This window comes from Pseudomonas sp. 13B_2.1_Bac1 (assembly GCF_025466155.1).
In the GTDB taxonomy this organism is placed as follows: domain Bacteria; phylum Pseudomonadota; class Gammaproteobacteria; order Pseudomonadales; family Pseudomonadaceae; genus Aquipseudomonas; species Aquipseudomonas aylmerensis.
Genome location: NZ_JANLOH010000052.1, coordinates 1 through 52,478 on the forward strand (window position 1 = coordinate 1; position 52,478 = coordinate 52,478).

At 61.8% G+C, this 52,478-nt stretch carries 50 protein-coding genes; 19 read left to right on the forward strand and 31 right to left on the reverse strand.

The window, feature by feature from the left end; translation table 11 throughout:
• The first annotated feature begins 299 nt into the window (after positions 1-299).
• The 4 genes from NTD80_RS12410 (at position 300) to NTD80_RS12425 (ending at position 6,293) form a co-directional block, all read left to right on the forward strand.
• A complete protein-coding gene (locus NTD80_RS12410) occupies positions 300-1,883 on the forward strand; it encodes a BCCT family transporter (RefSeq protein WP_201143861.1) in 1,584 nt (527 codons plus the stop codon).
• Positions 1,884-1,968: 85 nt separating this feature from the next.
• The gene (locus NTD80_RS12415) at positions 1,969-3,978 is read left to right on the forward strand and encodes a CocE/NonD family hydrolase (protein ID WP_262133815.1); all 2,010 of its coding nucleotides are present in this window, start codon (positions 1,969-1,971) and stop codon (positions 3,976-3,978) included.
• A gap of 82 nt (positions 3,979-4,060) precedes the next feature.
• The gene (locus tag NTD80_RS12420) at positions 4,061-4,996 is read left to right on the forward strand and encodes a LysR substrate-binding domain-containing protein (RefSeq protein WP_262133817.1); all 936 of its coding nucleotides are present in this window, start codon (positions 4,061-4,063) and stop codon (positions 4,994-4,996) included.
• Between the two features lie 16 nt (positions 4,997-5,012).
• Positions 5,013-6,293: an MFS transporter gene (locus NTD80_RS12425; RefSeq protein ID WP_262133819.1), complete on the forward strand. Its 1,281-nt coding sequence runs from the start codon at positions 5,013-5,015 to the stop codon at positions 6,291-6,293.
• A 228-nt stretch (positions 6,294-6,521) separates the two neighbouring features.
• On the opposite strand, the gene NTD80_RS12430 is transcribed toward NTD80_RS12425, so the two are convergent.
• Together NTD80_RS12430 and NTD80_RS12435 are read right to left on the reverse strand one after the other, a co-directional pair.
• Entirely contained in the window at positions 6,522-7,688 is a 1,167-nt protein-coding gene (locus tag NTD80_RS12430; protein WP_262133821.1) for a catalase family protein, read from the reverse strand.
• On the reverse strand, positions 7,685-9,493 hold the full coding sequence (locus NTD80_RS12435; protein ID WP_262133823.1) for a di-heme-cytochrome C peroxidase: 1,809 nt from the start codon (positions 9,491-9,493) through the stop codon (positions 7,685-7,687). The genes NTD80_RS12430 and NTD80_RS12435 overlap by 4 nt, the downstream gene beginning before the upstream one ends.
• 247 nt (positions 9,494-9,740) lie before the next feature.
• On the opposite strand from NTD80_RS12435, the gene NTD80_RS12440 reads away from it, so the two are divergent.
• From NTD80_RS12440 to NTD80_RS12455, 4 genes are all read left to right on the forward strand, one after another.
• On the forward strand, positions 9,741-10,472 hold the full coding sequence (locus NTD80_RS12440; protein WP_012723274.1) for an FKBP-type peptidyl-prolyl cis-trans isomerase: 732 nt from the start codon (positions 9,741-9,743) through the stop codon (positions 10,470-10,472).
• A 414-nt stretch (positions 10,473-10,886) separates the two neighbouring features.
• A complete protein-coding gene (locus NTD80_RS12445; protein ID WP_065901361.1) occupies positions 10,887-11,342 on the forward strand; it encodes a YkvA family protein in 456 nt (151 codons plus the stop codon).
• A gap of 96 nt (positions 11,343-11,438) precedes the next feature.
• Positions 11,439-11,777 carry a multiprotein-bridging factor 1 family protein gene (locus NTD80_RS12450; protein WP_262133825.1) on the forward strand — a complete coding sequence of 113 codons (339 nt, stop codon included), beginning with the start codon at positions 11,439-11,441 and terminating at the stop codon, positions 11,775-11,777.
• Positions 11,774-12,145 (forward strand): hypothetical protein, encoded by a 372-nt coding sequence (locus NTD80_RS12455; RefSeq protein WP_005786715.1) that lies wholly within the window; start codon positions 11,774-11,776, stop codon positions 12,143-12,145. The genes NTD80_RS12450 and NTD80_RS12455 overlap by 4 nt, the downstream gene beginning before the upstream one ends.
• Here NTD80_RS12455 and NTD80_RS12460 read toward each other — a convergent pair.
• Both NTD80_RS12460 and NTD80_RS12465 read right to left on the reverse strand, forming a co-directional pair.
• Positions 12,142-13,911: a bifunctional diguanylate cyclase/phosphodiesterase gene (locus NTD80_RS12460; RefSeq protein ID WP_065901923.1), complete on the reverse strand. Its 1,770-nt coding sequence runs from the start codon at positions 13,909-13,911 to the stop codon at positions 12,142-12,144. The two genes, NTD80_RS12455 and NTD80_RS12460, sit on opposite strands and share 4 nt — an antisense overlap.
• A 118-nt stretch (positions 13,912-14,029) precedes the next feature.
• Positions 14,030-16,111: a carboxy terminal-processing peptidase gene (locus tag NTD80_RS12465; protein WP_226939950.1), complete on the reverse strand. Its 2,082-nt coding sequence runs from the start codon at positions 16,109-16,111 to the stop codon at positions 14,030-14,032.
• Between the two features lie 138 nt (positions 16,112-16,249).
• On the opposite strand from NTD80_RS12465, the gene NTD80_RS12470 reads away from it, so the two are divergent.
• On the forward strand, positions 16,250-17,212 hold the full coding sequence (locus NTD80_RS12470; protein WP_262133826.1) for a zinc-binding dehydrogenase: 963 nt from the start codon (positions 16,250-16,252) through the stop codon (positions 17,210-17,212).
• A gap of 151 nt (positions 17,213-17,363) precedes the next feature.
• Here the strand turns inward: NTD80_RS12470 and NTD80_RS12475 are convergent, their stop codons facing one another.
• The 6 genes from NTD80_RS12475 to NTD80_RS12500 all read right to left on the reverse strand — a co-directional run bounded on the left by NTD80_RS12475 (position 17,364) and on the right by NTD80_RS12500 (position 22,708).
• Complete coding sequence (locus tag NTD80_RS12475) at positions 17,364-18,017, reverse strand: HAD family hydrolase (RefSeq protein WP_065901351.1); 654 nt, start codon at positions 18,015-18,017, stop codon at positions 17,364-17,366.
• Positions 18,018-18,047: 30 nt separating this feature from the next.
• A complete protein-coding gene (locus NTD80_RS12480; RefSeq protein WP_065901349.1) occupies positions 18,048-19,037 on the reverse strand; it encodes an ABC transporter ATP-binding protein in 990 nt (329 codons plus the stop codon).
• Positions 19,034-19,834, reverse strand: a complete 801-nt coding sequence (locus tag NTD80_RS12485) for an ABC transporter permease (RefSeq protein WP_065901347.1) — start codon at positions 19,832-19,834, stop codon at positions 19,034-19,036. The genes NTD80_RS12480 and NTD80_RS12485 overlap by 4 nt, the downstream gene beginning before the upstream one ends.
• On the reverse strand, positions 19,821-20,657 hold the full coding sequence (locus NTD80_RS12490; RefSeq protein WP_162946148.1) for an ABC transporter permease: 837 nt from the start codon (positions 20,655-20,657) through the stop codon (positions 19,821-19,823). The genes NTD80_RS12485 and NTD80_RS12490 overlap by 14 nt, the downstream gene beginning before the upstream one ends.
• Before the next feature lie 5 nt (positions 20,658-20,662).
• Positions 20,663-21,469: an alkaline phosphatase family protein gene (locus NTD80_RS12495; protein WP_262133830.1), complete on the reverse strand. Its 807-nt coding sequence runs from the start codon at positions 21,467-21,469 to the stop codon at positions 20,663-20,665.
• A 162-nt stretch (positions 21,470-21,631) separates the two neighbouring features.
• Positions 21,632-22,708 carry an ABC transporter substrate-binding protein gene (locus NTD80_RS12500; RefSeq protein WP_262133832.1) on the reverse strand — a complete coding sequence of 359 codons (1,077 nt, stop codon included), beginning with the start codon at positions 22,706-22,708 and terminating at the stop codon, positions 21,632-21,634.
• A 351-nt stretch (positions 22,709-23,059) separates the two neighbouring features.
• Here NTD80_RS12500 and NTD80_RS12505 point away from each other — a divergent pair, with 351 nt between their 5' ends.
• The gene (locus NTD80_RS12505; protein ID WP_053128712.1) at positions 23,060-23,773 is read left to right on the forward strand and encodes a UTRA domain-containing protein; all 714 of its coding nucleotides are present in this window, start codon (positions 23,060-23,062) and stop codon (positions 23,771-23,773) included.
• Positions 23,774-24,643: 870 nt separating this feature from the next.
• Here the strand turns inward: NTD80_RS12505 and NTD80_RS12510 are convergent.
• From NTD80_RS12510 to NTD80_RS12545, 8 genes are read right to left on the reverse strand one after another with little or no spacing between them, the layout of a single operon-like run.
• Positions 24,644-25,606, reverse strand: coding sequence for a metal ABC transporter solute-binding protein, Zn/Mn family (locus NTD80_RS12510; RefSeq protein WP_262133835.1), 963 nt, complete (start codon positions 25,604-25,606; stop codon positions 24,644-24,646).
• A complete protein-coding gene (locus NTD80_RS12515; protein WP_106804649.1) occupies positions 25,606-26,505 on the reverse strand; it encodes a metal ABC transporter permease in 900 nt (299 codons plus the stop codon). The genes NTD80_RS12510 and NTD80_RS12515 overlap by 1 nt, the downstream gene beginning before the upstream one ends.
• The gene (locus tag NTD80_RS12520; RefSeq protein WP_106804648.1) at positions 26,502-27,248 is read right to left on the reverse strand and encodes a metal ABC transporter ATP-binding protein; all 747 of its coding nucleotides are present in this window, start codon (positions 27,246-27,248) and stop codon (positions 26,502-26,504) included. The genes NTD80_RS12515 and NTD80_RS12520 overlap by 4 nt, the downstream gene beginning before the upstream one ends.
• Complete coding sequence (locus NTD80_RS12525; RefSeq protein ID WP_065901323.1) at positions 27,245-28,165, reverse strand: metal ABC transporter substrate-binding protein; 921 nt, start codon at positions 28,163-28,165, stop codon at positions 27,245-27,247. The genes NTD80_RS12520 and NTD80_RS12525 overlap by 4 nt, the downstream gene beginning before the upstream one ends.
• Positions 28,166-28,184: 19 nt before the next feature.
• Positions 28,185-28,745 carry a DUF6162 family protein gene (locus NTD80_RS12530; RefSeq protein WP_262133838.1) on the reverse strand — a complete coding sequence of 187 codons (561 nt, stop codon included), beginning with the start codon at positions 28,743-28,745 and terminating at the stop codon, positions 28,185-28,187.
• The gene (locus tag NTD80_RS12535; protein ID WP_120448031.1) at positions 28,742-29,071 is read right to left on the reverse strand and encodes a hypothetical protein; all 330 of its coding nucleotides are present in this window, start codon (positions 29,069-29,071) and stop codon (positions 28,742-28,744) included. The genes NTD80_RS12530 and NTD80_RS12535 overlap by 4 nt, the downstream gene beginning before the upstream one ends.
• Positions 29,068-29,607: a thiamine pyrophosphate-binding protein gene (locus NTD80_RS12540; RefSeq protein ID WP_065901318.1), complete on the reverse strand. Its 540-nt coding sequence runs from the start codon at positions 29,605-29,607 to the stop codon at positions 29,068-29,070. Before NTD80_RS12540 ends, NTD80_RS12535 begins: the two co-directional genes overlap by 4 nt.
• On the reverse strand, positions 29,604-30,806 hold the full coding sequence (locus tag NTD80_RS12545; protein ID WP_262133840.1) for a PepSY-associated TM helix domain-containing protein: 1,203 nt from the start codon (positions 30,804-30,806) through the stop codon (positions 29,604-29,606). Before NTD80_RS12545 ends, NTD80_RS12540 begins: the two co-directional genes overlap by 4 nt.
• 273 nt (positions 30,807-31,079) lie before the next feature.
• On the opposite strand from NTD80_RS12545, the gene leuC reads away from it, so the two are divergent.
• The gene (gene leuC, locus NTD80_RS12550) at positions 31,080-32,498 is read left to right on the forward strand and encodes a 3-isopropylmalate dehydratase large subunit (RefSeq protein ID WP_106804643.1); all 1,419 of its coding nucleotides are present in this window, start codon (positions 31,080-31,082) and stop codon (positions 32,496-32,498) included.
• Complete coding sequence (gene leuD / locus NTD80_RS12555; RefSeq protein ID WP_065901309.1) at positions 32,495-33,109, forward strand: 3-isopropylmalate dehydratase small subunit; 615 nt, start codon at positions 32,495-32,497, stop codon at positions 33,107-33,109. Before leuC ends, leuD begins: the two co-directional genes overlap by 4 nt.
• Before the next feature lie 222 nt (positions 33,110-33,331).
• Here leuD and NTD80_RS12560 read toward each other — a convergent pair whose 3' ends face one another.
• The 4 genes from NTD80_RS12560 to NTD80_RS12575 form a co-directional block, all read right to left on the reverse strand.
• Positions 33,332-34,246, reverse strand: coding sequence for a LysR substrate-binding domain-containing protein (locus NTD80_RS12560; protein WP_262133842.1), 915 nt, complete (start codon positions 34,244-34,246; stop codon positions 33,332-33,334).
• Positions 34,247-34,391: 145 nt separating this feature from the next.
• Positions 34,392-35,702 (reverse strand): dicarboxylate/amino acid:cation symporter, encoded by a 1,311-nt coding sequence (locus tag NTD80_RS12565; RefSeq protein ID WP_065901303.1) that lies wholly within the window; start codon positions 35,700-35,702, stop codon positions 34,392-34,394.
• A 97-nt stretch (positions 35,703-35,799) separates the two neighbouring features.
• The gene (locus NTD80_RS12570) at positions 35,800-36,675 is read right to left on the reverse strand and encodes an alpha/beta fold hydrolase (protein WP_065901300.1); all 876 of its coding nucleotides are present in this window, start codon (positions 36,673-36,675) and stop codon (positions 35,800-35,802) included.
• Between the two features lie 198 nt (positions 36,676-36,873).
• A complete protein-coding gene (locus NTD80_RS12575; RefSeq protein ID WP_065901297.1) occupies positions 36,874-37,332 on the reverse strand; it encodes a VOC family protein in 459 nt (152 codons plus the stop codon).
• 226 nt (positions 37,333-37,558) lie between these two features.
• Between NTD80_RS12575 and NTD80_RS12580 the strand changes: the two genes are divergently transcribed.
• From NTD80_RS12580 to NTD80_RS12590, 3 genes are read left to right on the forward strand one after another with little or no spacing between them, the layout of a single operon-like run.
• Positions 37,559-38,782 (forward strand): SfnB family sulfur acquisition oxidoreductase, encoded by a 1,224-nt coding sequence (locus tag NTD80_RS12580; RefSeq protein ID WP_106804638.1) that lies wholly within the window; start codon positions 37,559-37,561, stop codon positions 38,780-38,782.
• Between the two features lie 3 nt (positions 38,783-38,785).
• On the forward strand, positions 38,786-39,451 hold the full coding sequence (locus tag NTD80_RS12585) for a methionine ABC transporter permease (RefSeq protein WP_065901293.1): 666 nt from the start codon (positions 38,786-38,788) through the stop codon (positions 39,449-39,451).
• Between the two features lie 30 nt (positions 39,452-39,481).
• Entirely contained in the window at positions 39,482-40,252 is a 771-nt protein-coding gene (locus NTD80_RS12590) for a MetQ/NlpA family ABC transporter substrate-binding protein (RefSeq protein WP_065901290.1), read from the forward strand.
• A 122-nt stretch (positions 40,253-40,374) separates the two neighbouring features.
• Here the strand turns inward: NTD80_RS12590 and soxR are convergent, their stop codons facing one another.
• Positions 40,375-40,824 (reverse strand): redox-sensitive transcriptional activator SoxR, encoded by a 450-nt coding sequence (soxR, locus tag NTD80_RS12595; RefSeq protein WP_262133846.1) that lies wholly within the window; start codon positions 40,822-40,824, stop codon positions 40,375-40,377.
• A gap of 100 nt (positions 40,825-40,924) precedes the next feature.
• Here soxR and NTD80_RS12600 point away from each other — a divergent pair, with 100 nt between their 5' ends.
• A complete protein-coding gene (locus tag NTD80_RS12600; RefSeq protein ID WP_065901287.1) occupies positions 40,925-41,290 on the forward strand; it encodes an antibiotic biosynthesis monooxygenase in 366 nt (121 codons plus the stop codon).
• Here NTD80_RS12600 and NTD80_RS12605 read toward each other — a convergent pair.
• From NTD80_RS12605 to msuE, 4 genes are all read right to left on the reverse strand, one after another.
• Positions 41,279-42,382 (reverse strand): sigma-54 interaction domain-containing protein, encoded by a 1,104-nt coding sequence (locus NTD80_RS12605; protein ID WP_065901285.1) that lies wholly within the window; start codon positions 42,380-42,382, stop codon positions 41,279-41,281. The genes NTD80_RS12600 and NTD80_RS12605 overlap by 12 nt on opposite strands.
• 11 nt (positions 42,383-42,393) lie before the next feature.
• A complete protein-coding gene (locus NTD80_RS12610) occupies positions 42,394-43,581 on the reverse strand; it encodes an acyl-CoA dehydrogenase family protein (protein ID WP_262133849.1) in 1,188 nt (395 codons plus the stop codon).
• Positions 43,582-43,768: 187 nt separating this feature from the next.
• Positions 43,769-44,911, reverse strand: a complete 1,143-nt coding sequence (gene ssuD, locus NTD80_RS12615) for an FMNH2-dependent alkanesulfonate monooxygenase (RefSeq protein ID WP_213551815.1) — start codon at positions 44,909-44,911, stop codon at positions 43,769-43,771.
• Between the two features lie 9 nt (positions 44,912-44,920).
• Positions 44,921-45,484: an FMN reductase gene (gene msuE / locus NTD80_RS12620; RefSeq protein ID WP_262133852.1), complete on the reverse strand. Its 564-nt coding sequence runs from the start codon at positions 45,482-45,484 to the stop codon at positions 44,921-44,923.
• A 398-nt stretch (positions 45,485-45,882) separates the two neighbouring features.
• Between msuE and NTD80_RS12625 the strand changes: the two genes are divergently transcribed.
• The 3 genes from NTD80_RS12625 to NTD80_RS12635 all read left to right on the forward strand — a co-directional run bounded on the left by NTD80_RS12625 (position 45,883) and on the right by NTD80_RS12635 (position 49,405).
• Positions 45,883-46,152 carry a hypothetical protein gene (locus tag NTD80_RS12625; RefSeq protein WP_262133854.1) on the forward strand — a complete coding sequence of 90 codons (270 nt, stop codon included), beginning with the start codon at positions 45,883-45,885 and terminating at the stop codon, positions 46,150-46,152.
• Between the two features lie 233 nt (positions 46,153-46,385).
• Complete coding sequence (locus NTD80_RS12630; protein WP_262133856.1) at positions 46,386-47,546, forward strand: cysteine desulfurase family protein; 1,161 nt, start codon at positions 46,386-46,388, stop codon at positions 47,544-47,546.
• A gap of 50 nt (positions 47,547-47,596) precedes the next feature.
• Positions 47,597-49,405: an aminopeptidase P family protein gene (locus tag NTD80_RS12635; RefSeq protein ID WP_262133858.1), complete on the forward strand. Its 1,809-nt coding sequence runs from the start codon at positions 47,597-47,599 to the stop codon at positions 49,403-49,405.
• Positions 49,406-49,511: 106 nt separating this feature from the next.
• Here the strand turns inward: NTD80_RS12635 and NTD80_RS12640 are convergent, their stop codons facing one another.
• From NTD80_RS12640 to rhtA, 4 genes are all read right to left on the reverse strand, one after another.
• A complete protein-coding gene (locus tag NTD80_RS12640; RefSeq protein WP_106804632.1) occupies positions 49,512-50,102 on the reverse strand; it encodes a 2-hydroxychromene-2-carboxylate isomerase in 591 nt (196 codons plus the stop codon).
• A 36-nt stretch (positions 50,103-50,138) separates the two neighbouring features.
• Positions 50,139-50,870, reverse strand: a complete 732-nt coding sequence (locus NTD80_RS12645; RefSeq protein WP_262133860.1) for an SDR family oxidoreductase — start codon at positions 50,868-50,870, stop codon at positions 50,139-50,141.
• 111 nt (positions 50,871-50,981) lie between these two features.
• Positions 50,982-51,263 carry a hypothetical protein gene (locus tag NTD80_RS12650; RefSeq protein WP_065901262.1) on the reverse strand — a complete coding sequence of 94 codons (282 nt, stop codon included), beginning with the start codon at positions 51,261-51,263 and terminating at the stop codon, positions 50,982-50,984.
• A gap of 165 nt (positions 51,264-51,428) precedes the next feature.
• Positions 51,429-52,316, reverse strand: a complete 888-nt coding sequence (gene rhtA, locus NTD80_RS12655) for a threonine/homoserine exporter RhtA (RefSeq protein WP_106804630.1) — start codon at positions 52,314-52,316, stop codon at positions 51,429-51,431.
• Positions 52,317-52,478 lie beyond the last annotated feature (162 nt).

Sequence of the window (52,478 nt, forward strand, 5' to 3'; positions counted from 1 at the left end):
ACTGAACGCCAGGTCGCCACAAGAAGCCCGCTCATTGAGCGGGCTTTTTTTTGCCTGCGATTTGACCTCCCGTCACCTTGCCATGTGCACTGCAGGGTCATCCTGATCGGCGGGTACGCCATGACGTGGCGGAATACCCCCATGCCCATTGGTCGATTGCGCCTCCTGCCGCTTAAACGGTTATCTATAGCCACGCGAAGACTTCCAGGCGAGCTACCGCAGCAGGACGCTGTGGTGCCCGCTCTCTAACAATGGCCTGTCAAGGCGATAAAAATAGTCTGCAAGGGGAATGGCACTTTATGAAATATCCACTGCGTCCGTTGGTGTTCTGGCCAACGTTCCTGATCCTGCTGGCGGCAGTGATCGCCAGCTACATTGACCTGAATGCGTTCCTGACGGTCAGCAAACAGCTCAACAGCCTGATCCTGAACAACTTCTCCTGGTTGTTCAGCGCCGGCTCGTTCGCCATGGTGGTGTTGACTGCGATTGTCTACCTGTCGCCGCTGGGCAGGGTGCGTATCGGCGGCGAAGATGCCCAGCCCCTGCTGAGCAAGTGGCGCTGGTTCATGGTGGCGCTGTGCACCACCCTGGCGGTCGGTGTGTTGTTCTGGACCACCGCCGAACCGCTCTATCACCTCTACGGCCCCCCCACCAGCCTGCCCATCGAAGCAGGCAGCGGCGCGGCCAAAAGCTTTGCCATGTCGACGATGTTCCTGCACTGGACCATCACCCCCTACGCCATCTACCTGGTGCCCTCGCTGGTGTTCGCGCTGGTGTTCTACAACCGCCGCGGCAACTTCTCGATTGGTGCCATGCTCGAGCCGCTGCTGGGCGAGGCGCGGGTCAAGCGCTATGCCGGGTTGATCGACACCCTGGCGATGTTTGCCCTGGTGGCCGGCATGGCTTCGTCCCTGGGCACTGGCGCGCTGACCTTGTCGGGTGGCCTGAGCCAGTATATCGGCGGTGAAACCACACCCCTGCGCCTGGCGATCATCATCGCGATCATTGTCATCACCTTTGTCGCCTCGGCCGCCAGCGGCCTGCAGCGCGGCATTGTGATGCTGTCGTCGTTCAACACCTGGATCATGCTGGCCCTGGGGCTGTTCGTGCTGTTGTGCGGACCGACCCTGTACATGTTCAGCCTGGGCGTCGAGTCCCTGGGCATCTACCTCGACACCTTCTTCAGCCGCAGCCTGTTCACCGGCGCCGCCAGCGGCGACACCTGGCCACAGAGCTGGACCGTGTTCTACTGGTCGGTGTGGTTTGCCTGGGCACCGGTGAGCGCGCTGTTTCTCGGCAAGATCGGCCGTGGCTACACCGTGCGCGAATTCATTCATATCAACATGCTGTACCCGGCGTTGTTCACCGCGGTGTGGATCTGCATTTTCTCCGGCACCAGCCTGTACTTCGACGCCCTGGGCGACGGCAGCCTCAACCGCGTGCTGAACGAGCAGGGCGTGGAGCATGTGCTTTACCAGATGTTCCAGCAATTGCCGGCCAGCGCCTTGATGGTCGCGTTCCTGCTGTTCGTGGCGTTCATCTCCTTCGTCACCGCCGCAGACTCCAGCACCGATGTGATCGCCAACCTGTGCAGCAAAGGCGTGACGGCCGATTCCGACCTGGACGGCAACCCGACATTGAAGATTGTGTGGGGGGTGATTATCGGCACGGTGTCGTGGGTGATGGTCGCCTTCATCGGCATCGACGGCGTGAAGATGCTCTCCAACCTCGGCGGTCTACCGGGGATGATCCTGGTGCTGCTTGCCAGTACCTCGCTGATCTTCTGGCTGAAGAACCCCGCGTTACTCGAGGTGAAACGCCAGCAGCCCGTCAGCGAACCCGACGTGCGTGACGTCGACCCCGTCGCGGCATACGCCCGCTAACTCATGAAACTGGGTGCCTCCCCACGCGCTCCCTGGTGGGCGCGGGGGAGTCGTTTGTTTGCAATAAACGCGTTTGGAGCTACCGATGGAAATCGTTACCGAGTTTGCCTACAAGGTCCGTGAAATCGAGCATTGCCTGATCCCCTTGAAGGACGGCACCCAACTGGCCGCGCGCATCTGGCTGCCGGAAGTCGCGGGTTTGCAGACCTTTCCGGCGATCCTGGAATACCTGCCGTACCGCAAGCGCGACGGCACTGCCGTGCGCGATGCGCTGACCCACCCGTGGATGGCGGGCCAGGGTTATGTGTGTGTCCGCGTGGACATGCGTGGCAACGGCGAATCCGAAGGCCTGATGGCCGACGAATACCTGCTGCAGGAGCAGGACGACGCTCTCGAAGTGATCGATTGGTTGTGCCGGCAACCCTGGTGCGACGGCAACGTCGGCATGATGGGCATCTCGTGGGGCGGCTTCAACGGCCTGCAGGTCGCAGCGCGCCAGCCCGAGGCGTTGAAGGCGATCATCACCTTGTGCTCCACCGATGACCGCTTTGCCGACGACATCCACTACAAGGGCGGCAACCTGCTGATGGAGAACTTCGGCTGGGCCGCGACCATGCTCAACTTCAGCGCCGCGGTGCCCGATCCCCTGCTGGTGGGCGACGCCTGGAAAACCCTCTGGCACCAGCGCCTGGAGGGCATGCCGCTGCTCGCCGAAACCTGGCTGAAACATCAGACCCGCGATGACTATTGGCGCCACGGTTCGGTGTGCGAGGACTATTCGAAGATCAAGGCGGCGGTGTACGCCGTCGGTGGCTGGGGCGACGCTTACCGCAACACGGTCTCGCGCCTGATGGAGCACCTGCCGGGGCCGAGGAAGGCCATGATCGGCCCGTGGATTCACAAGTATCCGCATTTTGCCGTGCCGAATCCGGCCATCGGCTTCCTGCAAGAAGCCCTGCGCTGGTGGGATTATTGGCTTAAAGGCATCGAAAATGGCGTGATGGACACTGCCGCCTGCACCTTTTACCTACAGGATATTCTGTCACCCAAAGGCAGTTACGCCGAGCGTCCCGGCATTTGGGTGCAGACCTCGGGCTGGCCGGACCCGCAAGTGCAGTGGCGCGATTTCAGTCTCGACGAGCGCGGTTTCACGCCCGGCAATCACGCATTGGTCGCGCCCCGCAGCGTGTGCTCGCCGCTGACCACCGGCTTGCACCAGGGTGAATACTGCGCCATCTGGTTTGGCCCCGACGGGCCCACGGACCAGCGTCGCGATGATGCCCACTCGCTGTGCTTCGACTCCCAGCCGCTGACCGAACCCTTGGCGCTGTTGGGCGATGTGCGCCTCACGTTGCGCCTGGCCAGCGATACGACCTGTGGGCAATTGGTCGCGCGCCTGAATGCGGTGGCGCCGGATGGGCAGGTCACGCAGATCAGTTATGCCGTACTTAATCTCACTCTTCGCGAAGACTTTTCCCACGTCACACCGGTAGTCCCGGGTGAAGCGATGGACGTGCAGCTGAGCCTCGATCATATCGGCATGCGTTTGCCGGCCGGCTATCGCTTGCGCCTGGCCTTGAGCACCGCGAGTTTCCCGTTGCTGTGGCCGAGTCGCGAGCTGACCACGCTGACCCTGCTGCCGGGTGTGCAAAGCCTGCAACTGCCGGTATTCGTCGGCGAAGCGGTGGACTGCCCGTTCGAGGCGCCGCAATCGGCAACGCCGGCGGCCCTGGAAGTCTTGCGTGCCGCCGCGCCGAAACGCACCTTGATCGAAGACGTGGGCAGTGGCGAAGTCTGCGTGAAGATCGAAGACGACCTGGGGGCCGTGCGCTTTACCGATCACGGCCTGTCCGTGGACCAACGCTGCACCGAGCAATATCGCACCTTGCCCTGGGACCCGCTGTCCACCCGTGCCGATATCCAGTGGCACTATCGGGTGGGCCGCGATGCCTGGGAGGTGGAGGTGGAAAGCCGCCTGAGCGTGCACGCCGATGCCGAGTGGTTCTACGTCGAGGCGGAGCAGACGGCCTGGGAGAACGGCCAGTTGGAACACCGTCGGCAATGGAGCAAGCGCGTGGCCAGGGTCGCGCTGTGAGTCAGCAACTGGCAGGATGCCTGGCCACGTGATCTCTGCGGGCCCGGCCAAACCCGGGCCCGTTCTGCCATTGGAACCGCTTATGTCACGCCGAAACGTCGACCTTCCGCCCCTCAACTGCCTGCAGACGTTCGAAGCGGCGGCCCGTCATTTGAGTTTTACCCAGGCTGCCCATGAACTGAACCTGACCCAGAGCGCGGTCAGCCGCCAGATCAAGCGTCTGGAAGAAGACCTGGCGCGCCCGTTGTTCTACCGGCTGGCGCTGGGATTGAGCCTGACGCCCGCCGGGGTTCGCTACTTTCGGACCGTCCAGCGGCTGTTGCGCGAACTTGACCGCGAGTCCGCCGAGTTGCGTCGGCGCGGCGCCGATCGCCAATTGACCCTGGCCAGCACGCCGACTATCAGTTCGATCTGGCTCGCCGGCCTGCTGCCGGAGTTCCAGCGCGAACACCCGGATCTGGATATCCGCATTCTGTGCAGCGAAAGCCCTGATCATCTGGATGTGAGCGAGTATGACCTGGGCCTGTTCTATCACCTCGATGAGCTGCCGCCACCCCACGACCTGGAACTGTCGCCGGTGTTCGAGCGCGAGCAGGTCATCGCCGTGTGCAGCCCCGGTTATATCGAGCGTCACGGCCCGATCAGCGACGTGCAACAGTTGCTGCATGCCCATACGTTGCTGATCGTCGAGGACCACTCCCATGACTGGCTGACCTGGACCGACTGGTTCGCCGATGTCGGCGCCCATTACCACACCCCGCGTCATGCATTGCGCACCAACAGCTATCAACTGTTGATGCAATCGGCGGTCATGGGCCACGGCGTGGCCTTGGGCTGGAAGAGTTTGCTGATGGGCGAGCTGGCTGCCGGTCGCCTGCAGATGGCCTTGCCCCAAACCATGCACAGCCGGGGTCGCCTGCACCTGATGCAACCGCACCACCGCAACCTGCCCTCGGCTGCGCGCAGCTTTCGCCAATGGTTGCTGGCCCAGGCCAGCCATATGAACGACGCCCTCTAACCTTCGACTTGCCACCATGAACCTGACTTTCCTGACCTTCCCCGCGCTGTACAGCGCGACCATCCTGATGCTCACCGGCAACGGGCTGTTTTTCAGTTTTATCGGCCTGCGCTTGAGCAGTCAGGGCATCAACGAGCTGTGGATCGGCACGCTGACGGCGGCGTACTACGGTGGCATGGTCTGCGGGGCCAAGTTCGGCCACCGCATGATCGCGGGCGTCGGGCATGTGCGCTCGTATGTGGCGTGTGCAGGCGTCGCCACCATCATCGTGCTGCTGCATGTGCTGTTCGAGCAGTTGGCGTTCTGGCTGGTGCTGCGATTCGTGATGGGCCTGGTCATGATGAACCAGTACATGGTCATTGAAAGCTGGCTGAACGAGCAGGCGGAAAACAACCAGCGCGGCGCGGTGTTTGCCGGCTACATGGTGGCGGTGTCCCTGGGCTTGATGTTGGGGCAGGGCGTATTGATCTGGCGCCCGGAGCTGGATTTCAAGCCGCTGATAATCGTGGCGATCTGCTTTGCCGCGTGCCTGCTGCCGGTGACCATGACCAAGCGTCTGCACCCGGCCAAGCTGGTGGCGGCGCCGCTGGAAGTGGGTTTTTTCTGGCGGCGGGTGCCGCAGGCGCTGACCACCGTGTTCGTCACCGGCCTGATGATCGGCGCGTTTTACGCGCTGGCACCGGTATTCGCCACGCGCAACGGCCTGAGCACGGCCCAGGCCAGTACCTTCGTCGCGGTGTCGATCTTTGCCGGGCTGTGCGGGCAGTGGCCGATCGGCTGGCTGTCGGATCGCATTGATCGGTCCCGGTTGATCCGTAGCTGCGCCCTGGCCCTGGGGCTGGTGGTGATTCCGCTGTGGGGGCTGGTGCAACTGCCGTATGCCTTGTTGCTGGTGTTCGGCTTCCTCAGCGGTTTGCTGCTGTTCACGCTGTACCCGCTGGCGGTAGCGCTGGCCAATGACAACGTCGAACAGCCCCGGCGCGTGCCCTTGAGCGCGATGATGCTGGCCACCCACGGGATTGGCGCCTGCCTGGGGCCGATGCTCAGCGGCGCACTGATGAACAGCTACGGCCACGGGGCGTTCTACATGCTGTTTTCGGCCTGCGCGCTGCTGCTGATCTGGCGTGTACAGCCCAAGCAGGTCACCGGCGAGTATCGGGTCGAAGGCGCGCCGTTGCACCACGTGGCCATGCCGGAACATCCGATGGGGGCCATGGCTGCAGTGCTCGACCCACGGGTGGACGAGATCCCCGAGGAACTGGTGATCAACGACCCGGTACCCGATACCCGAGCCTGACGCCTACTTGGCTTTTTTCTTGCGCGTCTGGCGCGTGGCCAGGTGCTCGAAGCAAAATGAGGCGGTGCCGAACACGGCGATTATGGTCAGGACGAGCATGCCGAGGGTTGAGCTTTCCATGGAAAATGCCTACGTGATGGAGTAGGAATCCACGGTAGTTTCGCGCCGAAAATGGCTCAATAGACCCGACGCAATCCTTACGGCGCCGGGCCCGTTATTACGCACTCTTTACGGGTTGTTGCGGCTGTGACGGTAATCGCTGACCGCTTCGTACACCGCCTTGCGCAAGCGGTTGATACCGCCGATGGGGCGATGCTCCGCCACACCGAACCAGGGATTGAACGACTGGTTGTCACACGCCAGGTTCTGCTCGGGGGTATCGAAATCCTGGGCCGGGATGCGCACCTTGGCCACGCTCTCATAGGACGCATCGCTCTCCTGCCATTCGATACTGGTGTCTTCGATCGGCATGAATTTCTGCGGGTTCTGTCGCTGGATCTGCAGCACGAAACACGCCGGCACGCGGTCGGTGGACAACTGTTGGCTCAAGGCGCTGCGCAGGAAGTTGGGCAGGTCCTGGTTCTGTTTGGGCAGCACGTATTCCGGGCAATCCTGCGGATCGGGCGCAACGCGGAACTTGGCGTTGGCCGCACCGAACTTGTAGGGCGATACCGAAAAGTAGGTGGTCTGCGTCGGGCTGGCAGGGGCGGGTGCCAGGGTCGCCAGGGCGATAAACAGATGCCGTACCTGCCAACTGCGCGGGTCGACCTTGGGGAAGAACGCGAGGACTTTCTTGCCATCCGCTTGTGCGCCGATGTTCTGCGCGTATTCCGCCACATCGCTGACAAAGAAATTCGGGTGGCTGAACATCACGAAGTCCTGCTCTGTGCGGTTTTGCTGATCCGCCAGCAGTTGTTTGCCCGGCACATCCAGCAACTTCAGCGCCATGCCGCGGGCATCGCGGATGCTGTCGAACTGCGGGTAGGCGTTGCCGTTGGACAGCCGAATCAGCGCCTGCCAGGTCTTGCCCGGCTCGGCGAACACGCCCTGGCGCAAGGCCGGGTCGAGGTCCGCCAGCACACTGACTTCGGCCTTCACACAGCCATGCGCCTTGGCGTGGGCATCGCGCAGGTAGCGCGTGCCTTCGCGGTGCTGGTCAACGATGCGCACCGCTGTCTGGATAATGCCCTGGGTCATCGCCGCTTCGTCTGGCGGGACCTGCTCGTTCGGTGAGACCGGGCCACTGTGCTGCCAGGCGTACCAGGCGGTCGCGGCGAGCCAGCCGAGCAGGCCCAGGCCCACCAGCCACAGCAGGGTCTTGCCGAGCCACGCGCCGAGGCGCAGCCAAAGACGGGAGAGCAGGGAAGGTCGGTCGTATTGAGATCGGATAATCATGGCAGTTGTTGCTCCAGCGGGCCGCCCAGCACTTTCAGGTATTCCAGCAGCGCCCAGCGTTCCTGCGGCAGCAAGCCGCGGCCGATAACGCCGTTGCCACGTTGGCCGGCACGGAATTCGTGACCGCTGTTGTGGTTGCCGGTGAGTTTTGTATCGAACAGGAAGGCGTTCTTGAACACGGCGGTCTGGAAGCCCAGGTGGCGCGGGTCATAGTCGAACGTGCCTTTATAGAAGGTGGTGCTGCGCTCGTCCTGGGGCGAGAGCAATTGGTAGATCGTCGGCACCGAGCCGTTGTGCAGGAACGGCGGGGTGGCCCACACGCCGGCCAGCGGACGGGCCTTGTAGGCGCGCAGTTCACGCACGCCGATGGGCAGCCCATAGCCATCCAGCTGCGGGCGCTCGGCGGGGGTGACACCGGCGGCGCGATAGGCGTGCTCTTCAACGAACGCCGTGACGTAGGCCAGGCCCTTGGCCACGGACATTTTTTTCAGGTCCAGTGGCTCGGTCGGCGTGGGGTGCAGCTCGACATTCAACTTGGCCAGCTCCGCCGGGTCCCACTGCAGGGCGCTGAGGTCATAGTGCTGGTCGGCAATGTTGCTGGCGGTGCCGGGGTCGGTGCCGATGTACTCCACCGGGAGCATCTTCAGCTGCTGGACCGGGCGGCCGTTTTCCTGGGTGACGGTTGGCACATGGCAACCGGCGCAGTTTTCCGCGAACAGTGCGCGGCCCTGGGCGGCGAGAGGCTTGTCGATGGCGCCGAACAGGTCTTCCGGCCAGGTCGGCGGTTTGAGCCGTTGCAGGGTTTCTTCGATCAGGTTGAGGTCGCGTACGCGCACGCTCGATGGGTAGCGCGCGTCACCCTGGAGCGGTTGGCCGGCGCTGTCGAAGAAGGTCAGGGTGGCGCCTACACCGAGGGCTTCGCCGATATTGCGCGCCATCGGCTGCTGGGCCGAGCCGTTCCATTGCACCCAGTCGAAGGTCCAGATATCCCACAGGTGCGGGTAGTCCACTGGCGCATTGGCGACGCGATAGTTGTCCGGCGAAATCGCGTCGCCGAAGCTGGCATTGGCGATGCGGCCGAACGCGTCGGTACGGCCCGGGCCTTCTTCGGTGGGGTAGAGGCCGCGGTGGGTGTCGTTCCAGGCAACTTTCAGGAACTGGTTCAGCGACTGCTTGAAGTCCTGGCGCAATTGGCTGTGCTGGGCCTCGTACTGATCGCCGAGCACCTTGCGCGCGAATCGCTCGAACTTCCACGGGTTGTAATACGTTGCCGCGAGGCTGGCGACGAGGGCCTGGCCGAAACTGCCGCCGCGCAACGTTGGCACACTGGACGGCAGCACATGCTGGGCAGAGCCGCCATCGATGCGCAGGGCCTGGCCCTTGAAGTGCAACTCGCCGGTGTGGCAGGCGGCGCAGGTGATGTCCAGGTATTCAACGCTGCTGCCGGCGTTGGTGTGCCGGGCAAAACCCACCGGCAGGTTGCCGGGGTTTTGCGCGGTGGGCACCTGTTTGGGATCGACCAGGAAGCCGAAGCGCGCCAGGTACTCCGGCGTGGCAAAGCGTTGTTCGGAAAACGGCAGTTCCAGGGCAGTGAACCAGTTGTAATGCAGGCCCTTGACCTGCGTGCCCTGGGGCGTGAAGTAGTAGGTCTGGCGGTCGGCGGCACTCCATTGATCCTGGTAGTGCACCTGCTCCACGGGCACGTATTCCGGCAGCCTGGGGTTGAGGGTGTAATAGATCACCACGGCCAGGGCGAGCCCCAGCAGGATGAATATCAACAGTAAAACACGGGAAAAAATGCGCAAGATAACTATCCTTGTCGAGTTGTCGCGTTGTTATGCCACTACGCCATAAGTGCGGCAAGTGGCCATGAGCCTGGTAGTAGGCGGTCCCACGATCCTTCGCGGGTCTCCATAATGAATGAAAATGCTTTTAAACACGTGAACTTATCGGAAGTTTCCTGCTCACATGCCGGTAGCCATTGGTCGTGGCCGCCTGATAAGCTCGCGACTTTATTCGAATGCCCTTTTGGCGCATGAACAAGGAAATAGCATGAAACAGCATCGGTTGGCGGCGGCGGTGGCCCTGGTTAGCCTGGTACTTGCGGGTTGTGATTCGCAGACCAGCGTAGAGCTGAAAACCCCGGCGCAGAAAGCTTCCTACGGTATCGGCCTGAACATGGGCAAAAGCCTTGCCCAGGAAGGCATGGATGACCTGGATTCCAAAGCGGTAGCCCAGGGCATCGAAGATGCCGTCGGCAAGAAAGAGCAGAAGCTCAAAGACGACGAGCTGGTTGAAGCGTTTGCCGCACTGCAGAAGCGTGCTGAAGAACGCATGACCAAGATGAGCGAAGAGTCGGCAGCCGCCGGCAAGAAATTCCTCGAAGACAATGCCAAGAAAGACGGCGTAGTCACCACCGCTTCCGGTCTGCAGTACAAGATCACCAAGAAAGCCGACGGCCCTCAGCCTAAGCCGACTGACGTGGTGACTGTGCACTACACCGGCAAGCTCACCAACGGCACCACCTTTGACAGCTCCGTGGATCGCGGTAGCCCGATTGACCTGCCGGTCAGCGGCGTGATCCCGGGTTGGGTCGAAGGCCTGCAACTGATGCACGTAGGCGAGAAGGTCGAGCTGTACATCCCGTCCGACCTGGCCTACGGCGCACAGAGCCCGAGCCCGGCGATTCCAGCCAACTCGGTGCTGGTATTCGACCTGGAGCTGCTGGCCATCAAGGACCCAGCCAAGGCTGAAGCCCCTGCAGCACCTGCCGCCAAGAAGTAATCGGCACCTGAACACTCAACGCCCCGTCTCGACGGGGCGTTGTTGTTTCTGGCCTTGGGAAAACGCGTGCTTCCCTGTAGGAGCCGGCTTGCCGGCGAAAAGCGCTGAGCCACTGCATTTTCTCCAGAATCCTGGCGTAATCGTTGACACTCATGGCTGGCAAGCCAGCGGCTGCAGAAATCTGATCGAACCCATGATAGGTCGTGGAGTCTGATATAAGACTCGAGTACGGGTAGCCGCACATCTACGCCAAGTCAATGAAATCTTGGGTTTTTTTAATGTGCGCAAAAAACGCCCGATCTGACTGCAAGCCTTGTACTGCGTGGCTTTCAGCCGGAAAAATAGGCTCTGTTCACAAGGTTATCCACAATTTGTGTGGATAACCTTTTATGTCGCCTGGAACTGGAGTGACGAATGAAACCACCCTTCAATTTCACCCGCTTCTTGCCCATGGCTGCCCGCTTGCTCGGTCGTGGGCGTTTGCCGACCCTGCTGTTCGCCGTCGCCGCCAAGGGCTCGAGCCAGGGTAATCGCCTGGGCAAGCTCAAGGATGATCTGAAGTTGCTCCAGGCCCTGTGTCTGGCCTACTGGCGCGGCGAGTACCGTGCGATCAGCCCCAAGGCGCTGATCTCGGTAGTCGCGGGGTTGATGTACTTTCTCAGCCCGATCGATGCGATCCCGGACTTTATTCCGGTGTTCGGCATGCTCGATGACATCGCCGTGCTGGCGTGGGTCATGAAGACCCTCGACGGTGAGTTGAGCGCCTTTCGCGCCTGGCGCGACGCGCAGCGTCCGGAAAAACTCGCGGTAGTCGAGCGACTGCCAGCCACGCCTGCCTTGCTCGCCAAGGAAAACCCGCAAAAAAACTGATCATACGGATATCCCCCTGCGACCTTTGTGGCTGTTAGGATTACACTCCTAAGGAAAGAACTTACGCTGTAAGTGTTGTGATCCTACGGGGCAGTCATGGATATTCAGATAATTTCACGCAATGGCGAGCCCGAATACGCGGTTTTGCCATGGGACCAGTACCAGGCGCTGCTAAAAGCTGCCGGTCAGCCACACCCCTCACCGCCTCCTGCTGTTACTGCCCACGCCGCCCCCGCTCAGGATTTGCGCCCGCTCGCAGACCTGCGCGGCTTGCGCGAGGCCAAGGGCCTGGCCATCGAGACCCTGGCCCGCACAGTGGGTATCAGCCCCTCGTATCTTGGATTGATCGAAAGTGGTGAACGCCAGCCGGATGCCGCGATTCGCCGCAGCCTGGCCTGGGAATTGGGCGTTGCAGGTTGGAGGGATGAATCTTGAGCTTACGTATCAGCCGTCAACACTGGGATGGGTTACTCAACGAACTGGACCAGGCGCGCCGCCAGCGCCATCTGCTGACCTACCGCGCGCTGCTGGAGCGCCTGCAATTCCCGACGCCGGCCATGCAAACCCTGGCCGCTGCCCTGGAACACCTGGCAGCGCTGGATGCCAAGGCGGAGCAGCCGTTGCGCAGCTCACTGGTGATCAGCCAGGGCGCCAGCCGCCTGCCGCGTACCGGCTTTTTTGAATGCGTGGAGCGCCTGGGCCGGTTCAGCGGGCCGTCCGATGGGGTGGCCGCAGCCTCCTGGCACGCCTCGGAGGTGGTGCGGGTATTTGAATACGAGTACCCCGAATCCGCCGAGGCTTAAAGCGCCTGGGGCTGCATGTCCATGCTGTCGATCACATGAATGCTGTAGCCGGCCACATCCTTGGCATGGTGTTTGGCTTGCGATGCCATCTCGGCCAACTGGCTGGCATCGAGTTGTCCACAGGCCTGTGGATATAAGTGCACCACGCCTATCGACAGTGACAGCAACGCGAACTCCTGACGCACGCCCTGGCGATTCAACGCCACGAAGCAGCCAGCGTCGAGGTGCTCGGCGCGATAGAAACGCCGGCATTGGGTATGGAAATCATCCAGCAACTGGTTGAGACGCTTGCGCCAATCCTGCGGCCCCAGCACCAGCAAAAAATCATCCCCGCCAATATGTCCGACAAAATCGCGGCTCGGGTCGACTCGGTCGTTCAGGCACTGCGCCAGGCACAGCAACACCTCATCCCCACGCCCATAACCGTAGATATCGTTGAAGGGCTTGAAGCTGTCGATGTCCACGTAGCAGATCACCGACTCGCGCTGCTGCTGCAACAACCGTGTGAGGCATTGCTGGATCGGCACGTTGCCTGGCAGCAGGGTCAGCGGGTTGGCGTAGCGCGCTTGCTGGATTTTCAGCTCGGTAATCAGCTTGAGCACATCGATCACCCGGCCCAGCCCCAGGTAGTCGCCATTGAGGGTGATGATGAAGTCTTCCTCGATGCGCTGCCGCGCTCGGCTGGTCAGCAGGCGGCTGACTTGTTGCAGCGACTGGCTCAACTCCACCGCCAGAAAATCATCGCTCATCAAGCGGCTGATCGGTTTGCGCGCAAACAGGTCGGTGGCGAACGGCTTGAGCAGCGCATCCGACAGCGAATGCCGATGCACGATGCCGACCGGGTGGCCGCGCCCGTCCAGCACTGCCAGCGAGTTGAGGTTGGCCTGGCGGCGGAATGACTCCAGTACCTGGGCGGTGGCGGTGTCCTGGTCCACCGCCGGCTGTTCGTTGAGCAGCGCGCTGAGGTCGCTGCCTTCTTCGCTGAGGGCGATGTTGGCGTTGTCCGGCTTGGGCAGCATCAGGCGCGCCTCTTGCGGCGGCTGTTCCTGCGGGCGGCAGAGCAGGTAGCCCTGGACCAGGTCGACACCCATCTCCGTCAGCACAGCCAGCTCTTCCGCCAGTTCGATGCCCTCGGCAATCACCTGGGCGCGGGAGGCCCTGGCGATCTGCAGGATGGAGCCGACAAACTCGCGCTTGAGCGCATCCTGGTGAATGCCGTCGATAAAGTGCCGGTCGATCTTTACGTAGTCCGGGCGCAGCTCCGACCACAGCCGCAGGCTGGAATAGCCGGCGCCCAAATCATCCAGTGCGATGGCGAAACCCATGTTGCGGTAATGGTGCAGGGCGGTCTGCAGCAGGTCGAAGTCGTCGGTGGGCGTCTGCTCGGTGAGTTCGATCACCACCTGGCTTGGCGGGATGCCAAAGTCGCGCAGCAGTTGCAGGGTACGCCCTGGCTGATGCGCGGTTTCCATCAGGGATTCCGGCGAGATATTGAGAAACAGCTTGCCCGGCAGCTTCTGTTCACTGAAGCGTCGGCACGCGCTTTCGCGGCATGCGATTTCCAGTTCACTGAGGCGTCCCGCGTGGCTGGCCACCGAAAACAGGGCGACAGGGGAGTGCAGGGGGCTGTTCGAGGGGCCACGACTGAGGGCTTCGTAGCCGAGAATGCGCCGTTCAGACAGGCAGATGATCGGTTGGAACAGGCTGTGCAAACTGCCTTGAGCCAGGATAGAGCCCAATGCATTCAGCTGTTCGGTCATGGTCATGGCGATCTCGATCGAAAAAAAAGGACCGCAGGCATGACGCCTGCGGTCCTTCATTTCACGACAGAATGATGTCTATATGATGACACTCCAAGGAGCAATCACATTAAATCGCCATCATTTACTGCTTGGCCACCTGCTTGGTGATCTTCAGGTAGTCCAGCAGGATCCGGCCTGTCTCGGCCAGGTAAGCGTCGTCTTCCGGTTTGGTTTTCTCGGCTTCGGCCGGCAGCGCATCTTCATCTTCTTTTTTCAGCTCCTTGAGTGGATCTTCACCCTTGGCCTTGCGGCGGATGTTTTCCAGTACCAGTTGCTGGTTTTCGATGTCGGTGTGCTGCTTGCGACGATCCACTTCGTTGAGGCTGACGGTTTTTTCTTCCATCAGCTTCTTGGCCAGGGCCAGCTTGTCGCGGATGAACACGAACTCGGCATCCTTGGCGGAGCGGGTGTCGTGGTCAGCCTTGAGCTGTGCCAGGAACGGCTTGAACGGATCGGACGCCGGCTTGATCGCAGGACGGATGGTGTCCCACGGCATGGCTTCCGGCAGGGCGCTTTCGCCGATTTCCTTGGTGTCGATGATCGACGGGAAATCAATGTCCGGCAGCACGCCCTGATGCTGGGTGCTCTGCCCGGAAACCCGGTAGAACTTGGCCAGGGTCAGTTTCAGTTCGCCATGGTTCAGCGGCTGAATGGTCTGCACGGTGCCTTTGCCGAAGGTCTGGCCGCCGATGATCAGTGCACGGTGGTAGTCCTGCATGGCACCGGCGAAAATCTCCGAGGCCGAGGCCGAGAGACGGTTGACCAGCAGCGCCATCGGCCCTTTGTAGAAGGCCCCCGGGTTTTCATCTTCGAGCACGTCGACACGGCCGTCAGCGTTGCGTACCAACACGGTCGGACCCTTGTCGATAAACAGGCTGGTCAGCTCGGTGGCTTCCTGCAGGGAACCGCCGCCGTTGTTGCGCAGGTCGATGACCACGCCGTCGACTTTGTCTTTCTGCAGTTCCGTGAGGATTTTCTTCACGTCGCGCGTGGTGGACTTGTAGTCCGGATCGCCAGCACGGAAGGCCTTGAAGTCCAGGTAGAAGGCCGGGATTTCAATCACGCCCAGCTTGTAATCCTTGCCATCCTGCTTGAGGTTGAGGATTTTCTTCTGCACGGCCTGGTCTTCGAGCTTCACCGCTTCACGGGTGATGGACACGATCTTGCTGGTCTGGTCGTTCGGGGCATTGGTGTGCGGAATCACTTCCAGGCGCACCACGCTGCCTTTCGGCCCACGGATCAGCTTGACCACTTCGTCCAGGCGCCAGCCGACCACATCGACCATCTCTTTGTCGGCCTGGGCCACACCGATGATCTTGTCGGCCGGGGCCACTTGCTTGGTCTTATCCGCCGGACCTGCCGGCACCAGGCGCACGATCTTGACCTGGTCATTGTCGCTTTGCAGGACGGCACCGATGCCTTCCAGCGACAGACTCATATTGATATCGAAATTTTCCGCGTTATCTGGCGACAGATAATTGGTGTGCGGATCGTAGGACATCGCGAAGGTGTTGATGTAGGCCTGGAAGATATCTTCGGCACGGGTCTGGTCCAGACGTGCCAGCTGATTCTTGTAGCGCTTGGTCAACAGCTCCTGGATCGCCTTGGGCTCTTTGCCGGCGATCTTCAGGCGCAGCACTTCGTCCTTGACGCGTTTGCGCCACAGGTCGTCGAGCGCGGCGGTGCTGGTCAGCCAAGGCGCGTCCTTGCGATCCACCAGAAGGGTTTCCTTCTGGGTGAAGTCGAGCTTGTCGACGCCTTTGTCCAACTCACCCAGGGCGAAGTCCAGACGCGCTTTGACGCGGTCCAGGTAACGCTTGTAGATGGTGAAGCCGGGCTGCAGGTCGCCGCTCTTGAGGAAATCGTCGAACTGGGTCTTCCACTTGTCGAACTCAGCGATATCGCTGGCCAGGAAGTAGCTGCGCGACGGATCCAGCAGCTTGAGGTAGCTGTCGTAGATGATCACCGAGCGCGCATCGTCAAGCGGCGGCTTGCTGTAGTGATGACGCTTGAGCAACTCGACGACGTTGAGGCTGGCAATCACCTCATCGCGATCAGGCTGAAGGTTGTCCCAGCTGTTGGCTGCGAACGTATTGGTCGACATCGACGCGAAGCCGAGACCAATGAAAAAAGCGAGGGCGGTGCTGGGGAACAAATGCTTCATGCTGATTCGACGCGGGGGCAATTGATAACGCATATTAGGCCGTCTTTGAAGTCGCCGGTTCCATATGGTCCGGTCGCATAATGCAAAAAGCCCGGCGCTACTGCTACGGGCTCAGTCCAGGTTCACTATGGAGGCACTGTGAAAGCATTGCAAGGCGTTGAAGGTCATGTGGAGTGGTTGGAAGAACCAAGTCCTACCTGCGATGTAGGCCAAGTTCGCATTCGCGTGGCGGCTGCGGGCCTCAATCGCGCAGATTTATTACAGCGTGCCGGGCTTTATCCACCACCACCCGGCGCCAGCCATGTGCTGGGCCTGGAGTGTTCCGGGGTGATCAGCGAAGTCGGTGCTGGCTCGTCCTGGCAAGTGGGCGATCGCGTCTGCGCATTGCTGGCCGGCGGCGGCATGGCCGAAGAAGTGGTGGTGGACGCACGGCATGTGCTGCCGGCGCCGGAAGGGCTTTCGCTGGTCGAAGCGGCCGCATTGCCTGAGGTGTACAGCACGGCGTGGCTCAATCTGTTCCAACTGGCGGGCCTCAAGCCGGGCGAAAAAGTCTTGCTGCATGCCGGTGCCAGTGGCGTGGGCTCGGCGGCGATCCAGCTGTGCAAGGCGTTTGGCAGCCCGTGCTGGGTCAGTGTCGGTTCGGCGGAACGCCTGGCGTATTGCGAAGAATTGGGCGCCCAGGGCGGCGTGGTACGTACCGACGGCATCGAAGGGCTGCGGGACTTCGGGCCGTTCGATGTCATCCTCGATCCGGTCGGCGGCGACTACGCCGCGCTGGACCTCAAGCTGCTGGCCCTGGACGGTCGCTGGGTGCTGATCGGCCTGATGGGAGGCCGCGAGGCGCAACTGGACCTGGCCCAAGTGCTGGGCAAGCGTGTGCAGTTGTTGGGCTCGACCCTGCGCAGCCGCAGTGATCAGTTCAAGGCGGACCTGTTCAGTGATTTGAGCCAGCACGTGTGGCCGCTGTTCACTGAAGGTCGCTTGAGCCCGCAATTGGCCAAGACGTTCCCGATCAAGGATGCCGAGGCGGCGTTTGAAGCCTTGGCGAGCAACCAGATCTCCGGGAAATTGGTGTTGGTGATTGACGAGACATTGGTCTGACACCAGTCTCCGGCTGAAATGAGATCAAACTGTGGGAGCGGGCTTGCTGGCGAAAACGGGGTGTCAGATGAAACATTCTTCACTGACAAACCGCTTTCGCGAGCAAGCCCGCTCCCACAGTGGATTGGATTTCAATTCAAGGAGCGCAGTGTCACACCCAGTGATGGATCGGCCAGCCGGCCTTTTCCGCGTGCTCGCGTAGCACCGGGTCCGGGTTCACCACGTTTGGGTGATCCACCTTCAGCAGCAACGGCAGGTCATTGCGCGAATCCGAGTAGAAATACGCCCCTTCCAGCGTCTCGCCTTCCTGCTCCAGCCATTCCAGCAAGCGTGTGATCTTGCCTTCGCGGTAGGTCAGTACACCGACGGTACGGCCGCTGTACACGCCATGGCTCACTTCCAGATCAATCCCCAGCACTTCATCGATGCCGATCCGCGCCGCAATCGGCGTGACCAGGTGGGTGCCCGAGGCGGAAATCACCAGGATGCGGTCGCCATTGGCGCGGTGGCGGGCGATGGTCTTGGTGGCGTCGCTGTAGATCAGTGGTTCGATCACGTCCTCGACCCAGGGCTCCACCAGGTGGTCGATTTCCTCCGGGGTGCGGCCGATCATCGGCTCCAGGCTGAAGTCCATGAAGTCTTCCATGGCCAGCTTGCCCTGGCTGTAGGCGTCCATCAGCTCGTTGTTCCTGCGCATGAACGACTCGGGGTCGACCCAGCCCAGGCGGCCCATCTGCTCGCTCCACAGGGTGGCGCAGTCGCCGTGGATCAGGGTGTCGTCCAAATCAAAAATTACCAATGCCATCCGTTACGCTCTCTCAATCAGTCGTGCTGCTCAGGCTACTTCACACAGTGCACTGGGGTCGATGGAAAGTGCCAGGCGCTGGCCGTCGGGGTGCAGATCGTCCGCTGAGCGGTTCAGTACGTCCACCACCAATTCGACGCCACGGGCTTCGATGCGGTAGCGGATCACGTTGCCCAGCAGGCTGTGGCTGCGCACCAGGGCATCGAGTTCGCCGCTGCGGCTGAGCTCGATGGCCTCGGGGCGAATCGCGATGCGCCCGCTGATCGGCCGCTGCAGCAACTGGCTGGCCTTGTCGGCGTCCAGCAGGTTGTAGTTGCCGATAAATCCGGCGGCAAAGACATCCACCGGCGCGGTGTAGAGGGTTTCCGCGTCGCCGCTTTGCACGATCTTGCCCTGATTCATCAGGAAGATCCGGTCCGACATGGTCAGGGCTTCTTCCTGGTCATGGGTCACGAAGATCGTGGTCAGGCCCAGTTCGCGCTGGATCTGGCGGATCTGTTCGCGCAGGTGTTTGCGAATCCGCGCATCCAGCGCCGACAGCGGCTCATCGAGCAGCAACAGGCGCGGGCGGGTGACCAGCGAGCGGGCGAGCGCCACGCGCTGGCACTGGCCGCCCGACATCTGGTGCGGGTAGCGGCCGGCGAGGTCCTTGAGTTCGACCAGTTGCAGCACTTCCTGTACCCGCTTGTGGCTGTCATCGGCATTGACCTTTTGCATGCGCAGGCCGAAGGCGACGTTCTGTTCCACGGTCATGTTGGGGAACAGTGCATAGCTCTGGAACACCATGCCGATGTGACGTTTCTGCGGGCTCAGCGGGACGATGTCCTGGCCATCCAGCAGGATTTTCCCACTGTCCACCGAGGTCAGGCCGGCGATGCAGCGCAGCAGGGTGGACTTGCCGCACCCGGACGGGCCGAGCAGGGTGACGAATTCGCCCTTGGCGATTTCGCAGTTGATATCACTGAACACCGGGGTGCCGGCGTAGCCTTTTTGCAGGTGTTGGACGCTGACGAAGCTCATTGGCTTTTGTCCTTGTTCAAGATATTGGCGGCCCAGGTCAGCACCAGCACAAAGAAGAAATAGGAAATCACGACGGCACTGGTGAAGTGGCCGCTGCTGTTGCGCATGTTGTTCAGGTACACCTGCAGGGTTTCGTAGCGGGTACCGACGAGGATGTTGGCGAACACGAACTCACCGAACAGGAACGAGAACGACAGCAGCAGCGCGACCATCAGGCCTTTGCGCAGGTTCGGCAGCACCACCAGGATCGCCGCCTGCCAGGTGCTGGCGCCGAGCAGTTGCGAGGCATCCATCAGGTCTCGCAGGTTGATCGCCTGCAGGTTATTGGTGATCGCGCGGTACATGAACGGCAGCGCCACGGTGAAGTAGCAGCCGATCAGGATCCATGGCGTGCCCACCATCGCCAGCGGCCCGGAACCGTAGAGTTGCAGCAGGCCCACCGACGACACCACCGGCGGCACCGCGAAGGGCAGCAGGATCAGGATGTTCATCAGTGCGTCGAGCCTTGGGAAGTGGTAATGCACCACGAACAGCAGCGGCAGGATCAACACCACCGACAGCAGCAGCGCGCCCACGCACACCAGCAACGACTGCCCGAAGGCCATCAGGAAGCGCGGGTCGCTCCACAGCTGGACGTACCATTTCACGGTAAAACCGGCGGGCAGGATGGTTGCCGACCAACTGCTGGCAATCGAATAGACGAAGGTGCCGATCAGCGGCAGCACCAGGATCGCAAACAACAGGTACACCACCACGCGGTGGTAGAGGGAGGCCGGGCCGGCTTCAGCGCGAGACATGGTAGCTCCTCTTGAGCAACAGTTGATGGACCACGGTGACCACGGTCATCAGCGCCACCAGCACCACAGCCAGGGCGCTGGCCATGTTCGGATCCAGCGAGACATCCCCCGACACCAGGCCGGCGATGCGAATCGGCAGCACGTTGAAGTTGCCGGTGGTCAGCGCGTAGACCGTGGCATAGGCGCCCAGCGCGTTGGCCAGCAGGATCACGAACGTGCCCAGCAACGCCGGCGTGAGCACCGGCAAGCCGATATGCCGCCAGAACTGCCAGCCATTGGCACCCAGCAACGCCGCCGACTCGCGCCAGTCTTCGCGCAGCGCGTCGAACGCCGGGTAGAGCAGCAGCACGCCGAGGGGAATCTGGAAGTAGGTGTAGAGAATGATCAAGCCGGTCTTGGAGTACAGGTTGAAGTCCTGAATGATCCCGGCCTGCTTGAGCATGATGGTGATGCTGCCGTTGAAACCCAGCAGGATGATGAAGGCGAACGCCAGGGGGACGCCGGCAAAGTTGCTGGTCATGTTGGCGAAAGCGGTGACGAAATTGCGCAGCGGCGAATCGACCCGGCGCAGGGAGTAACTGCCCAGGGTGGCGATAATGATGCCGAAGATGCTCGAGTAGAAGCTGATCTCCAGGCTGAACTGGATGGCTTGCAGGTAGAACTTCGAGCTGAAGATCCGCGTGAAGTTGTCCAGGCCCCAGCCGGTTTCTTCCGTTTGCAGGCTGTTGATCAACACCCAGACGAGCGGGGCGATTTCGAACACGATAAAGAACAGCGCGAAGGGCACAAGGCACAGCAGCGCCAGCCATTTGCCGCGAGTCATGGAATTCACTTCAACAGCTCCCGGCAGACAGGTTTGTCGTGAGGTACGCCCAACAGCTCGCAGACGGTGCCGCACAGGTCGGTCTGGTTCGGCGCGGCGTGGATGTCGAGGCTGAAGGCATCGCCGAGTACAAACAACGGCACTTCGCGCTCTTCCGGCAACAGGCCGTTGTGGGAGCGATCGTTGTTCATGCCGTGGTCGGCGGTGACCAGCACCTGGTAGCCGGCATCGAGCCAGCCTTGCAGGTAGTCAGCCAGGATGATGTCGGCCGAGCGGGCGCTGTTGCGGTATTGCGCGGTGTCGAGGCCGTGCTTGTGGCCGGCGTCGTCGATGTTCATCGGGTGCACGACCAGGAAGTTTGGCGCGTGTTTGACGCGCAGGCTTTCGGCGTCGGCAAACAGGTGTGAATCCGGGTAATGGTCATTCCAGTAGAAATGCCCGTGCTGGATCGCCAGCGCCTTGTCGTCGGTATGACGATCACGCGCGGCAATAAAGGGTGTGCGGTTATACAACTCGCTGACCCAATGGTAAGCCGCCGCTGCAGTGGTCAGACCGGCGTCGGTGGCGTAATGGAAAATGCTGCGTTGGTTGGACAGGCGCGAGACCTGATTGTGGACGATGCCGCTCTGGATCGGTGGCACGCCGGTGAGGATGCACTCATACAGCGGGCGGGACAGGGCGGGCAGTTCACATTCCAGTTTGTAGAGGGCTGCGCGTCCTGCGCCGACATAGGCCTGCAAGTGCCCCATGGCGTGTCGGGCAACCTCGAAATTCAGGCCGTCGAGCACGACAAGGATGACATTGTGCTTCATGGGGGCTGGGGCTCCGCAACAGGGGTGTGGATCTTTTGTTCGGTTGGAACCGGATCAAATGTGGGCGCTGGCTTGCCTGCGATGGCGATGTATCAGTCGACATCAATGTCGAAGGTTCGACCGTCATCGCCGGCAAGCCGGCTCCTACAGGTTTTGCGTCGCTTACTTCATTTCTACGATGACTTGCTCGTTCCACTGTTGTGGCAGCTTCTTGGAGGTCGCTTCCCAGGCATCGGCATCCTTGATCGGTTGCGGATTGGCCTTGGTGTACTGCTCGCCCGGGATCAGGTTCTTGGCGATATCGGCCGGCAGTTTCAGGTCGGTTTCAGCACGGATCGGACGCGCATTGCCACGCGCCAGGTTGAGTTGGCCGGCATCGCTGAAGATGTATTCGCGGGTCAGCTTGGCGGCGTTCGGGTGCTTGGCATATTTGTTGATGATGGTGGTGTAGCCGGATTTTACCGAGCCGTCAGAAGGAATCAGCACCACGTAGTCATCCGGGTTGGCCATCTTGGCCTTGTAGCTCAGGCCGTTGAAGTCCCAGACGATGCCCACTTCGACTTCGCCTTTTTCCATGGTGGCGATGGTCGGGTTGGACAGCGAGAGTCGACCTTGCTGGGCGATCTTGGTGAAAAACTGCAGGCCCGGCGCGATGTTTTTCTCGTCGCCTTTATTGGCGATGGCTGCCGCCAGTACGCCGTTGGCCGCTTGGGCCGCGGTGCTTACGTCACCGATGGAGACTTTGTATTTGCCTTTCTGCAGGTCAGCCCAGCTGGTTGGCACGTCAGAACCGTGCAGCAGCTTCTTGTTGACGATGAAGGCGATGGTGCCGGTGTAGGCCAGGGCCCAGTGACCGTCCTTGTCTTTCGCCCAATCCGGGACCTGGGCCCAGGTCGACGGTTTGTACGGCTGGGTGACTTCCTGCTTCACCGCGATCGGACCGAAGGCCGCGCCCACGTCGCCGATGTCGGCGCTGGCGTTGTCTTTTTCAGCCTTGAACTTGGCGATTTCCTGGGCCGAGCTCATGTCGGTGTCGATGTGCTTGAGGCCGTAGGTCTTGGCCAGGTCTTCCCAGGTGCCTTTCCAGTTGGCCCAGTCATCGGGCATGCCGACGCTGTTGATGGCGCCTTCTGTCTTGGCGGCAGCTTCAAGGGTTTTTAGATCGGTATCAGCAGCCATGGCGGCGGTGCACATGGCAATGGTCGAGCCTAACAGTGATGCCAGGAAAAGCTGTTTCATCCGAAGCTCCTTTGGGCGTTTTCAACGCTGCGTTTTTGTCGACGTTTGCGGTGGTGTTGGTCTAGGTCAGCAATACCTGAGCCAATCTAGGCTGGATGGATGACAGTTTCATGTCGATGTCGTTTTTAAATCGCTTGTGTCGCTCAGCACAGACTTAGCGTAGACCATGCTCAAGTGCCCGCAGGGCCTGGACTTGGCCGATGTATTGCAGGGTGTGCAGGAGGGACTCGACATGGACTGTCATCTGTCGGTCATCTGTAATGCCTAGGCTGGCACGCAATGGCAGGAGCCCGAATACAGCGCGTTTTGTGCACCTGAACGGTGCTGGTCTAGTCCAGATAGGTAACGTTGATGCGTGATGAGGCAATCAAGGCGGTGACATCCATCGGCCTGGCGCTGCAAGAGCAGATCGACCACGGCCTGTTGCCGCCTGCAAGCAAACTGCCCGCCGAGCGCAAGCTCAGCGAGTTGTTTGGTACCACTCGAATTACTGTGCGGGAAGCCTTGTTACAACTGGAGGCCCAGGGCCAGATCTATCGTGAGGAGCGCCGGGGCTGGTTTGTCTCGCCACCACGGCTGGCCTACAACCTGATGCAGCGCAGCCACTTTCACGCGATGGTCAACGATCAGGGGCGGGTGGCGTCTACCGAAGTGATCTCTGCACGGCTGCAACCGGCCTCGGCGGCGGTGTGTGCGTGGTTGCAGTTGCCGGCGTTGTCCAGCGTGATCCAGATCTGCCGGGGCCGGCGGATTGACGGGCGGCTGGTGTTGTATGTGGAGCACTACCTGAACCCGCAGTATTTCCCGGGGATTCTTGAGTGCGACCTGAATCAGTCAATGACTGAGTTGTACGCGCGCAAGTACGACTTGCACTACGGGCGGGTGCGTTTCGAAATCGTCCCGACCTCATTGCCGGTGGAAGCCGCCGCCGCGTTGCGCGTGTCGGTGGGCAGCCCGGGCCTGCGGATTGCCCGGGTCAATTATGACCAGCACCAGCGACTGATCGACTGCGACCTGGAATTCTGGCGGCATGATGCAATTCATGTCGGAGTGGATGTGGTTTAACCCGTGTGGCAAGCAGGCTTGTTTTGAAATGCGGGCAGGCTTGTTGTGGAATGCAGGCACGCTTGTTGTGGAATACAGGCACGCTTGTTGTGGTGAGCAGGCTTGCCCTGCGTTGGGCTGCGCAGCAGACCCAAAATCTGTATGGGGTTTTTTCTGGCAGGTTACGGCGGCCTTAGTAGGGGGCTGCTACGCAGCCCAACGCAGGGCAAGCCTGCTCGCCACAGAGTTTTGTTCACCACATAAGCCTGTTCACCCATAAGCCTATTCACCACAGTGGCCTGCCCACCACAGAAGGCTGATCTTCAGATGTCAGGGCGCGAGTGTCTTGATCACCTGATCCGCATTGGTTTCCGACTCTGCACCGTCGACGTTCAGCATCTGTCGTCACCGGCAAGCAGTCTTGTTATGGAATAGTTGTGGTGAGCAGGCTTGCCCTGCGTTGGGCTGCGCAGCAGGCCCAAAATCTGTATGGGGATTTTTCTGGCAGGTTAGGGTGGCTTTGATAAGGGGCTGCTGCGCAGCCCAACGCAGGGCAAGCCTGCTCGCCACAGAATTCTCTGTTCACCACGTAAGGTTGATCTTCAGATGTCAGCGCGTGAGTGTTTTGATCACCTGATCCACATTGGTTTTCGGCTCTGTCGACGTTCAGCATCTGCCGTCACCGGCAAGCAGTCTTGTTATGGAATACAGGCACGCTTGTTGTGGTGAGCAGGCTTGCCCTGCGTTGGGCTGCGTAGCAGGCCCAAAACCTGTATGAGGATTTTTCTGGCAGGTTAGGGTGGCTTTGATAGGGGCTGCTGCGCAGCCCAACGCAGGGCAAGCCTGCTCACTACAGTGGCCTGCTCACCACAGAAGGCTGACCTTCAGATGTCAGGGCGTGAGTGTCTTGATCACCTGATCCACATTGGTCTCCAGTTCGGTCACCGGCTCTGCGCCGTCGACGTTCAGCACCAACAGTTGCGCACCGCCTGCCGTGACGGCGGCTTTTACCGCTTCGCTTGGCTGACGATGGTGCAGCACCACGGCCACGTCGTTGTCCTTCAACGCGGCGCTGAATGTTTGCAAGGCCTCGGGTGTCCAGTCGGCGTCGGGGCGGGCGTCGGTGCTGACCACTTCCAGGTTCAGGCTGCTGACCAGATAAGCGAAGTGATCGCTCAAGCTGACCACGCTGAGGTTGTCCGCCTTGGCCAGCCGTGTTTCGCTGTCGGCGCTGAGTTTGAGCAGGCGCTGCTTGAGGGCGGCGAGGTTGGCGTCGATGGTCGGCTTGGCGTGGGGCGCCAGGCGGCTCAGGTCGGCGGCCATTACATCGGCCATGCGCCCCATATTGTTGCTCGATTGCCACGGCTGGCTGTTCAGCCCGTCGGCGCTGCCCGGCTGCACGGCGATCCCCGGCAAGCCGCCATCCACCGGGCGTGCCGCGTCGATTTCGACGATGCGGATGTTGCTGCGGCGTGCCACTGGGTAGAGCGGGTCATCCGCCCACAGCGAGCGCAGGCCGATGGCTGCATCGGCGTCCACCGCCAACTTGCCCAGCGCCGGCGCGCCACGGCCGGTGAAATAGGACACCTGGCGCGACCCGGGCAGGTTGGCGGGAGCTGCGCGCTCCAACTGCACATCGGTGCCCTTGAGCAGCACTTCGGCCAGCCCGTAGGTGATGGGCAACGAGGCGAGCACTTTGACGGTCTTGACCGATTTTGCCTTGCTCAGTGCAGCATGGCCGAGGCCATTGTTGGCAACGAAGTCCCGGGGTTGGAACCCGTCAACGGCGGCCAGCGCCGAGGTGCTGAGCAAGCAAGCGATGGCCAGGGCCAGTGGGCGAAAGACAGGGCGCATTATCCAAGATTCCCTTTGAGGCTAGGCACCGTGCCGCGCGCAATAGCGGCAATGGCGAAGGCGATACCGGCCACCAGAATGATCGCGGCGCCGGACGGAACAGGCAGGTCGAAGATGATTGGCAGCAGGATGCCGCACAGGGTGCTGACGGTGGCGATTACCACCGAGACCCAGAAAAACCCCTTGAGCGACTGGCTGAGCAGACGTGCCGCCGCCGCCGGGATCACCAGCAGCGCGCCGACCAGGATCGCGCCGATGACCTTGACGGCCGCCACAGTGATCAGCGTAACCAGGATCACGAACAGGTAATCCAGGGTCTTCACGGCCACGCCGCGCACTGCCGCCAGTTGCGGGTTGAAGCTGGCGAGCATGATGCGGTTGTACAGCGGCAACGCCAGGGCCATCACCAGTGCGCCGACAATCGCCAGCACCAGCAGGTCATTGCCGTTGACGGTCAGCACCGAGCCGAACAGCACGTTTTCAAGGATATGCACGTTGATCTTGCCTGCCAGGATCAGCAGCAGGCTCGCGCCCAAGGCCAGCGACACCGACAGGAACACGCCGATCAAGGTGTCTGGCGCCAGGCCGGTGCGGTTGCGCAGGTAATTGAGCAGGATGCCGAACAACAGGCAGTAGCCGAACAGGCTGCCATACGGCCCGGTGTAGGGTTCGCCGAGCAGAATGCCCACGGCCACGCCGGTCAGCGCGGCATGGCCGACCGCTTCGGAGAAAAACGCAAAGCGCTTGACCACCACCAGCGTGCCCAACCCGCCCAGCACCGGGCCGATCAGCAAGCCGGCGAGCAGCGCGTTGACCACAAAACCATAGGCCAGTGCCTCCGGCAGATAGCCGGAAGACGCCCAGCCCTGGACCATCAAGCGAAACGCTTCATAACTCATTGCGCCGGGCTCCGAGGGTGGGTAGAGAACAGGGTCAGCAGGCGGTCCGGGGTCAGCGCCTCTTTCGGCGTGGCGTCGAACAGCACGCGGCGGTTCAACCCGGTGACGCGGTCGGCCAGGCGGCCCACGGCCTCCAGGTCGTGCTCGATCCACAACACGGTGATCCCGGCGAGGCGCCAGTCATTCAGCAAGCGTTCGAACACCTGGATACCGGCCTCATCGAGTGCCGACATCGGTTCATCCAACACCAGCAATTGCGGCGCCGGGATCAACCCCTGGGCCAACAGCACGCGCTGGCGCTCGCCACCCGACAATGCGCCCATGCGCCGCTTGCGTTTGTCCTGCATGCCGACCCGTTCCAGTGCCTCGCCGATTGCGCCGGCGTAATGCCTGGACAGTCCGAGAAACGCCGGACGCCGTTGGCACATGGCAGCCATGAAGTCATCGACGGTCATCGGTAAGCCACGGTCGAATTCCAGCGCCTGAGGCACATAGCCGATGGTGCCGGGCGTGCTTGGCCACTGCAGGCTCAACCGCCCCTGATGCGGCGTCTGGCCCAGCAAGGTCTTGATCAGCGAGCTTTTGCCGCCGCCGTTGGGGCCGACCAGCGCATGGATGCTGCCCGGCTGTACCTGGAAGGTCACGCCGTCGAGGATCGTGGTGCGACCGAGGGTCAATGAGATGTTGTCGAAGTCGAGGGTCGGGCCAATGCTGGCCACCTCCAGTCGTTGCGCTGCGGTCATGCTCCCGACTCCTGGATCGCCCGGACCACGGTGTTGAGGTTGCCGGTCATTTCCACTTCGTATTTCTCCGCGCTGTAGGCGCCGTAGGAAATATGCGACAGCGGGTACAGCTTGACCCCGGATTCACGCTGGATGGTCTCGACGTAAGTGGACGGGAAATCCATTTCCGAGAAGATCACCTTCACGTCCAGGGCTCGCAGCTCATCGATGGTTTTCTTCAGTTGGCTGGGGCTTGGCTCGATACCGTGTGCCGGTTCGACCACGGCGGTGACTTCCAGGCCAAACTCGCGCAGCAGGTAGTCGTAGGCCGCGTGCACGGTGGCGACGCGCAGGTCGGGGTTGGGTGCGCTGGTCAACTTGGCCAGGGCATCGGCGCGCATCTGGCGCAGGCGCTTGCCATAGGCGCGAGCGTTCTGGGTGTAGGTCTTGGCATTGTCAGGGTCGAGCTTGCCCAGCTCGCGGGCGATGTTGTTGACCTGGGCAATCGACGCGCTGATCGACAGGAAGGTGTGCGGGTTGACCACCTTGCCTGCACCGCGCGCGGCATTGCCGGTGGCGGCCAGCAATGGCACGTTGGCATTGGCTTCGATCACCGGGATGTCCGGGCGCTCGCTGGTGGCGATCATGCGGTCGGCGAAGTCGTCATGGCCGACGCCGTTGAGCACGATGACATCGAGGGTGCCGATGCGCTTGATGTCTTCGGCGCGCGGTTCGTAGGCGTGAGGGTTGAAACCGGCAGGAATCAGCGGCACGACCTCGGCCTTGTCGCCGACGATGTTCGCCACGTAGCTGTAATAAGGGTGCAGGGTGATGCCGATCCGCAGGCGCTTGGCCGCCTCGGCATTGGCCAGCGGGGCCAGCATCAGGCTGAACAGGCCAACCAGTAATACGCGCAACAGGGGAGATGAAATAGACATGGGCAATCGGTCTTCTCGTTCAGTGACGGTGCTGGCGGGTGACGCCGGCATCGAATTGCGCGACCACTTGCTGCCAGCCGGCTGCGATCAGCGCCTGGTCAGAGAGGTCGGAGGGGGCGGCCAGGTCGGTGCTGCGATTGAGCCAGATATCCGGCTCGGCACCGTGCACGCGCATCAGCAGCGAGCCACTGGTGGCAGGTGCCTGGCTCAGCCCCAGGTAGGACGAAGGCGCCAGCAACTGCCAGCGATGATCGCCACGGCTGACCGAGCTGGCATCCTGGGCGAAGGGCGCAAAGCCTTCTTCGGCCAGTTGCGCGGGCGTGGGCAGGGCGCTTTGCTCTTGTGCCAGCAGCTGGATTTCATCCAGGGTCACGCGCAAGTCGGCATAGATGCCCTGTTCGGCAGCACTGAGGTCACGGCGCGCGTCCAGCTGGTGGCTGGGCACCGCGGCGACCTCCTGGGATTCGCCGTGCAAGGCCACCACCGTGCCGGCCACCGCGAGGATGATCAGGCACAGCAGCAGGACGTAGAGGGTCTCGTGCCCGGCACCGGCGGGGCGCACAACCTGTGTCGTGCTCATTGCGGCTGGATGTCCGCTTGGTCGATTTCCACGACGTGACCGGGACCCGCATCAAACAGCACATAGAACTCGGCCGAGGGTTTCTTGAAGGTCAGGGTCGAATCCTGGCCCAGCTTGCCGGGCACCAGGATCGTTTCGTCGTAGCCGATCACATCCAGCGTCACTCCGGGGGCGCCGCTGCCGTCGGAGAAGCCGCCTTTGCACTCGATCTGCTCGCCGGGGATTTCCTTGCATTCGCACATCGGGTTGTGGGCCAGGGCCAGGGTACTGAAACCGGCACCGAGCACTAGCACGGCGCAGGCACGGGTCAGGCGCTTCAAAGTCATGGTTTAACTCCTTGCTTGTTCAGCCAGGCAATGGTGGCAGGCGAGGCCTGGCTCAGCGGGATGGAACCCTGGTGCATCGTGCCGTCCCAGCCTTCCATGGTGACCCACAGTTCGGCGTCGACCGGTGTGCGCTCCGGCACCGGCAGGGCGGCGCCCATGCGGTACGGGGTGCCGAAGAAGATCACCCCGGCGGCGCGCAGGCTGCGCGGTTTGCCGATGCGCAGGTAGGTGGCCTTGACCTGGTCGGCGCAGGTGTCGCACAGGGCGGCGTTGAAGAATTTCATCGGGCCGGCAGGGTCCGGGCGCGGGCCTTCGTTGCGAAACTCGGCGAGTTTCAGGCTCCAGGGCCCGACCTGCACATCACCGGCCAGGCGTTCGCCGATGCCGGTGTCACCCCGAAACAGCGCGGCGTCGGCGAAGTACTTGGGCATGAAGCCCAGCGGCACCAGCAACAGCAGGACATTGATATGGAAACGCCATTTAAGCCAGAAGGCCCGCAGCGGCGATGGCGGTGTAGCGGTAGCGACCTTGCTCATGGGTTGGCCTCCGAAGTTTCAGCCTGCAGGGCCGGGATGGGCGCGGGCGCACGTTGCGCCTTGGCCTCGCGCTTGAGCGCATTGAGGGTCGCGAGGGCGGTGCGCTTGGTCCAGATCAACAGGCCGCTCAGCACCATCATGCTCAGCACCAGGCCGAAGAACGCCCAGATCAGCTTGATCCAGATACCGCCGAAGTCGCCGGTGTGCAGCGGACGCATGGACTCGGTGACGAACTCCAGTTTGGTGCGGTCGGAGAGCAGGTGCGACGAGGCGATTTCACCGTCATACGGGTTGATTTGCGCGGTCTGGTACATCAGCGGGTACCAGCCCCGGCCACCGATCTGCAGGTGGCTGTAGGCGTTGAGCGGCAGGCTGACGAAACTCGCTTCCAGCCCCGGGATGCGCTGGGTGGCGATCTCGATGGCTTTATCCACGGGAATCATCGGTGCCGGCACGCCAGGTGCCGAAGTCGGAACTTTCTCGCGTGCGATCACCGGGACGATGGGCTCGCTGGAAATCGAAATCTGGTTATCCCCCAGGATCGCCTGGATCAGGAACCAGGTGCCGGTGATGGAGATCACTGCGATAAACCAGATCGACCAGATACCGCTCAGGCGGTGGAAATCCCCCCAGAAAATCCGCGCGCCGTGGCGGATTCGCAGGGTCGGCTTGAGAAAGCCCTTCCAGAAACGCTTGTACACCACCAGCCCGGTCACCAGCGAGGCCAGCAGCGGCAAGCCGAGCAGCGACACCAGGTACCAGCCCCAGCTGTAGCCATTGGTGAACGGCACCAGCCACCAGCCGTGCAAGGCGCGGGTGAACTGGCGGAAGTCGAACGACGGACTGATGCCCTGGATCGCCCCGGTGTACGGGTTGACGTAGACCTCTACCGAACGGCCGTCGGGGTAGCTGAGGTCGACACTCAGGGCAAAGTGCGATTCGTCCGGACGGCTGAGCGACTGCACGATCACCTGGGGTTCGGCGCGCTTGATGGCGCTGATCACCTGGTCATAGCTCAGCGGTTCGGCATCGTCCGACGGTTTGCTCGCGCGGATGTCCGGGTTGGCCAGCCACACGATTTCCTGGCTCACCACCGCCAGGGTGCCGGTGACGCAGACGATCAGTACGAAGAACCAGATGGGCAATGCCAGCCAGCTATGAACGAGAAACCAGAGTTTGGAGCGTGACTTCTTCGACATGTGAATGAGGGTCTTGATCGGAGGGGGGCGATGGAGGCCCGAAAAAGGCCAGTCGTAGCTTTTGCTGACGCGACGGGCTGTATCTAAGTTAAGACGGATGAGAATGGGAAAACCCTAATCCGAACATGCAAGTAAATGTTTCAGATTCACATTCACACGGATTAACGACGCGATCGAACACGAAACATGTTCCAAGCCATCACCGAGGTGGCATTGATGAGGGCAGGAGGCTGCGTAGGATGGAGCCATACCGTTGAGCGAGCCTTTAGAACAATGACTGCCAGAACTCTCTACGACAAACACATCGATTCCCACACGGTGTGCGCCCTCGATGACCAGGGCCACGTGCTGCTGTATATCGACCGCCAGGTGATCAACGAATACACCAGCCCCCAGGCTTTCAGTGGCCTGCGTGAGGCCGGGCGTGGCGTATGGCGTCCGGGTACGGCGCTGGCCGTGGTCGACCATGTGAACCCCACCACGCCCCAGCGCATCGCGGCGATGCCCGATGCGGGCGGGGCGCGGCAAGTGTCTTACCTGGCGGAGAATTGCCGGGATTTCGGCATCGAGCTGCTGGATATCCTCGACAAGCGCCAGGGCATCGAACATGTGATCGCGCCGGAACAGGGGTTTATCCTGCCGGGCATGGTGATCGCCGCCGGTGACAGCCACACCACCACGTACGGAGCCCTGGGCGCCTTTGGCTTCGGCATCGGCACCTCGGAAATCGAACACCTGCTGGCCTCCCAGACCCTGGTCTACAAGCGCCTGAAAAGCCTGCGCGTCACCGTCGAGGGGGCGTTGGCCAAGGGCTTGACCTCCAAGGACGTGATCATGGCGCTGATTGGCAAGATCGGCGCGTCCGGTGCGACCGGCTATGCGATCGAGTTTCGAGGTTCGACCATCGACGCCTTGAGCGTCGAGGCGCGCATGACCATCTGCAATATGGCGGTGGAGGCGGGTGCTCGTGGCGCATTCATGGCACCGGACGAAAAAGTCTTCGCCTACCTCAAGGGCAAGCCGCGCGCGCCCACAGGTGAGTTGTGGGAGCAGGCGCTGGTGGGCTGGCGCCAACTGCATTCAGACGCCGACGCGGTGTTCGACCAGGAAGTGCACCTCGACGCGAGCACCCTGGAGCCCATGGTTACCTGGGGCACCAGCCCCGACCAGGCTGCGCCGATCGGCGCCCGGGTGCCGGATCCGCAGGACGTCAGCGACCTGATCCTGCGCCAGGACATGCGCCGCGCCCTCAACTATATGGGCCTGGAGGCCGGTATGCCGCTGAGCGAGATCGTCATCAGCCATGCCTTTATCGGTTCCTGCACCAACGCGCGGATCGAAGACCTGCGTGACGCCGCCAGTGTGGTGCGCGGCAAGCAGGTGGCCGAGCACGTGCGGGCGATGATCGTGCCCGGTTCCACCGAAGTGCGCGACCAGGCCGAAGCCGAAGGGCTGGCGGCGATCTTTATCGACGCCGGTTTCGAATGGCGCCAGTCCGGCTGCTCGATGTGCCTGGCGATGAACGATGATGTGCTGGCCCCCGGCGACCGCTGCGCCTCCAGCACCAACCGCAACTTCGAAGGCCGCCAGGGCGCCGGCGCGCGTACCCACCTGATGAGCCCGGCAATGGTCGCCGCGGCCGCGATCACCGGCCGCCTCACCGATATCCGCCACTTTGGAGACCGCCCATGAGCCTGCAACCCTTTACCCTGGTCACCGGCAAGGCCGCGCCGATGCTGGCGGCGAATATCGACACCGACGTGATCATGCCCAAGCAGTTTCTCAAGGGCATCGACCGCAGCGGCCTGGACCGTGGGCTGTTCTTTGATCTGCGCTTTTTGCCCAATGGCGCGCCCAATCCCGAGTTCGTGCTGAACCAGCCCGCCTGGCAGGGCGCGAGTTTTATGGTAGTGGGGCCGAACTTCGGCTGTGGTTCCAGCCGTGAGCACGCGGTGTGGGGCCTGAAGCAGATGGGCATCCGCGCACTGATCGGCAGCAGCTTTGCCGGAATTTTCTATGACAACTGCCAGCGTAACGGCGTGCTGCTGATCACCCTGGAAGAGGCGGTGCTGCAGCGCCTTGGCCAGACCGTCAGCCAGCCCGACCAGGCGCAGATCAGTGTTGATCTGCAAGAACAGCAGATTCGCTTGGCGGACGGCCAGGTCATTGCGTTCCAGATCGACACCCTGCGCAAGACCGCGCTCCTGCTCGGCCTGGATGCAATCGGCAGCACCCTGCAGCGCAGCGAAGAAATCAAAGCCTTCGAACGCCGCCACCTCGCCGCCAATCCCTGGCTCAACTGACCTACCCGAACCGCAATCGCCGGCAAGCCAACTCCTATGGGTGAACGGGTTTGCACGGCGGGAAAGAAGCCATCCCCCAGGCAATAAACCCTTGCTTGGCCCACCCCAAACTGTAGGCGCCGGCTTGCCGGCGATTGCAGTGTCAAATATTGCAAACTGACCCACCGCTATCACCGGCAAGCCGGCGCATACCATCGGGCGGCATTGCTCGGCAGCATGGCTTTAGATCGACAGCCCTTTGAAGTGCTCCTGCAAGAACTCCACACACGCGCGCAACTTCCCCGAATACGCTAGCCGCGTCGGGTATACCGCCCACACGTTGGCACTCTGGGTGTAGTTGTGCAGCACCTGCACCAGCTTGCCCTGTTCCAGCAGTGGTTTCACATCCCACATCGAGCGCAGCAGTACGCCGCGCCCATCCAGCGCCCATTGCAGTACGATCTCGCCATTGTTCGAGGACAACGGCCCGCGCACGCGCACGCTCTCCTGGGCGCCGTCGTGCTCGAGGTTCCAGATGCCGAAGGCGTTGTCGCGCTCCTTGAGCACCAGGCAGTCGTGCTGCTCCAGGTCGCTCAAGTGTTGCGGCGTGCCCCGGCGTTGCAGGTACGCGGGCGCGGCGCACAGCACCCGGCGATTGCTCACCAGGCGCCGGCCGATGTGCTGGCCGGGGATGTCGTCGCCTACGCGGATCTCCAGGTCGAAGCCTTCGCTGACGATGTCCACCACGCGGTCGAACAGGTCCAGGCGGATTTCCAGGTCCGGGTACTGCTCCGCCAACAACGACAGGGCCGGTGCCACATGATTGCGGCCAAAGCCGAAACTGCTGCACAGGTGCAGGCGGCCACGCGGGCTGTCATGGGCATCGCTGAGTTCATCGGACAGTTGCTGGAAGTCTTCGAGAATACGCACGGCCCAGCGCTGCACCCGTTCACCGTCTTCGGTGAGGGCGATGCGGCGGCTGGTGCGGTGCAGCAGGCGGGTGGCCAGGGTGGTTTCCAGAATCTGGATACGCTTGCTGACATACGCCGGCGACAACCCCAGCTCATCGGCGGCGGCAGCGAAGCCTGCCTTGCGGATCACGGTCAGGAACACCCGCAGGTCTTCGGGTAGGGGCACGGTATCTTTCTTATGAGTCATCAGAAACAAGCGTGGCGGCATGAGCCGCCAGAATAGCACCGGTATGACGAGGCAGCGTGCTCCCGCTGGAGTGCGCAGCGCTCCGATCTTTTTCGGGGCCGCCGCGCAGCCCGGCGGGCGCAAGCTCCCTCGCCACCGTCAGGGTTTACTCGGCAGCGATTTTCGCCTGTGCCGCCTGGGCAGCGCGCGCATGGCGGCCGCGCTTGAGGGCGATCGGCGCCATCTTCTCGCGATCCAGTTCGCCCTCCCAGGCGGCCACCACCAGGGCGGCCACGGCGTTGCCGATGATATTGGTCAGCGAGCGGCATTCGGCCATGAACCGGTCGACGCCGAGAATCAGCACCATCGCCGCCACCGGCACAGTCGGCACCACCGCCAGGCTCGCCGCCAATGCCACAAACCCGGCACCGACCACCGCACCGGCGCCTTTGGAGGTGAGCATGGCCACCGCCAGCAGGGTCAGTTGTTGCTCAAGGGGCAGGTGGATATTGGTGGCCTGGGCCAGAAACAGCACCGCCAGCGTCATATAGATGTTGGTGCCGTCCAGGTTGAACGTGTAGCCGGTCGGCACCACGATGCCCACCACGCCCTTGGATGCGCCGAGGCTTTCAAGCTTCTGGATCAGTTGCGGCAGCGCCGACTCCGACGAGCTGGTGCCGAGCACGATCAACAGTTCCGACTTGATGTAGCCCATCAACTTGAAAATGCTGAAGCCGGCATAGCGCGCGATGCTGCCCAGCACCACGGCGATAAAGAAGAACGCGGTGATATAAAAGGTACCTACCAGTTTCAGCAGCGGCAGCAACGAGCCCACGCCGTATTTGCCGATGGTGAAGGCAATCGCACCAAACGCACCGATCGGCGCGACGCGGCTGATGATGCCGACAATGCGGAAGAACACCTCGCTGGCCTGGTTGATCACCCCCACCAGTGGCCGACCTTTTTCACCGACCATCACCAGCCCGACGCCAAACAGCACGGAGACGAACAGCACCGGCAGGATCTCGCCCTTGGAAAACGCATCGAAAAACGTCGTGGGAATCACGTGCAGCAGGAACCCGGTGATGCCTTCGCCATGCTCGGCCTGGCCGACAAAGCCGGCAATCGCCGAACTGTCGAGGGTCTTCACATCAATGTTGAAACCGACGCCCGGGTGCAGCAGGTGCGCGGCAAGAATGCCGATCAGCAGGGCGATGGTGGACACCACTTCGAAGTACAGCAGCGCCTTGCCGCCGACCCGGCCCACCTGCTTCACGTCGTGCATGCTGGTGATACCGGAGACCACCGTGCAGAAGATGATCGGGCCGATGATCATTTTGATCAGCTTGATAAAGCCATCGCCCAGGGGTTTGAGGTCAATACCGATCTGTGGCCATTGGTGGCCGATCAACACGCCCAGCGCGATCGCGATGAGCACCTGGATATACAGGGTTCCCAGCAGTTTTCTGATTGTCATTGTTATTATCTCGAGACGTTGTTTTGGGCAAAGCGAACCCGTCGCAGGCCGTTGGCAGCCTGCGAGGCGGGTGTGTCAGGTCACGGGGTGGTGCGGCTCAGCGAAGGAAGGCCAGGACTTCGCCAAGCAACAACTCGGGGGCTTCTTCAGCGATGTAATGGCCGGCCGGCAGGGCCTTGCCGCGAACATCGGTGGCGACTTTCTGCCATTCCTTGAGCGGCTCGAAGCAGCGGCCGACGGTGCCTTCGGCGCCCCACATGACCAGCAGGGGCAGGTTCAGGTGGTTGCCGGCGTCGATATCCGCCTGGTCGTGCTCAAGGTCGATACCGGCGGCAGCACGGTAGTCCTCGCAAATGCCGGTGGCGCTGCCCGGCAACTTCAAGCAACGCAGGTAGTCGGCGAAGGCTTCATCGGTGAACGGCTTGAGCCCGGCACTGCGACTGCCCATCACGCTGCGCAGGTACAGCTCGGGGTTGCTCTCGATCAAGGCTTCGGGCAAGGGCGCCGGGCGAATCAGGAAGAACCAGTGCCAGTAAGCGCGGGCGAAAGCCTCGTCGGTTTGTGCATACATCGACAGGGTTGGCGCGATATCCAGCAATACCATGCGCTGCACGGCCTCGGGATGATCCAGGGCCAGGCGATGGGCCACACGGGCGCCACGGTCGTGGGCCAGCAGCGAAAACTGCGCGAAGCCCAGGGCCTGCATCAGCTCGACGCCGTCGCGGGCCATTTCGCGTTTTGAATAATTAGTGTGATGGTCATTGGCCGGCGGCCTGCTGCTGTCGCCATAACCGCGCAGGTCGGCGGCGACCACGGTGAAGTGCTCGGCCAACTGCTCGGCGACTTTATGCCAGATGACATGGGTCTGCGGATGCCCGTGCAGCAGGAGCAGGCCGGGACCCGTACCGCCTTTGCGGTAGCTGATGTCCACGCCGTTGACGTGGCACTGGTCTTTCTGGAATCCGGCGAACATGGAATGACTCCTTGTGATGATTGCCTGCATCCTGGAATCACGCGGCGTTCGCGGCAAGGGGGAAAGCGTGGAGGGGTTGTTCATGAAGTGTGTAGGAGCTGGCTTGCCCGCAATGAAATCGACTCGGTATGCCGGATAGAACGAGTGGTCTGCATCGCAGGCAAGCGCCCACATTTGATCGCCATGGCCTCAGGTATCTCAGCCTTGCTTGAACATCTCCATGGCACGCTGGCGGATCTGCTCCTCGGTCAGGTTCTCCTTGCGCGTCGCGAGGAACCACAGGTGGCCGAACGGATCCTTCACGCTCGCGGAGCGGTCGCCGTAGAACTGGTCCTTCGGCTCCGACACCACCGTGGCGCCGGCAGCCACGGCTTGTTTGAATTGCGCGTCGACGTCGTTCACATACAGGTGCAAGCCGACACTGGTGTGTGCGTCGGGATTGCGCAGGGCCATCTCCGCGCAGGGTGTGCCGAGCATGATCGCCGAATCACCGATGCGCAGCTCGGCATGCCCGACTTTGCCGTCGGGCATGTCCAGGCGCATGACCTGCGTGGCGCCGAAGGCTTTCTTGTAGAACTCGATGGCTTGCGCGGCGTTGTCGATGCCCATATAAGGCGTGACGCTGTGATAGCCCTCGGGAATGGGTTTAACGCTCATATCGTTCTCCTCAGGTGGTGGTTATGGAGGCACGGCCTCTTCACTATAGGCCACGTATCGCGGGGCCTGCGGGCAGCCGACGAGGTGTTCGCCAGGCAACAGTGAACGGGCAGATTGCTGCGCCATAAGCGCCGTCGCGACGCTTTTACAGGGCCAGGCTGCGTGTTTGCGGGCACGGCACAGAAGCTGCAATGCCTCAGGCAAACCATTCGCCCGAGAGCGTTGTATGTCTGTACTGCCTGTATCTGCCGATTACCCGATCCACAGCCCCCACGCCGAGTTGATTCGCGACGAAGCCCAGGCCATTGCCGTCGCCCACCGTGTCGCCGCGGTGTTGCTGGAGCAGGACGCCGAGCGCGACCGCACGCGGCAGGTGCCCGCCGAGGTCGTCGACCTGTATTCCAACAGCGGCCTCTGGGGCATCAGCGTGCCGCGCGAGTTCGGTGGGGCGCAGGTGTCCTACGCGGTGCTGGCCCAGGTGATCGCGATTATTTCGGCGGCCGACCCGTCCCTGGGGCAGATCCCGCAGAACCACTACTGCCTGCTCGAAGATATCCGCCTGCAGGGCACGCCCGAGCAGCAGGCGCATTTCTTCGGCCTGGCCCTGCAAGGCCACCGGTTTGCCAATGCGCTGTCGGAAACCGGCGGCAAGAATGTGCAGGACATCCAGGCGACGATCCGCCGCGAAGGCGACGGCTATGTGATCAACGGGCGCAAGGGTTATTGCACCGGTTCGCTGTACGCCCATTGGCTGGCGGTGCTGGCGCTGGACGAGCAGCAAAATGCCCAGTTGGCCTTTGTGCCGCGGGGGACCGAGGGGCTGGTTGTGGTGGATGACTGGGACAGCATGGGCCAGCGCACCACTTCTAGCGGCACGGTGCTGGCGCAGGACCTGCGGGTGCCGGCGTTCAATCTGTTTGCTACTCACAAGTCCTACGATTCGCCGACTTTGGCCGGCCCGTTCGCACAGCTGACCACTGCCGCCATCGACGCCGGTATTGCCCGCGCCGCATTGCGTGACACGGTCGCGTTCGTGCAGCAATTCGCGCGGCCGTGGATCGACGCCGGGGTGGAAAAAGCCAGCGAAGACCCGTTGACCATCATCCAGGTCGGCGCGCTGGATATTCGCCTGGAAGCCGCTGAGGCGCTGCTCGAACGTGCCGGTCGGGCCCTTGATGCCGCTCGCCCGGCACCGGATGAAGACTCCGTCGCCCACGCCTCCCTGGCCGTGGCCCGCGCCAAGGTCCTGACCACCGAAATCGCCATCGAAGCCAGTAACAAACTGTTCGAACTCGGCGGCACGCGCTCCACCTTGAAGAAGCACAACTTCGACCGTCACTGGCGCAACGCGCGGGTCCACACGCTGCATGACCCGGTGCGCTGGAAATACCACGTGGTGGGCAACTGGCTGCTCAACGGCGCCAAGCCACCCCGCCACGATTGGTCGTGATGCATGGCTGAATTATTCAAAAACATCTACTGGGCCGATATCGGCCAGGCCTGCCTGGAAACCCTCAGCATGCTCACTGCGGCGCTGGGTTTTACCGTGCTGCTCGGCTTGCCGCTGGGCGTGCTGCTGTTTCTCACCGGCAAGCGCCAGTTGCATGAAGCACTGGTGGTGTACCGGCTGCTGTCGGTGGTGGTCAACGTGCTGCGTTCGCTGCCGTTCATCATTTTGCTGATTGTGCTGATCCCGCTGACCACCTTGCTGGTTGGTACCTCCCTCGGCGTACCGGGCACCATCCCGCCGCTGGTGGTGGGTTGCACGCCGTTCTTTGCACGGCTGGTGGAAACCGCGCTGCGCGAAGTCGATCGCGGCGTGGTGGAGGCTACCCAATCGATGGGCGCCAGTACCTGGCAGGTGATTCGCCACACGCTGTTGCCGGAAGCCCGCGGCGGGCTGCTGGCGGCGGTGACCGTCACCGCGATTGTGCTGGTGGACTACACCGCCATGGCCGGGGTGATCGGTGGCGGAGGCCTGGGTGACCTGGCGATTCGCTATGGCTACCAGCGATTCCAGACCGACGTGATGGTGGTCACCGTGGTGCTGTTGCTGGTGCTGGTCCAGGCACTGCAGATGACCGGTGATCGTTTGGTGGCGCGATACAGCCGCCGTTAATGCCTCTTAAAAACTGCCTTTGGAGCACCCATGAAAAAGTCCCTGGCCATCTTGGCCGCTGTCCTGTCGATGAATGCCTTTGCCAATGAAAAGTTGATCGTGGGCGCCACACCCGTGCCTCACGCGGAGATCCTCGAGTTCGTCAAACCGGTGCTGGCCAAGGAGGGCGTGGACTTGCAGATCAAAGTCTTCACCGACTTCATCCAGCCCAACCAGCAGCTGGCGCTGAAGAACATCGACGCCAACTACTACCAGTACCGACCGTTTCTGGATGACTACAACAAGACCCGCCACACCGACCTGGTGCCGGTGGTCGGTGTGCATATCGAGCCGTTTGGCGCGTACTCGACGCGCATCAAGAACATCTCGGAACTGAAGGACGGCGCCACCGTGTCGATCCCCAACGACCCGGTCAACACCGGCCGCGCCCTGGTGCTGCTGGATGAGGCCGGGCTGATCAAGCTCAAGGACCCGAGCAACACCCTGAGCACCCCGCGTGATATCGCCGAGAACCCCAAGCACCTGAAGATTCGTGAGCTGGAAGGCGCCTTGCTGGCCCGCTCGGTCAGCCAGGTGGACCTGGCCTTCGTGTTCGCCAACTACGCGCTGGAAGCGGGGATTGATACCAACAGTGCGTTGATCGTCGAGAAGGGTAAATCGCTGTACGTCGAGTACCTCGTGGCGCGGCCGGACAACATCAACGATCCGCGCATCCAGAAGCTCGCCAAGGCGTTGAATTCCGATGAAGTGCGCCAGTTCATCCTGACGCGCTACAAAGGCCAGATCGCCCCTGGTTTCTAAGGATCAACACCGATCAAATGTGGGGGGCTGGCCCTTGCGATAGCATCACCTTGGTGTGACTGGTTTACCGAGGTGCCTGCATCGCCGGCAAGCCGGGCTCCTGAAGGGTATGGGTGTGCAGGTCAGGATGCAGGGCTGGGTTCCAACAGCTGTGCCCCCGGCCCGTGCTCACCGAGCTGATCATCCTGATTGCGCAGCGGGCACGCCTCCAGCGACAGACACCCGCAACCAATACAACCGCTGAGTTTGTCGCGCAGCAGCATCAGCTTGTTGATGCGCTCGTCCAGGTCTTGGCGCCACCGCGCCGACAAACGCTCCCAATCCTGTGCGTTGGGCGTGCGTCCATCCGGCAAGGTCTGCAAGGCTTCGCCAATGGTCGCCAGCGGAATCCCCAGGCGCTGGGCGATTTTGATCACCACCACGCGGCGCAATACATCGCGAGGGTAGCGTCGCTGGTTGCCGGCATTGCGATTGCTTTTGATCAGCCCCTTGGCCTCGTAGAAGTGCAGGGCCGTCACCGCCACGCCACTGCGCGCCGCCAGTTGACCGACGGTGAGTTGTTTGTTGAGCATGAAAAACTCCGAGACAACGCTTGACCTTGACTTAACTAGAGGTTTTACCCTGCGTGGCATCGAATCGCAAGATTCTGCCTACAGAGAAAGGGGAGTTTTCATGCAGGTATCAGAGAAAAATCGCAGCTTCACTCAAATGATCGAGTTTCACATCGAGCCCCGGCAGCAAGTTGCCCTGGTGGCCGCCTTGTCTACCCAAAGCGAGCGCCTGGCCCAAGGCCATGGCGGCTTTATCAATGCGAGTGTGCAGGTCAGCGACGATGGCCGGCGGGTGCTCAGCTATTTGCAATGGCGCTCGCGCGAGGACGGCGAGGCGGCGTTCAAATGCTTTGAGCACGGCGAGGAAGATTTCTGGACGCTGATCCGCGCCCACCAGGCCACGGCGGTGACCTTCGGTTCGTTCCAGGTGCTGCGCAGTTTCGAGCGCAGCCATGACAATGCCTTGCACTGCCGCCTAAATGGATAGGTGCAGCATCCGCTCGCCTTGGACGTTCTCCCCGGGGCGGCGCTTGTTCACCGCCAGCTCGCCGATCTTGATCAGGCGGGTGCGTGTGACGTTGCGGCTCAGGCCCAGCAGGTTGGCGGTGTGCACCTGGTTGTAATGGCTGAAGCGGTAGGCGGCGCGTAACAGCGCGTCTTCGACTTTTTCATGCAGGGCACCGGCCTGTTCTTCAAAGAGCTTTTGAAACGCCCGCTCCAGCAGGGCTTCGGCGCTGTTGTCGGTGCTGTGCTGGCTGTCGTCCTGGCGTTCGATGCGCATGTTCGACAGGCGTAGGTCGTCGCGCTCGATCACGCCGTTGCGGCAGATCAGCAGGGTGTGGTGAATCACGTTTTCCAGCTCGCGGATATTGCCTGGCCAGCTGTAACTCTTGAGTTTGTGTTCGGCCTCGCGGCTGATGGTGATCGGGCCGTAGCCCAGGCGCTGGCTGTAGGCTTCGATAAAGTGCCGGGTCAGCGGCAGGATGTCGCCGGGCCGCTCGCGCAATGGGCTGAGTTCGAGGCTGACCACGTCGAGACGGTAGTAGAGGTCTTCGCGGAAATGCCCGGCGTTGATGGCTTTTTCCAGCTGCACGTTGGTGGCCGCCAATACGCGTACATCAATCGGAATGCTCTTGCGCGAGCCGAGGCGCACCACTTCGCGCTCCTGCAGCACCCGCAGCAATTTGACCTGGATGGCCATCGGCAAGTCGCCGATTTCGTCCAGGAACAAGGTGCCGCCATCCGCCTCTTCGAACCAGCCGGCCTTGGCACTGAGAGCGCCGGTGAAGGCGCCTTTTTCATGCCCGAACAACTCGGCTTCCACCAGCGATTCAGAGAAGGCGCCGCAGTTCACCGCCACAAACGGCCGGTTACGCCGCGCGCTGAGGTTATGGATATGCCGCGCCACCAGCTCTTTACCGGTCCCGGTCTCGCCGATGATCAGCACACTGGCTTCGCTGGGCGCCACTTGCTGGATATGGTCGAGCAGCGCCTGGGATTTCGGGTCTTCGAAAACCTGGGCCGTGGCGCGGATCGAGGTCGCGAGGGCGGGCGAGGGCGGTAGGGTTAAAAGCTGCATGGGCACCTCTCTTAGGAATAGAACGTGGGAATCGGCAGGGACTGGTTCAACGCCCAGTCCCCCAGTTCGTGGAGTTTGTAGTCCACCGGATCGTGCAGGGTCTGCGTGCGCAGGTTGCGCCAATGACGGTCCAGGCGCAGCGACGCGTGGGTGGAGCGCGCCCCGGTGACTTCAAACAGGCGGCTGCACAGGTCCAGGCCCTGGCGGGTGGCGGCGACTTTGGCGGTGGCGATGGCAATGGCCAGTTGGCCACGTTCGTTTTCCGTCAGGTTGGGGCCTTTGGCCCAGGCCTGGTCGAGCAACTCGGCGGCGCGCTCCACCAGCAGGCGCACCCCCTCCAGGGCGACCCAGAACTCACCGTAGTGATGCAGCACGTAAGGGTCCTGGCGCACGTCCTCGGCTGAGGATTTGTGCCAGGAGCGGGTCTCGGTCAGCGTGTAGTTGCGCGCTTCTTCGAAGGCGCCTTCGGCAATCCCGAGAAACATATGCGTGAAAGTCAGCTGCGCGATCAACGGGCGCAGGCAGGCGAAGGGCGTGCTCAACGGGCCGGGGTCGAGCAGCAACTCCGACTCCTCGACGCGTACGCGTTCGAAGCTGGCGCTGCCGCTGTCGGTCTGGCGCTGGCCGATATTGTTCCAGTCGTTGTGCAGGGTGATACCACTGCGGCCGCTGGGAATTGCGGCGATCAGCAGTTTGCCGCCGGCGCTTTCATCCACAGCCGAGGCGATCAGCATTTCCGAGTCGCTGGCGCCGGAGCAGAAGCTCTTTTTGCCGGAGAACTCGCGCCAGCCGCCGAAATCCTTGACCACGGTGCGGGTGTCCAGCGGGTTGAGGGCGTTGCCCCAGAACCAGTTCTTGCGCGCGGTCTGTTCGAACCACGGCTGCCATTGGTCCGGTCGCGAAAACAGGCGCACGGTGGCGAGCATCAAGTGGTGGAAGCCGAAGACATGGGCGATGGAGCTGTCGACCTTGGCGAATTCGCGCACGATGCCCAGGGTGTCGCTCCAGCGCGCGCCGAGGCCGCCGTACTGCGTGGGAATGCTCAGGGCCAGCAGGCCGCTGTGGCGCAGGGCGTCGCGTTCGGTCTTGGGGGTACCGCCGCGTTCGTCGCGCTCGACGGCGGTGAGGGCGAATTCGGCGGCCAGCAGTCTGGCGGTCTGCAGCGGTGATGGCAGGACGCTGTGGGGTTTGGCTGTCACGCGGGATTCCTCAATGTCTATTTCGCAATGAAGGCTAAATGTAGGAGCGGGCTTGCTGTGGCGAGGGAACGGGTTCCCGTTCGACTGCCTAGGAGTCGCCAGCTTTTGGGGGCGCTTCGCACCCCAGCGGGAGCAAACTCCTTCGCCAGATAAGCTCCGTTCCTACATAAAGCCGATCTCACTGCACTCAGGCCTTGGTGGTGGGCAATACATCGTTGGCAATCATTTCGCCGAACGGGCCAGTGAGGTTGGTGACGCCACGCCCGGCAAGGCTGGCATAGGGTTCCGGCAGCAGCGGGAACACCAGCTCGGCAAACCGATAGGCTTCTTCCAGGTGCGGGTAGCCGGAGAAGATGAAGCTCTCGATGCCCAGGTCCGCGTATTCCTTGATGCGTTCGGCCACTTGCTGCGGGTTGCCAACCAGCGCGGTGCCGGCGCCGCCACGCACCAGGCCGACGCCTGCCCACAGGTTGGGGGCGATTTCCAGGTTGTCGCGACGCCCGTCATGCAAGGCGGCCATGCGGCGCTGGCCTTCGGAATCAAAGCGCGAGAAGGATTTTTGCGCGGCGGCGATGGTGTCGTCGCTGATGTGCTCGATCAGTTTGTCGGCGGCTTTCCAGGCTTCTTCTTCGGTCTCGCGCACGATCACGTGCAGGCGGATGCCGAACTTCACGGTACGACCGTGACGGGCGGCACGTTCGCGTACATCCGCGAGTTTTTCGGCGACGGCGGCGGGCGGTTCGCCCCAGGTCAGGTACACGTCCACCTGTTCGGCGGCGAGGTCGTGGGCCGCGTCGGAAGAACCGCCGAAGTACAGCGGCGGATAAGGCTTCTGCACCGGTGGGTAAAGTGCCTTGGCATTCTGCACACGCAAGTGCTTGCCTTCGAAATCTACCGATTCGCCCTGCAACACGCGTCGCCAGATCTGTAGGAACTCGTCAGAGACTTCGTAGCGTTCGCTGTGGTCGAGGAAGCTGCCGTCGCCGCGGTTTTCGTCGGGGTCGCCGCCGGTCACCACGTTGATCAGCAAGCGGCCATTGGAAAGGCGATCCAGGGTGGCAGCCATGCGCGCGGAGACCGTGGGCGAGATGATGCCCGGACGAATGGCCACCAGATACCGCAGGCGTTCGGTCAGCGGCACCAGCGCCGAGGCGATCACCCAGGAGTCTTCGCACGAGCGTCCGGTAGGAATCAGCACGCCGTGGTAACCCAGGCTGTCAGCGGCCTGGGCGACCTGCTTGAGGTAATTGAGAGTGACCGGCCGTGCACCTTGGGTGGTGCCCAGGTAATGGCCATCGCCGTGAGTGGGCAGAAACCAGAAAACATCCATGACAAATCCTTACGCGATTTTCAGCAGAGAAGGGGAATGCGCAGCGAACAATGGCGCTGCTCGTTCTGCCGCCAGTTGAATACGGGCTTTTAGGAGCTCACTGGTTATTTGGTAGTCGGTGAAGTCAGCTTCGGTGGCGTACACGCCGATCGGCAGGGTCAATGCCTGGAAGAAGCTGAACAGCGGGCGCAACTGATGATCGAGCACCAGCGCATGGCGTTCGCTGCCGCCGGTGGCGGCAAGCAACACCGGTGTGTTGATCAGCGCGTTGAGGTCGACCAGGTCGAACAGGTGCTTGAGCAGGCCAGGGTAGGAGCCGCGATAGACCGGCGCCGCGACGATCAGCAGATCTGCCTGTTCAATCGCCAACAGTTGCGTTTCGACCTCGGCCGGCAACTCATCACGCGACAGTGCACCGCCCAGTGGCCGGGCAATGTCGCCCAGTTCGATCAGGTGGGTCTGGATCGGCAGCAAGGAGGCCAGTTCGGCCAGTACCGCCTGGGTCAACACAAGGGTACGGGACGGGCGCCAGGTTCCGCCGGAGACGGCAACGACATTCAGGGGACGGGTCATGAACAGTTCCTTTATCAACAGTGGTTCATAGCAGGTGTGTGCAACGTGTTGAGCAAGAGCTGTACCAACGGGTGCAAGCCTTGATTGGCGCGGGCTGCGGCCTTGCGGGTGAAAACGACTGCTGTTGTCTGATTGGTGATTTGTTGAATGACTGTTGCCTGGGCAACAGTTGCGTGGCGAACAGTGTCGGGCAGCTGAGAGCCATTTATAGAGGGTTACATTTATTCCGTAAATGAACGTATTTCCATATTTATAGATCTTTGGGGAATATGTGGGCGCCGCTATCGCAGGTGCCTTGGCGGTTGATAGCGACTATCACGGACGATGATTTTTCACCTGCAAAGGGCGGGAGTAGCCTGTGTTCATTGACTCGAAACCACCTTTGCAGGGCCGCCGCCATGAACCGATTCATCGCTGTTTGCTTACTCGTCGTTGCCTCAGTCCTCAGCGGATGTGCGACCCATGCGTCGCCCGAATTACGGCCTTACACCGCAGAAGAAACCAAACAGTTGGCCCTGGAGGCGCTGAGTCGTCGTGGCTTGTCATTTGATGAATACCAACAGCAGCGCGCCGCACTGACCGGCCAGCCACAGAAATCCTTTGGCTTCGATCACCAGGGCGAAATGAATGCCGAACGCAGCGTGACATTGCATGGTCGTCCCAGTTGAGCCCGCGCTCAGCAGCAAAAAGCCCGAGGATTCCCTTAAGGAACCTCGGGCTTTTTGTTTGCCATGCGGGGACTTCAGCCTGTTAAGCTGAATTTCAGGAGCGTTCCTACGCACATTTAAATAAAGTGGCCCTTCTTCAATGGCATTTGATCCGGTAAACCTGACGACCTCTGTTCCGGCTGATGCCCCTGAGACGCTGTTCTCGGGAACCTGTTTTGCGAGTCTTAATAGTCATGAATAAACGTCCGCTGTATTTCGACTATGCCGCCACCACCCCGGTGGATGAGCGGGTCATCCAGGTGATGGTCGAGTGTCTGGGCTTCAACGCCAATTTCGGTAACCCCGCGTCCAGCTCCCACGCGTTCGGCCAGGCGGCCCGGCAAACGGTCGAGCAGGCGCGCCGCCAGGTGGCCGAACTGGTCGGTGCCCAACCTGAGCAAATCGTCTGGACCTCCGGCGCCACCGAATCCAACAACCTCGCCATCAAGGGCGTGGCCCAGGCGCGGGGCGTGGCAGGCGGGCATATCATCACCAGCCAGATCGAACACAAGGCCACCCTGGACACCGCCCGGCAATTGCAGGAAGCCGGCGTGGCCGTGACCTACCTGGTGCCGGACGCGCAGGGCCTGATCAGTGCCGACGCTGTAAGCCAGGCGCTGCGCGAGGACACCTTCCTGGTGTCGCTGATGCTGGTGAACAATGAACTGGGCACCGTCAACGACATCCCGGCCATCGGCGCCCGCGTGCGTGAACATGGGGCGTTGTTGCACGTGGACGCAGCGCAGGGCGCAGGCAAGGTAGCGATCGACCTGGCCGAGTGGCCGGTGGATTTGATGTCGTTTTCCGCACACAAGCTGTATGGCCCCAAGGGCATCGGCGCGCTGTATGTGGGGCCGCGCGCGCAGCAGAAGGTGCTGGCGCAGATCCACGGCGGTGGTCACGAAGGCGGCTTGCGTTCCGGCACGCTGGCCACCCACCAGATCGCAGGCATGGGCACGGCGTTCGCCTTGGCGGCGGCATCGTTTGCCGAAGAACAGGCGCTGATTGTGGCGTTGCGCCAGCGGCTGCTGGATCAGCTGGAGTCAATCGCCGGCGTGCGCCTCAACGGCAGCCCGACCCAACGTATTCCGCACACCCTCAGCCTCACGTTTGGCGAAGGTGAATTCAATGCGGCGGCGCTAAGTGCGGGCATCGCGTTCTCTGCCACCTCGGCCTGTAACTCGGCGAGCAACGCGCCCTCCCATGTGCTGCTGGCGCTGGGCCATGACGCGCGCAGCGCCGGCCGCACGATTCGCTTGAGCCTGGGCCGGTTTACCACCGAGCAGGACATCGATGAGGCCGTGCAGTTGATCAAGGCCGCACTCGCCAGCGCACCGGCGTTCTGGGCAGTCTGAATTATCCATTCGCAACACATAACAATTATTCGTGGTTAGCAGGAGACACAATGAGCACGCAGCCTTTGACCCATGGAACGGTTTCCCAGCGCCTGGCGCATACCCGTGAACTGATGAGCCGCGAGGGCATTCACGCCCTGCTGGTGCCGTCGGCGGATCCGCATCTGTCTGAATACCTGCCGGGTTACTGGCAGGGTCGCCAATGGTTGTCGGGGTTCCATGGCTCGGTGGGAACGCTGATTGTGACCGCGGACTTTGCCGGCGTCTGGGCGGACAGCCGCTATTGGGAACAGGCCACCAAGGAACTCAAGGGCAGCGGCATCGAATTGGTGAAGCTGCAACCGGGCCAGCCTGGTCCATTGGAATGGCTGGCGGAGCAAACCCCGGAAGGTGGTGTGGTGGCGGTGGACGGCGCGGTGATGGCGGTGGCGTCAGCACGGACCCTGGGCGGCAAGCTGGCCGAGCGCGGCGCATCGCTGCGTACCGACATCGACCTGCTCAATGAAGTCTGGCAAGACCGCCCGGCGCTGCCGAACCAGCCGATCTATCAACACCTGCCGCCGCAGGCCACGGTGAACCGCGGTGAGAAACTCGCCGCGCTGCGTGCCAGCTTGAAGGAGAAGGGCGCCGACTGGCACTTCATCGCCACCCTGGATGATATTGCCTGGCTGTTCAACTTGCGCGGCGGTGACGTTTCGTTCAACCCGGTGTTTGTATCCTTTGCGTTGATCAATCAACAACAGGCCACCTTGTTCGTGGCGCTGAGCAAGGTCGATACCGAACTGCGGGCGGTGCTGGAGCAGGACGGCGTGACCTTGCGTGACTACAGCGAAGTGGCTGATGCACTGCGCGCCGTGCCGTCGGGTGCCAGTGTGCAGGTCGATCCCGCGCGTGTAACCGCAGGTTTGCTGGAAAACCTGGACGCTGGCGTCAAGCTGATCGAAGGGCTCAACCCGACCACGCTGGCCAAGTCGCGCAAGAGCCTGGCCGACGCGGAACACATCCGCCAGGCCATGGAGCAGGACGGCGCAGCGCTGTGCGAGTTTTTCGCCTGGCTGGACAGCGCGCTAGGGCGCGAACGCATCACTGAACTGACCATCGACGAACACCTGACCGCCGCGCGAAGCCGTCGCCCGGGTTATGTATCGCTGAGTTTCAATACTATCGCCGCTTATAACGCCAATGGTGCGATGCCGCATTACCACGCGACTGAAGAAGAGCACGCGCTGATTGAGGGCGATGGTTTGCTGTTGATCGATTCGGGTGGCCAGTACCTTGGTGGCACCACCGATATCACGCGGATGGTGCCTATCGGTACACCCAGCGAAGAACAAAAGCGCGATTGCACCCGGGTGTTGAAAGGGGTGATTGCCTTGTCCCGTGCGCATTTTCCCAAGGGCATTCTGTCGCCGCTGCTGGATTCGATTGCACGTGCGCCGATCTGGGCTGAAGGCGTGGACTACGGCCACGGTACCGGGCACGGCGTGGGTTATTTCCTCAACGTGCACGAAGGTCCGCAAGTGATCGCCTACCAGGCTGCCACGGCGCCGCAAACCGCGATGCAACCGGGCATGATTACCTCGATTGAGCCGGGTACTTATCGTCCGGGACGTTGGGGCGTGCGGATCGAGAACCTGGTGCTGAACCGTGAAGCGGGCAAGACCGAGTTCGGTGAGTTCCTCAAGTTCGAAACCCTGACCTTGTGCCCGATCGATACTCGTTGCCTGGAGCCGTCGCTGCTGACGGCGGATGAGCGCGAGTGGTTCAACGGCTACCACAGCGAGGTGCGCGAGCGCCTGAGCCCGTTGCTCAATGGCGCGGCACTCGAGTGGTTGCAGGTGCGTACCGCGGCTATTTGATCGGTTGCAATCCAGGCGCCCGGCCAAGGCGTCGGCTATGTAGTCGACTAACGCCTTGAGCCGGGCGACCGGCGCCGATTGGGCGGGGGCGCTTGGCGATCGAGATTCAACTCAAGGCTTCGCGCACAAACTCCAGACGGTCCTGGCCGAAAAATAGCTGGTTGCCTACAAACAGGCTGGGCGCACCGAACACGCCGCGTTGAACGGCTTGCTCGGTTTTGGCCTTGAGGGCGGCTTTCACGCTTTCGTCATTGGCCAAGGCCAGTATCTCCTGCGGCTCAAAGCCGTGTTCGCTGAGCACCGTCGCCACGACGGCGGGATCTCCCAAGTGGCGACCCTCTGCCCACAGCGCGCGAAACAAGCAACCCACCAAATCGTCGAAGCGTTCGGGCTGGTGCAGTTGCACGCCCGTGACAGCGCGCATCAGCACCAGGGTATTGATGGGAAAGTGCGGGTTGAACTTGAGCGTGACGTTGTAGCGTTGGGCGTAACGAGCCAGGTCGTCGAACATATAGCGTCCCTTGGCGGGGACGGTGATCGGCGAGGCGTTACCGGTGGCCTTGAACACGCCGCCCAATAACATCGGTTGATACACCAACTCTGCGCCGGTTGCTGCGCACAGGGCCGGGAGCTGGGTGTAGGCCAGGTAGGTGGCAGGGCTGCCGAGATCAAAGAAGAACTCCAGGGTTTTACTCATGGTCGCTGCTCGCTGATTATTGTTGTGGGGGCGTGCTTACCAGGGTTCATTCCAGGGGCGCAGGTCCAGTTCGAACGTCCAGGCGTCGCGCGGTTGGCTGTGCAGGAACCAATAGTTGTCGGCGATGTGCTCGGGGTTGAGAATGCCGTCCTGATCCTTGAGCGCGTATTTCTGCGGGAAATTGTCGCGAATGAAGTCTGTGTCGATGGCGCCATCAACCACGATATGAGCGACATGGATATTCATCGGCCCCAGCTCCCGCGCCATGCTTTGCGCTAGTGCGCGGATCCCGTGCTTTGCTCCTGCGAATGCGGCAAAGCCGGCGGCCCCGCGCAGGCCGGCAGTCGCGCCGGTGAACAGGATGGTGCCGCGATGGCGGGTGACCATGCGCTTGGCCACCTCGCGTGCATTGAGGAACCCGGAGAAACAGGCCATTTCCCAGATCTTGAAATACTTGCGCGCCGTTTCTTCCAGGATGCTGCAGGGCACATTGGCGCCGATGTTGAAAACGAAGGCCTCAATCGGGCCCAGTTGCGTTTCAATCTGATCGATCAGCACGATCACGTCTTCTTCTTTTCGTGCATCGCACGCAAAGCCATGCGCTTCGCCACCGGCTGCCTGGATGCTATCGACCAGAGGCTGCAATTTGTCGGCGGTACGGCGGGTGACACAGGCGACGTAGCCTTCGCGGGCAAAGCGCTTGGCAATGGCACCACCGGTTGCGTCTCCGGCGCCGACTACCAATACGATTTTCTTGTTGTGCGTCATGGGAACTCCGTTGGCTCGAATGTCGAACAGGAGTCTAGCCGCAGTGTCGCAAAAGGGCGGGAGTGTAGTGGGTGTTTGATATGAGCAGTCGGAGGGAGACTGCTCGGTCAATCACTTGCAAATGACGATCATGCTCCGGCTGGTGTAGCCCGCAGGGTTGAGGCCGAAGGGGTAATCCCCAGGTTCCTCTGAATTGTCACCGGACTTGGCGATCACCCGGTAGCCCTTGGCTCCGCACGAGTTGGTTGCGCTGGTGTAGCACTGGTCCCAGGAGGAAGACAGTCCGGAACAGTTGATATGCAGCCCTTTTTTGCCCCGCTTCACTTCTGTCTTGGTGGTCGCGGCACAGCCACCGATGGCCACGACCATTAACAGTATCAAAATTCGCTTCATTCCTATCCTTAATAGCCGCTTCCGCAATGCTTGAAGCCGGCTCTACTCGCTCTCGAGTCTAGCGTTCGTGCTGTCCCTGTCGACGTTCTCCATGAATGACATTCGTTTACGGCTTAAACATGGCTTAAATGAGCGGTAAATGCCAGAGCTACATTCAAAGAAGCGTCAATCCGCTGGAACCAGCGGCTTTGACTCCTTGCGCATCGTCACGGTGGCGCCCACGGAGGCCAGGATGATGCAGGTGATGGCCAGCCATTGCGCCAAGGTCAGGTGCTCGTGCAGGAAGAGCAGGCCGGAAAGCGCGCCAAATGCGGGTTCGATGCTCATGAGCGTGCCGAAGGTGCGGGCGGGGAGGCGGGTCAGCGCGACCATCTCCAGGGTGTAAGGCAGGGCGGTGGACAGAATGGCGACGCCGATGGCGACAGGGATCAAGGCCGGGGTCAGCAACGCAGCGCCCGCGTGCACAATCCCGATAGGTGCCACAAACAAGGCGGCGATCATCACGCCGAGGGCGGCGGTCTGTACGCCATTGTCATTGCCTGCCTTCTGGCCGAACAGGATATAGAGGGCCCAGCAGACACCCGCCCCCAGTGCGTAGGCTGCGCCGAGCAAGTCGATGCCGCTGCTGGCGTCCCCCATGGGGATCAACAAGAGCAGCCCGATGACCGCGAGGGCAATCCAGAGGAAATCCACCGCTCTGCGCGATGCGTAAATCGCTACTGCCAGCGGTCCGGTGAATTCCAGGGCAACGGCAATCCCCAGGGGGACGCTGCGCAATGACATATAGAAGAGGAAGTTCATGCCACCCAGGGCCATCCCGTAGACGATCACCGTGCGCAGGGACTTGGCGGTCAGCTTGGCGCGCCACGGGCGTAAGAGAAGCAACATGATCACGCTGGCGAAAATCAGGCGCAGGGTGGTCGTACCCTGGGCGCCAACAATTGGAAACATGCTCTTGGCCAGCGAAGCGCCGGACTGGATGGAAGCCATGGCGATCAACAGCAGGCCGACAGGAAACAATGCCGAGGCCAGGCTGCGGGGAGAGGTGGTCATTGGGGATGTTCGTCCGAGGTCGTATTAAGAGAAGCGCAAGCGGCTATGATGCTTAAGTGTTGAGGGTTGAGCAATATATTGCTCAATTATTCCGCTGATGACCTCTATATAGCCTCAAACAGGAGGTTTCCCGGCTTCTTGATAGAAAATTCAAATTAAGGG

Bases quoted from the DNA above. Each gene is read 5' to 3' on its own strand.
- NTD80_RS12605 (WP_065901285.1), bottom strand. From the start codon at position 42,382: ATGCAGCTTTTAACCCTACCGCCCTCGCCCGCCCTCGCGACCTCGATC.
- NTD80_RS12480 (WP_065901349.1), bottom strand. From the start codon at position 19,037: ATGAGCTTCGTCAGCGTCCAACACCTGCAAAAAGGCTACGCCGGCACC.
- NTD80_RS12430 (WP_262133821.1), bottom strand. From the start codon at position 7,688: ATGATTATCCGATCTCAATACGACCGACCTTCCCTGCTCTCCCGTCTT.
- NTD80_RS12530 (WP_262133838.1), bottom strand. From the start codon at position 28,745: ATGAGCACGACACAGGTTGTGCGCCCCGCCGGTGCCGGGCACGAGACC.
- ssuD (WP_213551815.1), bottom strand. From the start codon at position 44,911: ATGGATGTTTTCTGGTTTCTGCCCACTCACGGCGATGGCCATTACCTG.
- NTD80_RS12545 (WP_262133840.1), bottom strand. From the start codon at position 30,806: ATGTCGAAGAAGTCACGCTCCAAACTCTGGTTTCTCGTTCATAGCTGG.
- NTD80_RS12440 (WP_012723274.1), top strand. From the start codon at position 9,741: ATGAAACAGCATCGGTTGGCGGCGGCGGTGGCCCTGGTTAGCCTGGTA.
- NTD80_RS12520 (WP_106804648.1), bottom strand. From the start codon at position 27,248: ATGACCGCAGCGCAACGACTGGAGGTGGCCAGCATTGGCCCGACCCTC.
- NTD80_RS12540 (WP_065901318.1), bottom strand. From the start codon at position 29,607: ATGAGCAAGGTCGCTACCGCTACACCGCCATCGCCGCTGCGGGCCTTC.
- NTD80_RS12645 (WP_262133860.1), bottom strand. From the start codon at position 50,870: ATGACGCACAACAAGAAAATCGTATTGGTAGTCGGCGCCGGAGACGCA.
- NTD80_RS12565 (WP_065901303.1), bottom strand. From the start codon at position 35,702: ATGACAATCAGAAAACTGCTGGGAACCCTGTATATCCAGGTGCTCATC.
- NTD80_RS12420 (WP_262133817.1), top strand. From the start codon at position 4,061: ATGTCACGCCGAAACGTCGACCTTCCGCCCCTCAACTGCCTGCAGACG.
- NTD80_RS12525 (WP_065901323.1), bottom strand. From the start codon at position 28,165: ATGTCTATTTCATCTCCCCTGTTGCGCGTATTACTGGTTGGCCTGTTC.
- rhtA (WP_106804630.1), bottom strand. From the start codon at position 52,316: ATGACCACCTCTCCCCGCAGCCTGGCCTCGGCATTGTTTCCTGTCGGC.
- NTD80_RS12560 (WP_262133842.1), bottom strand. From the start codon at position 34,246: ATGACTCATAAGAAAGATACCGTGCCCCTACCCGAAGACCTGCGGGTG.
- NTD80_RS12495 (WP_262133830.1), bottom strand. From the start codon at position 21,469: ATGAAGCACAATGTCATCCTTGTCGTGCTCGACGGCCTGAATTTCGAG.
- NTD80_RS12640 (WP_106804632.1), bottom strand. From the start codon at position 50,102: ATGAGTAAAACCCTGGAGTTCTTCTTTGATCTCGGCAGCCCTGCCACC.
- NTD80_RS12465 (WP_226939950.1), bottom strand. From the start codon at position 16,111: ATGAAGCATTTGTTCCCCAGCACCGCCCTCGCTTTTTTCATTGGTCTC.
- NTD80_RS12460 (WP_065901923.1), bottom strand. From the start codon at position 13,911: ATGACCATGACCGAACAGCTGAATGCATTGGGCTCTATCCTGGCTCAA.
- soxR (WP_262133846.1), bottom strand. From the start codon at position 40,824: ATGCTCAACAAACAACTCACCGTCGGTCAACTGGCGGCGCGCAGTGGC.
- leuD (WP_065901309.1), top strand. From the start codon at position 32,495: ATGAGCCTGCAACCCTTTACCCTGGTCACCGGCAAGGCCGCGCCGATG.
- NTD80_RS12510 (WP_262133835.1), bottom strand. From the start codon at position 25,606: ATGCGCCCTGTCTTTCGCCCACTGGCCCTGGCCATCGCTTGCTTGCTC.
- NTD80_RS12475 (WP_065901351.1), bottom strand. From the start codon at position 18,017: ATGGCATTGGTAATTTTTGATTTGGACGACACCCTGATCCACGGCGAC.
- NTD80_RS12410 (WP_201143861.1), top strand. From the start codon at position 300: ATGAAATATCCACTGCGTCCGTTGGTGTTCTGGCCAACGTTCCTGATC.
- NTD80_RS12535 (WP_120448031.1), bottom strand. From the start codon at position 29,071: ATGACTTTGAAGCGCCTGACCCGTGCCTGCGCCGTGCTAGTGCTCGGT.
- NTD80_RS12590 (WP_065901290.1), top strand. From the start codon at position 39,482: ATGAAAAAGTCCCTGGCCATCTTGGCCGCTGTCCTGTCGATGAATGCC.
- NTD80_RS12450 (WP_262133825.1), top strand. From the start codon at position 11,439: ATGGATATTCAGATAATTTCACGCAATGGCGAGCCCGAATACGCGGTT.
- NTD80_RS12485 (WP_065901347.1), bottom strand. From the start codon at position 19,834: ATGTCTCGCGCTGAAGCCGGCCCGGCCTCCCTCTACCACCGCGTGGTG.
- NTD80_RS12635 (WP_262133858.1), top strand. From the start codon at position 47,597: ATGAGCACGCAGCCTTTGACCCATGGAACGGTTTCCCAGCGCCTGGCG.
- NTD80_RS12585 (WP_065901293.1), top strand. From the start codon at position 38,786: ATGGCTGAATTATTCAAAAACATCTACTGGGCCGATATCGGCCAGGCC.
- NTD80_RS12625 (WP_262133854.1), top strand. From the start codon at position 45,883: ATGAACCGATTCATCGCTGTTTGCTTACTCGTCGTTGCCTCAGTCCTC.
- NTD80_RS12500 (WP_262133832.1), bottom strand. From the start codon at position 22,708: ATGAAACAGCTTTTCCTGGCATCACTGTTAGGCTCGACCATTGCCATG.
- NTD80_RS12575 (WP_065901297.1), bottom strand. From the start codon at position 37,332: ATGAGCGTTAAACCCATTCCCGAGGGCTATCACAGCGTCACGCCTTAT.
- NTD80_RS12505 (WP_053128712.1), top strand. From the start codon at position 23,060: ATGCGTGATGAGGCAATCAAGGCGGTGACATCCATCGGCCTGGCGCTG.
- leuC (WP_106804643.1), top strand. From the start codon at position 31,080: ATGACTGCCAGAACTCTCTACGACAAACACATCGATTCCCACACGGTG.
- NTD80_RS12570 (WP_065901300.1), bottom strand. From the start codon at position 36,675: ATGTTCGCCGGATTCCAGAAAGACCAGTGCCACGTCAACGGCGTGGAC.
- NTD80_RS12650 (WP_065901262.1), bottom strand. From the start codon at position 51,263: ATGAAGCGAATTTTGATACTGTTAATGGTCGTGGCCATCGGTGGCTGT.
- NTD80_RS12490 (WP_162946148.1), bottom strand. From the start codon at position 20,657: ATGACTCGCGGCAAATGGCTGGCGCTGCTGTGCCTTGTGCCCTTCGCG.
- NTD80_RS12515 (WP_106804649.1), bottom strand. From the start codon at position 26,505: ATGAGTTATGAAGCGTTTCGCTTGATGGTCCAGGGCTGGGCGTCTTCC.
- NTD80_RS12425 (WP_262133819.1), top strand. From the start codon at position 5,013: ATGAACCTGACTTTCCTGACCTTCCCCGCGCTGTACAGCGCGACCATC.
- NTD80_RS12630 (WP_262133856.1), top strand. From the start codon at position 46,386: ATGAATAAACGTCCGCTGTATTTCGACTATGCCGCCACCACCCCGGTG.
- NTD80_RS12445 (WP_065901361.1), top strand. From the start codon at position 10,887: ATGAAACCACCCTTCAATTTCACCCGCTTCTTGCCCATGGCTGCCCGC.
- msuE (WP_262133852.1), bottom strand. From the start codon at position 45,484: ATGACCCGTCCCCTGAATGTCGTTGCCGTCTCCGGCGGAACCTGGCGC.
- NTD80_RS12600 (WP_065901287.1), top strand. From the start codon at position 40,925: ATGCAGGTATCAGAGAAAAATCGCAGCTTCACTCAAATGATCGAGTTT.
- NTD80_RS12580 (WP_106804638.1), top strand. From the start codon at position 37,559: ATGTCTGTACTGCCTGTATCTGCCGATTACCCGATCCACAGCCCCCAC.
- NTD80_RS12415 (WP_262133815.1), top strand. From the start codon at position 1,969: ATGGAAATCGTTACCGAGTTTGCCTACAAGGTCCGTGAAATCGAGCAT.